The organism is Ruegeria sp. 6PALISEP08 (genome assembly GCF_001238295.1).
Taxonomy (GTDB): domain Bacteria; phylum Pseudomonadota; class Alphaproteobacteria; order Rhodobacterales; family Rhodobacteraceae; genus Ruegeria.
This window is the reverse complement of sequence record NZ_LGXZ01000015.1, coordinates 55077-107399: the sequence shown is the minus strand read 5'-3', so window position 1 is coordinate 107399 and position 52323 is coordinate 55077. Positions and strand designations below refer to the sequence as shown.

At 57.2% G+C, this 52323-nt stretch carries 46 protein-coding genes and 2 pseudogenes (1 of these 48 cut by a window edge); 28 read left to right on the top strand and 20 right to left on the bottom strand.

All coding sequences use genetic code 11. The features are described from left to right. From ALB80_RS22530 to ALB80_RS18770, 3 genes are all read left to right on the top strand, one after another. On the top strand, positions 1-240 hold a 240-nt coding region (locus tag ALB80_RS22530; protein WP_216597691.1), incomplete at its 5' end, for a hypothetical protein. Positions 241-260: 20 nt separating this feature from the next. Next, positions 261-3548 (top strand): adenylate/guanylate cyclase domain-containing protein, encoded by a 3288-nt coding sequence (locus ALB80_RS18775; RefSeq protein ID WP_050605626.1) that lies wholly within the window; start codon positions 261-263, stop codon positions 3546-3548. After that, on the top strand, positions 3549-4712 hold the full coding sequence (locus ALB80_RS18770) for a hypothetical protein (RefSeq protein WP_050605625.1): 1164 nt from the start codon (positions 3549-3551) through the stop codon (positions 4710-4712). Here ALB80_RS18770 and ALB80_RS18765 read toward each other — a convergent pair. Next, complete coding sequence (locus ALB80_RS18765) at positions 4709-8308, bottom strand: flavoprotein (protein ID WP_050605624.1); 3600 nt, start codon at positions 8306-8308, stop codon at positions 4709-4711. The genes ALB80_RS18770 and ALB80_RS18765 overlap by 4 nt on opposite strands. Positions 8309-8627: 319 nt before the next feature. Beyond that, on the bottom strand, positions 8628-10205 hold the full coding sequence (locus ALB80_RS18760; protein WP_050605623.1) for a DUF5928 domain-containing protein: 1578 nt from the start codon (positions 10203-10205) through the stop codon (positions 8628-8630). Positions 10206-10348: 143 nt separating this feature from the next. Between ALB80_RS18760 and ALB80_RS18755 the strand changes: the two genes are divergently transcribed. Continuing rightward, entirely contained in the window at positions 10349-11167 is an 819-nt protein-coding gene (locus tag ALB80_RS18755; protein ID WP_050605622.1) for a sulfotransferase family protein, read from the top strand. 205 nt (positions 11168-11372) lie between these two features. Here ALB80_RS18755 and ilvD read toward each other — a convergent pair whose 3' ends face one another. Then, the gene (gene ilvD, locus ALB80_RS18750) at positions 11373-13205 is read right to left on the bottom strand and encodes a dihydroxy-acid dehydratase (protein ID WP_050605621.1); all 1833 of its coding nucleotides are present in this window, start codon (positions 13203-13205) and stop codon (positions 11373-11375) included. Positions 13206-13312: 107 nt separating this feature from the next. On the opposite strand from ilvD, the gene ALB80_RS18745 reads away from it, so the two are divergent. From ALB80_RS18745 to ALB80_RS18730, 4 genes are all read left to right on the top strand, one after another. Next, complete coding sequence (locus tag ALB80_RS18745; RefSeq protein ID WP_050605638.1) at positions 13313-13876, top strand: helix-turn-helix domain-containing protein; 564 nt, start codon at positions 13313-13315, stop codon at positions 13874-13876. Next, positions 13873-14142, top strand: a complete 270-nt coding sequence (locus ALB80_RS18740; protein WP_050605620.1) for a hypothetical protein — start codon at positions 13873-13875, stop codon at positions 14140-14142. Before ALB80_RS18745 ends, ALB80_RS18740 begins: the two co-directional genes overlap by 4 nt. Positions 14143-14235: 93 nt before the next feature. Next, the gene (sseA, locus tag ALB80_RS18735) at positions 14236-15090 is read left to right on the top strand and encodes a 3-mercaptopyruvate sulfurtransferase (RefSeq protein ID WP_050605619.1); all 855 of its coding nucleotides are present in this window, start codon (positions 14236-14238) and stop codon (positions 15088-15090) included. Next, positions 15090-16274 carry an amino acid aminotransferase gene (locus tag ALB80_RS18730; RefSeq protein WP_050605618.1) on the top strand — a complete coding sequence of 395 codons (1185 nt, stop codon included), beginning with the start codon at positions 15090-15092 and terminating at the stop codon, positions 16272-16274. The genes sseA and ALB80_RS18730 overlap by 1 nt, the downstream gene beginning before the upstream one ends. Before the next feature lie 22 nt (positions 16275-16296). Here ALB80_RS18730 and ALB80_RS18725 read toward each other — a convergent pair whose 3' ends face one another. The 3 genes from ALB80_RS18725 to ALB80_RS18715 all read right to left on the bottom strand — a co-directional run bounded on the left by ALB80_RS18725 (position 16297) and on the right by ALB80_RS18715 (position 18471). Next, the gene (locus ALB80_RS18725) at positions 16297-16665 is read right to left on the bottom strand and encodes a hypothetical protein (RefSeq protein ID WP_050605617.1); all 369 of its coding nucleotides are present in this window, start codon (positions 16663-16665) and stop codon (positions 16297-16299) included. Positions 16666-16770: 105 nt separating this feature from the next. Beyond that, complete coding sequence (locus ALB80_RS18720) at positions 16771-18099, bottom strand: ammonium transporter (RefSeq protein ID WP_050605616.1); 1329 nt, start codon at positions 18097-18099, stop codon at positions 16771-16773. 33 nt (positions 18100-18132) lie between these two features. Next, a complete protein-coding gene (locus tag ALB80_RS18715) occupies positions 18133-18471 on the bottom strand; it encodes a P-II family nitrogen regulator (RefSeq protein ID WP_050605615.1) in 339 nt (112 codons plus the stop codon). A 259-nt stretch (positions 18472-18730) separates the two neighbouring features. Here ALB80_RS18715 and ALB80_RS18710 point away from each other — a divergent pair, with 259 nt between their 5' ends. Next, the gene (locus tag ALB80_RS18710; protein WP_050605614.1) at positions 18731-20914 is read left to right on the top strand and encodes a transglycosylase domain-containing protein; all 2184 of its coding nucleotides are present in this window, start codon (positions 18731-18733) and stop codon (positions 20912-20914) included. A gap of 53 nt (positions 20915-20967) precedes the next feature. On the opposite strand, the gene leuB is transcribed toward ALB80_RS18710, so the two are convergent. Then, positions 20968-22071 carry a 3-isopropylmalate dehydrogenase gene (gene leuB / locus ALB80_RS18705; protein WP_050605613.1) on the bottom strand — a complete coding sequence of 368 codons (1104 nt, stop codon included), beginning with the start codon at positions 22069-22071 and terminating at the stop codon, positions 20968-20970. 91 nt (positions 22072-22162) lie between these two features. Here leuB and ALB80_RS18700 point away from each other — a divergent pair, with 91 nt between their 5' ends. Continuing rightward, positions 22163-22690, top strand: coding sequence for a redoxin domain-containing protein (locus tag ALB80_RS18700; protein WP_050605612.1), 528 nt, complete (start codon positions 22163-22165; stop codon positions 22688-22690). Positions 22691-22693: 3 nt separating this feature from the next. Here ALB80_RS18700 and ALB80_RS18695 read toward each other — a convergent pair whose 3' ends face one another. Beyond that, positions 22694-23587 (bottom strand): LysR family transcriptional regulator, encoded by an 894-nt coding sequence (locus ALB80_RS18695; protein ID WP_050605611.1) that lies wholly within the window; start codon positions 23585-23587, stop codon positions 22694-22696. An 84-nt stretch (positions 23588-23671) separates the two neighbouring features. Between ALB80_RS18695 and ALB80_RS18690 the strand changes: the two genes are divergently transcribed. Continuing rightward, on the top strand, positions 23672-24580 hold the full coding sequence (locus tag ALB80_RS18690; protein ID WP_050605610.1) for an epimerase: 909 nt from the start codon (positions 23672-23674) through the stop codon (positions 24578-24580). Here ALB80_RS18690 and ALB80_RS18685 read toward each other — a convergent pair. The 6 genes from ALB80_RS18685 to ALB80_RS22260 all read right to left on the bottom strand — a co-directional run bounded on the left by ALB80_RS18685 (position 24572) and on the right by ALB80_RS22260 (position 29546). Further along, the gene (locus ALB80_RS18685; protein WP_050605609.1) at positions 24572-25600 is read right to left on the bottom strand and encodes an endonuclease/exonuclease/phosphatase family protein; all 1029 of its coding nucleotides are present in this window, start codon (positions 25598-25600) and stop codon (positions 24572-24574) included. The genes ALB80_RS18690 and ALB80_RS18685 overlap by 9 nt on opposite strands. After that, positions 25597-26427, bottom strand: a complete 831-nt coding sequence (locus tag ALB80_RS18680; protein WP_050605608.1) for a hypothetical protein — start codon at positions 26425-26427, stop codon at positions 25597-25599. Before ALB80_RS18680 ends, ALB80_RS18685 begins: the two co-directional genes overlap by 4 nt. 333 nt (positions 26428-26760) lie before the next feature. Continuing rightward, positions 26761-27366: a 3-isopropylmalate dehydratase small subunit gene (leuD, locus tag ALB80_RS18675; RefSeq protein ID WP_050605607.1), complete on the bottom strand. Its 606-nt coding sequence runs from the start codon at positions 27364-27366 to the stop codon at positions 26761-26763. A gap of 42 nt (positions 27367-27408) precedes the next feature. Next, a complete protein-coding gene (locus ALB80_RS18670; RefSeq protein WP_050605606.1) occupies positions 27409-27954 on the bottom strand; it encodes an HdeD family acid-resistance protein in 546 nt (181 codons plus the stop codon). Positions 27955-27991: 37 nt separating this feature from the next. Continuing rightward, positions 27992-29395 (bottom strand): 3-isopropylmalate dehydratase large subunit, encoded by a 1404-nt coding sequence (leuC, locus tag ALB80_RS18665; RefSeq protein ID WP_050605605.1) that lies wholly within the window; start codon positions 29393-29395, stop codon positions 27992-27994. Between the two features lie 43 nt (positions 29396-29438). Continuing rightward, positions 29439-29546 carry an isopropylmalate isomerase gene (locus ALB80_RS22260; RefSeq protein ID WP_157054256.1) on the bottom strand — a complete coding sequence of 36 codons (108 nt, stop codon included), beginning with the start codon at positions 29544-29546 and terminating at the stop codon, positions 29439-29441. Positions 29547-29775: 229 nt separating this feature from the next. Between ALB80_RS22260 and rsfS the strand changes: the two genes are divergently transcribed. Genes rsfS through ALB80_RS18650 form a run of 3 tightly spaced genes read left to right on the top strand, consistent with a single transcriptional unit; the run spans position 29776 to position 31140 of the window. Continuing rightward, entirely contained in the window at positions 29776-30138 is a 363-nt protein-coding gene (rsfS, locus tag ALB80_RS18660) for a ribosome silencing factor (protein WP_050605604.1), read from the top strand. Positions 30139-30182: 44 nt separating this feature from the next. Beyond that, positions 30183-30653: a 23S rRNA (pseudouridine(1915)-N(3))-methyltransferase RlmH gene (gene rlmH, locus ALB80_RS18655; RefSeq protein WP_050605603.1), complete on the top strand. Its 471-nt coding sequence runs from the start codon at positions 30183-30185 to the stop codon at positions 30651-30653. Between the two features lies 1 nt (position 30654). Beyond that, a complete protein-coding gene (locus ALB80_RS18650) occupies positions 30655-31140 on the top strand; it encodes a flavodoxin family protein (protein ID WP_050605602.1) in 486 nt (161 codons plus the stop codon). Between the two features lie 3 nt (positions 31141-31143). Here the strand turns inward: ALB80_RS18650 and ALB80_RS18645 are convergent, their stop codons facing one another. Both ALB80_RS18645 and ALB80_RS18640 read right to left on the bottom strand, forming a co-directional pair. After that, positions 31144-31521: a hypothetical protein gene (locus ALB80_RS18645; RefSeq protein ID WP_371256004.1), complete on the bottom strand. Its 378-nt coding sequence runs from the start codon at positions 31519-31521 to the stop codon at positions 31144-31146. 5 nt (positions 31522-31526) lie between these two features. Then, positions 31527-32237 carry a DUF599 domain-containing protein gene (locus tag ALB80_RS18640; RefSeq protein ID WP_050605601.1) on the bottom strand — a complete coding sequence of 237 codons (711 nt, stop codon included), beginning with the start codon at positions 32235-32237 and terminating at the stop codon, positions 31527-31529. 81 nt (positions 32238-32318) lie between these two features. On the opposite strand from ALB80_RS18640, the gene ALB80_RS18635 reads away from it, so the two are divergent. The 7 genes from ALB80_RS18635 (at position 32319) to ALB80_RS18605 (ending at position 39675) form a co-directional block, all read left to right on the top strand. Further along, positions 32319-33758, top strand: a complete 1440-nt coding sequence (locus ALB80_RS18635; protein ID WP_050605600.1) for an FAD-linked oxidase C-terminal domain-containing protein — start codon at positions 32319-32321, stop codon at positions 33756-33758. 63 nt (positions 33759-33821) lie between these two features. Next, positions 33822-34940 carry an FAD-binding protein gene (locus ALB80_RS18630; protein WP_050605599.1) on the top strand — a complete coding sequence of 373 codons (1119 nt, stop codon included), beginning with the start codon at positions 33822-33824 and terminating at the stop codon, positions 34938-34940. 4 nt (positions 34941-34944) lie between these two features. Continuing rightward, on the top strand, positions 34945-36258 hold the full coding sequence (gene glcF, locus ALB80_RS18625) for a glycolate oxidase subunit GlcF (RefSeq protein ID WP_050605598.1): 1314 nt from the start codon (positions 34945-34947) through the stop codon (positions 36256-36258). A 119-nt stretch (positions 36259-36377) separates the two neighbouring features. Continuing rightward, complete coding sequence (locus tag ALB80_RS18620; RefSeq protein ID WP_253276923.1) at positions 36378-37169, top strand: serine protease; 792 nt, start codon at positions 36378-36380, stop codon at positions 37167-37169. Next, positions 37166-37981, top strand: coding sequence for a serine protease (locus ALB80_RS18615; protein WP_253276922.1), 816 nt, complete (start codon positions 37166-37168; stop codon positions 37979-37981). Before ALB80_RS18620 ends, ALB80_RS18615 begins: the two co-directional genes overlap by 4 nt. Positions 37982-38104: 123 nt before the next feature. After that, complete coding sequence (locus ALB80_RS18610) at positions 38105-38572, top strand: Hsp20 family protein (RefSeq protein ID WP_050605597.1); 468 nt, start codon at positions 38105-38107, stop codon at positions 38570-38572. 176 nt (positions 38573-38748) lie between these two features. Beyond that, positions 38749-39675 (top strand): DMT family transporter, encoded by a 927-nt coding sequence (locus ALB80_RS18605; RefSeq protein ID WP_050605596.1) that lies wholly within the window; start codon positions 38749-38751, stop codon positions 39673-39675. 80 nt (positions 39676-39755) lie between these two features. Here ALB80_RS18605 and ALB80_RS18600 read toward each other — a convergent pair whose 3' ends face one another. Both ALB80_RS18600 and ALB80_RS18595 read right to left on the bottom strand, forming a co-directional pair. Further along, entirely contained in the window at positions 39756-41939 is a 2184-nt protein-coding gene (locus tag ALB80_RS18600) for an esterase-like activity of phytase family protein (RefSeq protein WP_050605595.1), read from the bottom strand. Between the two features lie 128 nt (positions 41940-42067). Further along, entirely contained in the window at positions 42068-43543 is a 1476-nt protein-coding gene (locus ALB80_RS18595) for an NAD-dependent succinate-semialdehyde dehydrogenase (protein ID WP_050605594.1), read from the bottom strand. A 237-nt stretch (positions 43544-43780) separates the two neighbouring features. Between ALB80_RS18595 and ALB80_RS18590 the strand changes: the two genes are divergently transcribed. From ALB80_RS18590 to ALB80_RS18555, 7 genes are all read left to right on the top strand, one after another. Further along, complete coding sequence (locus tag ALB80_RS18590) at positions 43781-44860, top strand: hypothetical protein (protein WP_050605593.1); 1080 nt, start codon at positions 43781-43783, stop codon at positions 44858-44860. A 278-nt stretch (positions 44861-45138) separates the two neighbouring features. Further along, on the top strand, positions 45139-46257 hold the full coding sequence (locus ALB80_RS18580) for a hypothetical protein (protein ID WP_050605634.1): 1119 nt from the start codon (positions 45139-45141) through the stop codon (positions 46255-46257). Between the two features lie 57 nt (positions 46258-46314). Then, positions 46315-48246 carry an ATP-binding protein gene (locus ALB80_RS18575; protein ID WP_050605591.1) on the top strand — a complete coding sequence of 644 codons (1932 nt, stop codon included), beginning with the start codon at positions 46315-46317 and terminating at the stop codon, positions 48244-48246. Next, entirely contained in the window at positions 48246-48674 is a 429-nt protein-coding gene (locus ALB80_RS18570) for a hypothetical protein (protein WP_050605590.1), read from the top strand. Before ALB80_RS18575 ends, ALB80_RS18570 begins: the two co-directional genes overlap by 1 nt. Further along, positions 48671-50008, top strand: coding sequence for a DUF6638 family protein (locus ALB80_RS18565; RefSeq protein WP_050605589.1), 1338 nt, complete (start codon positions 48671-48673; stop codon positions 50006-50008). Before ALB80_RS18570 ends, ALB80_RS18565 begins: the two co-directional genes overlap by 4 nt. A 1-nt stretch (position 50009) precedes the next feature. Next, entirely contained in the window at positions 50010-50276 is a 267-nt protein-coding gene (locus ALB80_RS18560; RefSeq protein WP_050605588.1) for a hypothetical protein, read from the top strand. 10 nt (positions 50277-50286) lie between these two features. Then, complete coding sequence (locus ALB80_RS18555; protein WP_050605587.1) at positions 50287-50931, top strand: DUF1523 family protein; 645 nt, start codon at positions 50287-50289, stop codon at positions 50929-50931. Positions 50932-50979: 48 nt separating this feature from the next. Here ALB80_RS18555 and ALB80_RS18550 read toward each other — a convergent pair. Together ALB80_RS18550 and ALB80_RS21970 are read right to left on the bottom strand one after the other, a co-directional pair. Next, a pseudogene (locus ALB80_RS18550) lies at positions 50980-51861 on the bottom strand (flagellar basal body P-ring protein FlgI); the annotation flags it as partial. Then, positions 51836-52323 (bottom strand): annotated as a pseudogene (locus ALB80_RS21970) (FHIPEP family type III secretion protein) (its annotated part continues 64 nt past the right edge of the window); the annotation flags it as partial. The pseudogenes ALB80_RS21970 and ALB80_RS18550, both read right to left, overlap by 26 nt.

Below are 52323 nucleotides of genomic sequence, written 5' to 3'. Positions count from 1 at the left end.
AAAAACACTATTATAAATCAATACGTTACACACCGCCTAAGAGCGGTGTTTTGCGTTGTCGCGATGGCGATGGAAGCATCAGGGCGGATGCGGAAAATCCCTGTGGTGAATGCGCAACCCGAGGCGGGAGCAGAAAAATCTTGCAAAAGACTTTTTGAGTTAAACTTGTGCATATTTTCAATTAATTTGGTTTTTGAAGACTCAAACTCAAAACCCGTGCTAGGTTCACCTTTGAAGTAGGGGGACTTCAGAGGGGCGACATGTCTCAGGACCTGAGCAAGTGGCTAAGCGCAATAGGATTGTCTGACTACGCGCAAGCCTTCTTAGACAACAAGATCGATTTTTCCATTCTGCCAGATTTGACGGCTGAAGATCTTATTGAAATCGGAGTAACTGCGGTCGGGGATCGTCGGCGGTTGCTGCGCGCTATTGAAAAACTGGATGTAACGGAAACATCCGAGGCGTCTGAAACCTCTGAACAAATTGAACCCGCGCGACGACAGGTCACTGTGATGTTTGTCGACCTCACGGGGTTTACAAAAATGTCCAGCGAGTTGGATGCCGAGGACTTGCACGCATTGCTCAATCAGTTCTTTGGCAAAGTGGACAACGTGGTTGAAAAATTTGGTGGGCGTATCGACAAACATATTGGCGACGCGGTCATGGCGGTCTTTGGCGCACCAATCTCGCATACCAACGATACAGAACGGGCGGCCAGGGCGGCGGCCGAGATACATGCGGTATTGCCAACACTGACACCTCCACTGTCCTGTCACATCGGTATTGCGTCTGGTCAGGTCATTGCCAGCTCAACCGGAAGCCAAACGCATACGGAATACACCGTCACCGGAGATGGGGTGAATTTGGCCTCGCGCTTGACCGATATCTCCAAGGGCAGTGAAACGCTGGTTTCTCACGATATTCAGCGCGCTTTGGGACCCCTATTTGTGGGGGAGTCAATCGGAGTACAGGCTATCAAGGGTTTGAACGAACCTGTCGAAGTTTGGCGCCTGGACCGTTTGGCCCGGAACATTCGGACAAGACGTCACAAGTTCATCGGGCGCGATCGTGAGATTTCGTTGTTTTCGGCAACGTTTGATCGGTGCAAACGACACGGAGAAGGCGAGGTTCATGTGGTTCTGGGCGAGCCCGGGATCGGCAAGACGCATTTGTCCGAACAGGTGGTTGAACTGGCCAAAAGCTTGTCCTATTCGATCCATAATGGCGTCGTCATGGATTTTGGAGCACGCGAGGGGCACTCGGCCATTCAGTCCGTGGCCCGCAGCATTCTGGGCCTTGACCCATCGGATGGAGCGGAAACAGGTGCAGCCGTGGCAAAAGATGCGATAGCCAAAGGTTGGATCAGCCCGTCGAACGCGGCGCATCTTAATGCATTGCTTGAGCTTGAGCAGGATCCTGGCTTGGCTGAGGTCTATGCCGTTATGGACAACAAGACCCGGCTGCGTGGTCGCAGGCAAGTCATTGATGAGTTGCTGTTGGCGCGCAGTCAGGACACGCCTCTGCTGATCCAGATCGAAGATATCCACTGGGCGTCCCCCGACATTCTCTCGGCCTGCGCACATATGGCAGCGGCAACGCGACAAATCCCCTGTGTCTTGATGATGACCAGTCGGGTCGAAGGGGACCCGATCGACCGAGACTGGCAAATGGCCACGGATGGCGCGCTTGTGTCCAAGTTGGAATTGGCCCCGATGGGGGAAGACCAGGCGAGGCAATTGGTCGAGGAATTTACGGCCATTGATCCCGAGCTGTTGGACACTTGCGTCAAACGTGCGGGCGGTAACCCGTTGTTTCTGGAACAGTTGTTGCGCAACATCGATGTACTCAAGCAGGAAACCGTGCCCGGAAGCATTCAAGGCATAGTTCAGTCGCGTTTGGATGCGCTGGATCGCACCAGTCGTACCGCCATTCAGGCGGCGTCAGTGCTGGGGCAGAGATTCTCGCCCGAGGTTCTGAACTTCCTTCTCGGCGAGGGCCATCTGGACACGACAAACTTGATTCGCTCGGCCCTGATCCGAGAGGCCGGGGCCGACCTGATGTTTGCCCACGCGCTGATCCGGGACGGGTCTTATGCCACTCTGGTCAAATCAGAACGCGCGCGCCTGCATCGCCAGGCGGCCAAATGGTTCGAAGATCGTGATGCAACCCTGCGCGCACAACATCTGGACCGGGCGGGGGCCAACAATGCAGCACAAGCCTATCTGGCTGCGGCCGATAAGTTGATCCACGCGTTTCGGTTTGACGATGCAAGCCCCTTGATCGAACGTGCTCTGGAACTGCCCTCGCCTGCTGGCGTCCGGTTTGACCTGCTTTGCGCACGGGGTGAGACACATCGGTTGCAGGGCTTGTCCAACGCAGCCTTACAGGAATTCCGGGACGCGGCACACCTTGCGGAAACGGATGAGCAAATCAGCCGGGCGCATATTGGCCTTGCGCAGGCTGCGCGGCAGGCCAGCCTGTATCAGGACGCGCTGGAAGCGCTGGATACGGCTGAAGCTGCGGCCGAGCGTGCTGGGTCCGAACGGGATGTGGCCCAGATCAACTATGTACGCGGCAATGTTTATTTCCCCTTGGGTCGTGACAAGGAAGCCTTGAGTGCGAATGAGCGCGCGCTCACTCTGGCCCGCAAACTGGATTCTGTACGCCTTGAAGTGGGTGCGCTCAGCGGGTTTGGTGATGCCAATTTCATGAAGGCCACCATGAGGACTGCGACCGGTTTTTACACGCAAGCTGTTGATCGGGCGCGTGAAAAAGGATTGGTTCGGGATCTGGCGGCCAATTTGCACAACCTGAGTGTTGCGCGCAGCTACACGGGGGATGTCGGGCAAGGGCGCGCAGACGCAACTGAAGCCATCGAAGTTTCGCAGAAGTATTTTGCTTTCGTGCCCGAATGTGTGGCTCAGACCTGCCTGGGTGTGGCCGAAACCTTTCTAGGCGATCTTGATCGGGCGCTTGAGGCGTTCCGGGTTTCGTCCGAGATTGCAGAGCGTGTGGGCGCAAAACGGCTTGAGGCGCAGGCGCTGGAACATCTGGCCCGCACGCAGGTTTATGCCGGGCAAATGGACCAAGCTTTGGAAACGGGCCGTCAGGCGGTTGAGATTGCGTTGGAACACGGACGGAACTTTGTAGGGCCCAAGGCGTTGTCGGCGCTGGCGATGGCAGAAACCGACCCGGATGAGCAAGTGCGCCTGTTGAATTTGGGGGCCGAGATCATCGCGGAAGGGTGTGTCGGCCATAGCCATTTGCATTTTTACCCCGATGCCAGTGCAGTCATGCTGGGGCGAGGTGATTGGCAAGCGGCGAATGATTATGCGGATGGGCTGGCGGCATTTACGGCAGGGGAACCTTTGCCAATGGTCGACCTGTCCATCCGACAGACGCGTTTTCTGGCTGAATGCGGACAAATGGGTATCGCGCCGACCCAAAGCGAGAGCTTTGCCAACCTTCAAGCCGAATTTGCCGAAATGGGCATCACCCAGTCCCTGCTGGGACGCGTTGATTTTCTGACCGAACAGGCGGGAGGTTGAATGAGCGTCGAGAAGAAGGTCTGGCTTATCTCTGGCCTGCTGACCTTTGGGCTGGCGGGTCTTTTGCTGAAACTCTGGATCGAATTGAACCATTTCGAGGGCGATCCGACACAATTGCCGGATCAAGCCGCGGTGGACTCATACCTGGGTAAGCTGGATGTGGCCCCGGACTATTATGTGCGGACCGGAATTTTCTTAAAGTCGTTCAGCTTTCTGGGCGCCAGTGATGTTCAGGTCACGGGCTATATCTGGCAGCACTATGAGACGGGCGTGCATGACAAGATTACCCCGGCCGAGGGTGAGGTTGGATTTCTTTTGCCCGAAGCGGTGGACACTGCAAATGGTCTGTTTGCCGAGGCGTATCGGCTGCCGCAATCTGACGGTGTTTTGATTGGGTGGTATTTCGAACAAACCCTGCGCCAGAGCTTTGATTACACAAGTTACCCTTTTGATCACAAAACGGTCTGGGTGCGGTTCTGGCCGTCCTCATTTGAAGACGCCGTCGCGTTGGTTCCCGATTTCGAGTCATATCCAGCGACCGGGCCAGACGATATTTTTGGGATCGACAATCAGATCGTGATGGGCACCTGGGAACGGGAAAACACCTATTTCGACTATAAGCTGTCAAATCTGGATACGACGCTGGGCATCGGCCAGAATGCGTATCAAACCAACGCGCCCGAGCTGCATTATAACTTCGTCATCAAACGCAATTTTAGCAATGCATTTATCGTGCATATGGTTCCTCTGATCGTTGTGATGATGTTGCTGTTTGGGGCAGTCATGACCGTCACCCGCCGTGAGGGCTTGATCGAGCGGCATGATTTCAGCACGTCCAGTGTGATCGGCACCTGTTCGGTTTTGTTCTTTGTGATCCTGCTGGCGCATGTGCAACTGCGCGAAGGCTTTGCGGGCTCACCCGTGATCTACATGGAGTCGTTCTTCTTCCTGATGTATTTCATGCTGCTGGTGGTATCGGTCAACACCTACCTCTTCGCATCCGAAGCGGTGCCGTCGCTTCGGTTCATCCATTACCGGGACAACCTGTTTCCCAAGGCCAGCTTCTGGCCGTTTGTGTTGCTGTGCATGGTGGCGATCACGGCGTATAATCTTAGCCTGAAGGTAAGCCACGAACCGCCACCGATCAGCACGGAAGACAGTTAGGCCACGGGTTCAAATCCGGGCTTGGGCTCGCCCTGCGCCATGTCCAACGTGTAGTTGTTGACCATCTCTGACGTGCCATCGCGCAAGTTCTTCAGATATTTTTCCGAATCCGCGATCACATAGGCGTATGCGGGCTTCATCACGCCGTTCACAACAACGTTGATCTTCTTGCGGATGTACACGTTTTCGGTCGAGTTGGGGCCGTGATACCCCTCTAGCTTGTCAAGTTCGCGCAGGCCGGATTGTGTCACCCGATAGACCTCTCCACTCACCTGTTTGCCCATTCCCTGCTGATCCACAAGCGTGGCCATGCGGTGCAAGTACCCACAGTTCGGATTGTCGCAGAACGGCTCTTTCGGGACAATCAGGGGCATCGGTTGCCGGGTGCGCGCCGTTCCTACGAAGTCGTTCAAAACTTTGCTGTGGGCGTCATGATTGGGGAACCCCTGCTTCAGTGATCCGTAGGTGAAGTACAGGTACGTGGGTTCGTTGACAGCCACATAGCTTTCGTCGCGCCCTTGTTCGGCGTCTGCCATCTTGAGGTTGTGATCGTGTGCCCAGGTATCCAGCATGGTTCGGATTTCGGGGTCGATCTTCATGCCCTGAACAAATTCGATGCACGAGGTCGCATCCATGCCTTCAGCCCCGAGCAGGATTTCCACCATCTTGGGTGCTTTGTTCATCACCGCCACATGCAACGCCGTGAACCCGTGATCGTTGACAATGTTGACGTCGATATCACGATTGATCAGGTCCTGAGCAGCTTCATAATCCGGCTTGCCCAGATCATGGCCGCTTTCGTTCAGCTCACCTTCACCACCGGCTGCATAGTGCAGCAGAGAATCGCCATGGGCTTCGTCCACGATGTTGACGCCGACGATCTCTTCGTCGATGGCGCGGAACACGCGTTTCCATTCGTTGATGTCATCGGCGGCGGCAGCTTCGCGCGCCCATTTGCAGACGCGGTATTTTTGATCGTCCAACTCCTCAAAGGCGTCCGCCAAAGCTTCCATGACCTGGTCCGGAGTTGCCATCATGCCGATACCCATCCGGCCGTTTGACAGGCGACCTTCGCGCGGCCCGATGAAGTCGACACCCAGCGTTTTCAGCTTGTCGACATTGTTCTGCGTGGTGATGTTGTTCCACATGTTCGTGTTGCAGGCGGGGCAAAGGATCACCGGTTTCTTCTGATACTGCCACGCCACAAAGACCGAGGTCAGAAGGTTGTCGGCAATACCGTTGGCCACTTTGCCCATCGTGTTGCAGGTGATGGGCGCCACGATGACGCAATCGGCCCAGTCGCACAGCGCCAAATGCGATGCGCGCACAGGCATGTCAAATTTCAAGTAGCGGAAATTCCACTCATCATCGTCGCGATAATAGTCATGATGGGTGATCTTGGCGTCGATCCGCTCGGCCCCGAAATCGCGAAAGAACTTCTCGGCCGAGACGGAGGGGATCAGTTTCACGTTATGCCCTGCATCGACGATGCGTTCGACGAGTTCCGGGATTTTGTCTGCCGCCGACGACCCGCAGGCGCACAACAATACGTTTCGCTTGCCGGCGTTGACCTGATTCATAACTCCTTTGGGATAGCCGAACGGGTTCTTTTCAAGGCTAGGGGTCTCATTCAGCTCTGATACAGGCAACCCTTCCGTGCGCATCTTAGCCTGCAATTCACCGGCTCTGATCATGTCCACAATGTCTTCCAGCTCATCGCTTTTGCTGATGCACCCGCCTTTGAAAAACAAATATGGCGGATCTGGTCTTTCGCCGAGTGTCACCAATTGCCGCCGCATCCTGATCATATTGGGATCGCGCCCACCCACATCGATCTGCTTGACGGTTGTTGCCCCGATATTCGAAAGAACGCTGCGCAGCATGTAGGACCAGGGGTCCTCATCTTCGTAGAACAAAACCATCTTATTGTGCTTGATGATACTGGCAACATCGCTTGGGTCTTCGGGCGGGTCGATCTCTTCGATCATCACCAATGCGGGGTCTTCCAGATCGCGCAGACCGCGGAAGATGTTGCCGCGCGGTGCCTGCCAGACCTGCGATGTCGCGGGGCTCATGTCGACTATGGTGACAACGTCTTTGTCCTCGTCGTAAGCAATGCAGAGACACCAGAACTCTTCCAGCAGGGCAGTTTCCCGATAAACGTTGTCCGGTGGACAGATCGCATCGATCCCGGTGACGCGATTGAAGTCGATATTAATCATCAGGTGACGATCTTTTTTGGCGTTCAGGCTTTTGAGCTGTGCCTTGAACCAATCCTGCGGGGTTTGGATCGATGTATCCTTGCGCGTCGCATAGCTTTGGAACGTACTGCCAAGATGCACGTTCTCGGACTGGCTGAGGTATTTTTCCGCCATCTCGTGCATGTCTTTTGCGGTGGCGACCCGGCTGACTGCCTCCGTGAACGACGCCTCGGTCGCTCTTAGCAGCTCGTCCTCGTCCACGCGGTTGTCGCCGTGAATGGCCAAGCTTTCCGCCAACACACCAAGTGAGTTCATGTTGGGCGTGGCCCGGCGGAACAGGTTGCGGCGCTTCTTTGGGTCCTTCGCCAGATAGAGCGTGCTGTCGACGTAGTTGCACCGCTGCTTGAACGTCTTCAGATGGGTTTTGACTGCAGCACGTGCCGAAAACCGCAATATGCCGCGCGACCGCATCGAGGTTCCGTCCCGATCCGACATCGCTTTCCAAAGCCGCTCGACAGTTGTCACCCAAAGCTTGCCGTATTTTTCGGGGTGCACATCCATCATGTGGACCAGACCGGTGCTTGGGTTGCATTTGGCGATGACGGCAAAATGCCCGCCCGGCATGTCTTCTTTGCCATGGGCAACACCAACCTGAAAATTCGCCACCAGAATGTCGTTGTCTCCGCCCAACCGATTGGATTCGTCGATCGCCTCAAGCAAAAGCGGCACACTGGTCGTGTCTCCATCCATGAAATAGGCCTGAACCTGAACCCGATCTCGAAGCCCTTGCGAGTGAATGTAGGTGCAGGCGACATCAAACAATTCACCCAGCGAGATTCCGTCATTCACCACAAAGGACGAAGGCAGCGCGCATTCGCGGAAGATGTCATTCACCTCGCAACTGAACCCCAGAGCCGACATGCTGAGTGCCGCTGCCGTCACGCTGCAGCAGTTGATTGGCTGTTGGAAGTTCTGCAACTGGACACTGACCAGATCCCCGAACATCGTGGCGAAACAGGGTTTGCGCACCTCTTCCGGTATCTTCCGCCAATTCTTGCTGGATAGATAGGCCAGACAGGTACCGTCCAGTGCAAGCGCTTCCAGGCTGACGGGGATATCCGAAATCTGAAGATGTTCTTCGTAGAAGTAATCGCCTACATCTGCGCTGGCCAGAGGGTCCCCATCCTGACGCAATTGAACCACGCCGCGCAGCACAACATACATGCCTTTCGCGGGCAACACAGTGTTACCAGTCGCTTCGAAAAACTCGAAATGAGGATTGATGACAGCAGGGTCTGCTACTGCGGCGTCGCCAGGCAAAACCTTGTAAATCAGGCTCCAGTCTGCGTCATTTGGGATGTATGATCTGGCATTGGCAATTTGATCTATGGTCACAACTGTGTCCCCCCGGAGTTGCGTTTCAAATTTCGACCAGAAAAATGACCGTGTTTCCCCAAGCGGGTATTGATCTTCACGATACGAAAATCGCCCGGCTCGGCGCCTTTTCACTGGTCGAGACTGATCTGTTGATCGAAAAAGTATAAACAAATCGGCCTAATTGGCGGCACAATATCCGATTTTTGGGCAAAAATCACGAATACAGTGAGGTCGATCGGTGAGGTGCCAATGATTGGGACAGAAACGGGTCCAGCCAGAGCGCGTTGCGCATCGCAAAGAGGGTCCATGCGCTGCCGGCATGGCGCCAGTTTCCGGTTTAATCGAGGAACAGGTAATCCAGGCGCATCACGGCGCTTGCCTTTTCCTGACTCACGCCAAGAAATCTGGCGATGACGGCCTCGTTTTCGCTGAGCTGGGCCGTTTCCCTCAGGCGTACGTAGTTCTTAAGCTCCGCAGCCCGGATTTGTTGCGATTCAAAGCTCAGATCATTGCGCAGCGTCGGCACCAGCTGTGCCACGGTTTCCGCCGGGCTGTTTTCCCCGGCCAGCCTTACGCGACGGGCATGGCCAATCAGATATTCGTCCGAGTATTCGCATTCGATTTCCAGCACATGTGTCTTGGCCTGATCGCCGCAAAACTCCTCGAGGACATCAAGATTGGCGGGGTCGAGACACAGAACCAGCTGATCCGATCCGAAACTGTCAAACAGCAATCGCACGACGGCCCGTCTGTGACGCGAACGTTTGGCCAAACTCGTTTCTATCCCGCCCAGATCGGGCATCCGCGTATCTTCTTCGTTAAACAGGTATTCAACACAAGGGATATCGGTTTCGGCCGCGATCTGATCGACCAGCCGTTTGGCAACGTGCCATTTCTTGCAGACAATGACGAAAAGCTCCTGCTGGGGGCCTAGTGTGCATCCGGCCTCCCAGAACCGTTGCCCGAAGCGGCGGCCAATGCGTCCGCGCCCGGCAAGAAACGCATATAGGTTAGGCCCTTCATTCGAGACCGGAAATTCGATGCCCTCACTGGCATAAAGCGATCCCAGGCGTTCCTTCAACTCATGCGCTTCGGGGCTGATCTTGCGGGCAAACAGGTAATCCTGCCCCAAAAGCATGTCATAGTGATCGTTGTAGAATGTGACCGGCATTCCATAATCTGAAAACATCAGGAAAGTCGGTGTACGGTTTTCGATCTCACCTTTCGGAATCAGGTGGCGCACCAGTGTCTGAAAAAAGGTTTCATCTGGAATCCATGTGGTTGAGAAAAACCGGACTACATCCCGTCGCTGGCGCAGAAACTCCAGGATCATCTCAACGGTGCGGCGGCGCAGACACCACCATTGGCTGCCGATCATGATCTGCAGATCTTCGGGAATATCCCGCGTCAGGCCAAACCGCTTCTGCATCTCATAGGCGGTGTAAAATAATTTGGGCTGCGTGCGTTCGTTGAAATGGTGGCGATAGATCAGCCGGTCTTCTTTCATACCGGTCTTGATCCAGTTGCTTTCAAAGAAATCGTGACTTTCGACAAAATCCTTGTCGCGATCATCCAGAAAACGGTGAGTATATTCTGCCGTTTTGATGGCCATGCAGTCGCCAGACAGCATGTAGAAATGCGTGGCGTGCGGGAACGCCTCGACCGCGGCATTCAGGGCGTTCAGCGTAGCCTGCACCAGCGACCACTCTCCCCACCCGCATTTGATGCGCTTGTCGGCAAAAACCACGTTGGGATTGTCGCGCAACGCGCTGCGGATCTGGTCATAGGCGTCAGAGTTTGCGCGCGCGTCGAAATGGATCGCCATGCAATCGCCCGCTGCGGTCAGCTGTTCAGCCTGTGCGACGATGGCCTTGGGGTCCTTATGGCACAGCAATATGTAGGCAATCTTTGCCATTGAGTTTACGTAATTTCCGTTTCTGCCCGGTTTCTACCGTGATACTGAGGATGCGCGATTGAATAAACAGAATAATTTTGGTTCTTTGTTACCAAACGCTGGCGTATCGGATCGATACCTGACCAGCGAAGGAGGCGCAGCAGATGGGTTTTCCCGGTACTTGGATGACCGAGAGTGAAAGCATGGTGTACCGTGTGGTGCCCAAATGCGCGTGCTCGACCATTGGTCAGATCATGTATTACTCGGATCACGGTCAGTTTTTTGAAGGTGACATCCACGATGCCAAGGATGGAATGCACAAATGGGCTTTTGACCAGAGTCAGGGTCTGATTACCAAAAACGTGCGCAGTCATGCCTCGTACTCTTTCACCTGTGTGCGCAATCCCTACACACGCATCCTAAGCTCGTTTTTTGACAAAATCTGCGGCATCCAGCGCAACGGTAAGCGGTATCGGGGCAATCTGGTGCCGACGCTGATCTACAACTATGGAATCGAAGTGGGCGGTGATGACGGCAAAGGAGAGTTTGACCAGATCGCCAGCTTCCGCCGGTTCCTGCTGTTTGCGCGTGACACGATCCGGTGGCGGCGCCCGATGGATCCGGACATTCACTGGTCTGCAATGTCAGGCCATGTGTCTACTTTCATCGTGAACGGCGGTCACTATGATCGGATTTTCTGGACCGAAGCGTTCAATGACGGGATGCAGGATGTTCTGGGCAATATCGAACTGAAGCACTCAGTTTCCTTGTCAGAAATCCCACGTTTCAATGAGTCCGAAGGCCATGGACCAAAGCGTGCGCACCCGGTTGAGGATTACTTCGACGATCTGTCAATGCATCTGGTCTATGAGATCTACAAACAGGATTTCGAGCTGTTCAAATACGATTTCGAAAACCCAGCCAACAAGATGCCGATCGGCGAAATCGATCTGGACGAAATTCACGCCAAACTCGGTGACTGACTGCGGCGCAGGATACTTCCGCCCATCGTCAATATTTCTTGCGAAACATTTTCTCTGGTTGGGTCCGGCGCCGCGCTTTTGCGCAGCGCCGGGCCCAAGGCCAAACGTGACATCGGCGAAGCTGATGGTGCGATTTGGATGCGGAGGCGTCTGTGCGCGGTCGACTTACCGGTCTGCTGCCTCAGCAGACCGGTCACGTATCGGTTCAGACTTGGCGTACAGCCCCTTTTGCTGCGCTGGTGGTCAGCTTGGCATAGGCTTTGAGCGCAGTGGACACCTTGCGTTTGCGCGGCGCGGCAGGCACCCAGCCTTTTGCGTCCTGTACTTCGCGCCGGGCGGCAAGCTCTTCATCTGAGACGGCTAGATGTATGGTGCGGCTCGGGATATCGATCTCGATTTTATCGCCGTTCTGTACCAGACCGATCTCACCACCTTCGGCTGCTTCGGGTGAAACGTGGCCAATCGAAAGCCCGGATGTGCCGCCCGAGAAACGACCATCGGTCAGCAGGGCGCAGGCTTTGCCAAGCCCTTTGGACTTCAAATAAGAGGTTGGATACAGCATTTCCTGCATCCCCGGACCGCCACGCGGGCCTTCATAGCGGATCACCACCACGTCACCCTCTTTCACCTTGCCGGTGAGAATGTCGTTGACCGCCTGATCCTGGCTTTCGCACACATAAGCTGAGCCGGTAAATTGCAGGATATTGGCATCCACGCCAGCGGTTTTCACGATACAACCATCACGAGCGATATTGCCAAACAGAACTGCCAGACCGCCATCTTGGCTGAAAGCGTGCTCTTTTGACCGGATTACACCGCCTTCGCGGTCGGTATCCAATTCTTTGAACCGGTTTGACTGGCTGAACGCCTGCGTGGTGCGGACGCCGCCGGGGGCAGCTTTGAACAACTCTTGCGCCTTCGGGTTATTGGCGACCTTGATGTCCCAGTTGGCAATCGCTTCACCCATTGTGGCGGAATGCACTGTGCTGCAGTCTTCATGCAGCAAACCCGCACGGCTGAGTTCACCCAGGATCGAGAAGATGCCGCCCGCGCGGTGGACATCTTCCATATGCACATTCTCGGTGTTTGGCGCAACTTTACACAGGCAAGGCACGCGACGGCTCAGGTGGTCCATGTCGGACATGGTGAAATCCACTTCGCCCTCATGCGCGATGGCCAGCAGATGAAGCACAGTGTTGGTCGACCCGCCCATGGCGATGTCCAGGCTCATGGCGTTCTGGAACGCGTCGAATGTTGCGATCTCACGCGGCAGGAAGCCTTTTTCGTCCAGATCGTAATGCCGTTTGGTGATCTCTACGATGCGGCGACCCGCTTCCAGGAACAGCTCTTTACGGTCGGCATGTGTTGCCAGTGTCGAGCCATTGCCCGGCAGTGCCAGACCCAGCGCTTCGGCCAGACAGTTCATCGAGTTGGCAGTGAACATGCCCGAGCATGACCCGCAGGTCGGGCAGGCATTTTCTTCGATGTGTTGAACCTGCTCGTCGGTGAATTTGTCGTCTGCAGCGGCAACCATAGCGTCCACAAGGTCGATCTTCTTGGCATCCAGATCGGCAATATCGATCTTGCCGGCCTCCATCGGTCCACCGGACACAAAGATCGCCGGGATGTTCAGGCGCATGGCGGCCATCAACATCCCTGGGGTGATCTTGTCACAGTTCGAGATACAGACCATCGCATCCGCACAGTGCGCGTTGACCATATATTCAACCGAATCCGCGATCACCTCACGCGAAGGCAGCGAATACAGCATCCCGTCATGGCCCATGGCGATACCGTCATCCACCGCGATGGTGTTGAACTCTTTTGCAACACCACCAGCGGCCTCAACCTCACGCGCCACCATCTGGCCCAGATCCTTTAGGTGGACATGGCCCGGCACGAATTGCGTGAACGAGTTGACGATGGCAATGATCGGCTTGCCGAAATCGTCATCTCCCATGCCTGTGGCACGCCACAATCCGCGTGCACCGGCCATGTTGCGGCCATGAGTAGAGGTTCTTGATCGGTACAATGGCATGATGCTGTTTCCCTATTGCCTCGGGTTGCATGTCTTGGGGTTCGTACGTTATAGCGCACGTACCACATGTGCGCTATAACGTACAAGAGGATTCGAAAGATGATGATATGGCACCGGATGAAATTACACTGAAACTTCGGGACGTGCGGGCCGCATCGGGGTTGAGTCTGTCCAAGGTGGCCGAGCTGACAGGCGTCAGCAAAGCCATGCTGGGTCAGATTGAGCGGGGCGAATCCAGCCCGACGATTGCAACGCTCTGGAAAATCGCCAAAGGGTTTCAGGTGCCGCTGAGCGCGCTGATCGACACTATGCAAGGCGATCCGTCGGTCTTTCAAACCGTGACCTTCCCCGGAAGTATCGAGGTCAAGATCGTCTTCCCTTTTGACCCTGCACTGGGGGCTGAAACTTTCCACGTCAGCCTTACCCCAAACCAGAGCCATGAGTCGCCGGCACATGCGGCAGGCGTGACAGAAGAGGTTTTTGTTCTCAGTGGTACATTGGAAATCCTTCGCGATGAGGAATGGGTATCTTTGAAGGCCGGGCAAGGTTTGCGGTTTGCTGCGGATATCCCACATGGCTATCGCGCGGGCTCGCAAGGGGCGGCTTTTCTGAACATGCACCACTACGCGCAGCACACTGAGTTTTTTGAGAACGGCAGGGACATTTCATGACCGCGTTTTTCAACAGTTTGACCATCGTGGACGCCATTGGCTCGTTTGGGGCCCTGATCGTGGTTGCCGCGTATTTTGCAACGCAGATGCGGATGATGAATTCTGACGACCTCGCTTTTCCAGTGGTCAACCTGCTGGGTTCGGTCCTTATCGTCTTTTCCCTGCTGCAAAACTTCAATCTGGCCTCGATGCTGATCGAAGGGTTCTGGATCCTGATCAGTATTGTAGGGATCATTCAGCACTTCCGCCTGCGCCGGGCGGGATAAATCAAGCGGTTAACCGACGCTAGCGCTATCCAGTCTTGAACCCCTATGCTGCCGGGTATAGGGAAAAATCAAGCTCGCTTAGGGGAGGCTTTGATGCAGGACGATCCGAAAACCCTCGTATCTACCGAATGGCTGGCCGCGCATATGAAGGACCCGGATCTGCGGATTCTGGACGGGTCCTGGTATTTGCCCGCGCAAAACCGTGATGCCAAGGCCGAATATGACGCCGGGCACATCCCCGGAGCGCGTTTCTTCGACATTGATGAAATATCAGACCATCGCTCGGACCTGCCGCATATGGCACCACCGGTCGAGAAATTCATGTCGCGCTTGCGGGCCATGGGTGTGGGTGATGGCCATCAAGTGGTCGTCTATGACGGCGCTGGGTTGATGTCGGCAGCACGCGTCTGGTGGCTGTTCCGTCTGATGGGGCAGGAGAATGTCGCTGTTTTGGATGGTGGTTTGCCAAAATGGCAAGCCGAGGAACGAGAAATCGAAGATCTGCCTCCGGTCATCCGCGATCGCCACATGACCGTGCGGGTGCAAAATCAGCTTGTGCGCGACGTCACGCAAGTTTCTGCCGCAGCCAAGCTGGCCGATCATGAAATTATCGACGCCCGTTCGGCCGCGCGTTTCGCCGGGACACAGGCCGAGCCGCGCGAGGGTCTGCGTTCAGGCCATATCCCGGGGTCACGCAATGTGCCGTTCGGGCAGTTGTTAAACGCCAATGGCACCATGAAATCGCCCGAGGACTGTCGCGCGATTTTTGAAGCCGCTGGCGTTGATCTGTCGAAACCGGCGATCACCTCATGCGGGTCTGGTGTGACCGCCGCGATCCTCAGCCTTGCGCTTGAACGCATGGGCAAGAACGACCACTCGCTTTATGACGGCTCCTGGGCTGAATGGGGTGCCTTCCCGACCCTGCCCGTCGCAACCGGAGAGAACTGATGTTCGAGAACCTCAAACCGCAGCCTGCCGACAAAATCCTGGCGCTGATGCAAATGTACCGCGAAGACCCGCGTGATCAGAAGATCGATCTGGGTGTGGGTGTCTACAAGAATGCCGAAGGCGTGACGCCAGTCATGCGCGCCGTCAAAGCCGCCGAACAGCGCATCTGGGAAGAGCAGGAATCCAAGGCTTATACCGGTCTGGCGGGCGATCCTGCGTTTGCGGATGTAATGATCGGTCTGATTCTCGGTACTTCGGTTTCTCGCGGAAACATCGCTGCCGTGGCGACACCGGGCGGCACCGGTGCCTGCCGACAAGCGTTCGAGATGATCCGGATGGCCAACCCTTCGGCGCGCGTGTTCGTGTCAAACCCGACCTGGCCGAACCACCTATCGATCCTGAACTATCTGGGGATGGAAACGGTTCAGTACCGCTATTTCGACGGTGAGACTCGTGGCGTTGACTTTGACGGCATGATAGCGGACCTGAAGACCGCCAAAGCTGGCGACGTGGTTCTGCTGCATGGCTGTTGCCACAACCCTACCGGCGCCAACCTGAACATGGTGCAATGGCAAGAGGTCGTGAAGGTGATCAATGATCTGGGCCTCGTTGCCATGATCGACATCGCCTATCAGGGGTTTGGCGACGGTCTGGAAGAAGACGCGCAGGCGGCGCGTTTGGTCGCGTCCTCGGTCAAGGAATGCTTGATTGCGGCGTCTTGCTCGAAGAATTTCGGTGTCTACCGTGAGCGCACTGGTTTGTTGATGGCGATCAGCGCCGATGCAGGTCAAACCGCTCTGAATCAGGGAACACTGGCGTTCCTGAACCGCCAGAACTACTCCTTCCCGCCGGATCATGGCGCGCGCGTCGTGACGACCATCCTTATGGATGAGGCCCTGCGCGCGGATTGGGCAGCAGAGCTGGAGGAGGTCCGCCTGTCCATGCTGGGTCTGCGCCAGAAATTGGCCGACGAATTGCAGCGTCTGAGCGGCTCGGACCGTTTTGGTTTCATCGCTCAGCACCGCGGTATGTTCTCACGTCTGGGTGCGGCGCCTGAACTGGTTGAGAAACTGCGCGTCGAACACGGCATCTACATGGTCGGCGACAGCCGCCTGAACATCGCCGGACTGAACGCGACGACAGTGCCGATTCTAGCCAAGGCGATCGTCGACGTCGGCGTCTGATCGGACAGCCGTCGCGCCTGGCTCAGCCCGGGCGCGGCGGAGTTTTGACGAACTGCATGTCTCCGTCCGCCACGGCGAAAGGGTTTCCGCCCGCCGTTATCACGGCCCGATCTTTCATCGCCCGAAAGTCGAACATGGCGTTTAGCACGACATCAGTTCTGCCCTGATACTCACGAGGGTGGTAGATACATATGCCGACCTGTTCATCAAGGCGGCGATATGTGTAATCCGCCTCGCCTACCAGCATGCCGTTCGCGGTGACATAGCAGGTGTTTTCGGTTTCGTAACTGACCGTGTGTGTCGATAAGTCTTCGAAATCGCCATGCCCGGAGTGGTGGACCCCAGTCCATTCTAGGCTTGTGCCAACAAGCGTGTGCGGTGCGTCCGGCATTGCACTCCCCCCTATTTTGACAGGCCGATTCTAACCCAAAAATGACTGCCGCACAAAAAAACGGCCCCAGCACAGGGCTGGGGCCGTTTTTGTTATTCAAGTATCTCAACCTTTCGAGAACTCGGGGTAGGCTTCCATGCCCAACTCACCCATATCCAGGCCATTGATCTCTTCTTCCTCGCCAACCCGCAGGCCAACCGTTGCCTTGAGGATCGAGAAGAGGATGAAGCTGACCGCGAAGACGAAGATACCGATGGCCGCGAAGCCAATGATCTGCGTCACAAAGTTAGCGTCACTGTTGGTCCATGCAACGATGAAGGTACCCCAGAAGCCTGCGATCAGGTGAACTGGGATCGCACCGACGACGTCGTCAATCTTCATGCGGTCCAACATCGGGACGGTCAGGACCACGATAACACCACCAATTGCACCGATGATCAGGGCCTGGAACAGCGACGGGGCCAGTGGTTCAGCGGTGATCGACACCAGACCAGCCAGTGCGCCGTTCAGTACCATGGTCAGGTCTACCTTGCCATACATCACCTGCGTCAGGATCAGCGCTGCAACAGCACCAGCAGCAGCGGCCATGTTGGTGTTGGCGAAGATGCGGCTGATATCGGCCATGTCACCGATGGTACCCATTGCCAGCTGCGAACCGCCGTTGAAACCGAACCAGCCCAGCCACAGGATGAACGTACCCAGGGTTGCCAGTGCCAGGTTCGAACCGGGGATCGGCACAACCTTGCCTTCCTTGTTGTACTTGCCGATCCGCGGGCCCAGTACGATGGCACCGGCCAGCGCTGCGAAACCACCTGCGGCGTGTACCAGTGTCGAGCCTGCGAAGTCGCTGAAGCCCATCTCGGACAACCAGCCGCCGCCCCACTGCCAGGACGCTTCAATCGGGTAGATGACGCCGGTCAGGACGATCACGAAAAAGAAGAAGGGCCACAGTTTGACGCGCTCGGCCATGGTGCCCGATACGATGGACGCGGTGGTGGCGCAGAACATTAGCTGGAAAAAGAAGTCCGAGCCGACGGATGCATAGGACAGGTCGGTTTCGACACCGTCCAGGCCGACCGGCTCGAGCGACGTTGGCGAGAACGCACCCAGAATGCCTGTGATGGTCCAGCCATCACCCGGATACATCAGGTTAAAGCCCACCAGCCAGTACATGATGGCCGCAAACGAAAACAGGCCCATATTCTTGACCAGCTGCATGGCCACGTTTTTTGACCGCACCAGGCCGGCCTCGAGCATGGCAAAGCCCGCGGCCATCCAGAACACCAGAAAACCGCCGACCAGAAACAGCAGCGACGTCAGTATATATTGCGTGTGCTGCGCAGTCTCGCCGGTTGCAGCGGCCTCTTGCGCAAGACCCATCTGCGGCAGCGCGACAATCGCGGCGGCAGGGATGAGAGATTTCATCAGGTTCATTTTCAGTCCTCGAATGAGTGTGAGTGGCCGCGCTTACAGCGCTTCCTCGTTGGTTTCCCCGGTTCGCACGCGCAGGGCCTGCTCGACATCGAGGACAAAAATCTTGCCGTCGCCGATCTTGCCGGTCTTGGCTGTTTTGGTGATGGTCTCGACGATCTGGTCGGCCATTGCCGCAGGCACCACGATCTCGAGCTTGATCTTGGGGACGAAGTTCACAGCGTATTCGGCCCCGCGATAGATTTCAGTGTGACCGGATTGCGAGCCGAAGCCCTTGATTTCGGTCACCATCATGCCGCGCACGCCAGCTTCGGTCAGTGCCACGCGCACCTCCTCCAGCTTGAACGGCTTGATTGTCGCAATGATCAGTTTCACATCTTTCCCCTCTGATTGTCCGGTGGGACCGGTTTGTTTGCACCTGCAGAAAAAGAGCGTGACAGAGCGTGGTAAGAAACGGTTACGGGTCGTTATTGCGCACCAAAATGGCGCAATGTTGCACATTTTTTGCACAAATGGTGCGAGGTGACTAAAAAATAGGCAGACTAATGAGGGGAATTTACGGAAAATCGGACCTCTACATACTCAGGTCGCCGGGGTATGGTGGCGCAAAAGCATAACCGGGCAGAGTTTGAGCATGACTGAGTCCAATCGCCGTAAGCCGAAACTGGTCGCGGACAAAAGATACCCATCGAAAGCGCGCAAACCTGCAGCGTCGAAGCGGGCTGCGAAACCCTCCGGCAAGAAATCGACGGCACGCAAAACCGCCACGCGCAAAACCACACGCAAGACTAAGCGCAAACGTTCGGGCGGGAACGGAGGCGGGATTTTTCGCCGTCTGTTCCGGTGGATCTGGGGGCTGATCTGGGGTTTGACCTGGCGTGTGGGGGCTATTGTCGCCGCACTCATCGCGTTGGCGATCGGCGTTGTTTACACCACATTGCCTGACGTTGATGCGTTGCTGGATGGGCGGGCGCGCGGCTCGGTCACGTTGCTGGATCGCGATGGCAAGGTTTTTGCGTGGCGTGGCGATCAGTTCGGAGGGGTGATCACGGCGGATACGGTGTCGCCGCATCTTAGAAACGCGGTCATCGCGACCGAGGACAAACGATTCTATCGACATTTCGGCGTCAGCCCGCGCGGCGTCGCCAGCGCTGTGCGTATCAACCTGAGCGAAGGGCGTGGACCTTTGTCCGGGCATGGTGGGTCAACCATCACGCAGCAGACCGCGAAACTTTTGTGTCTGGGCGAACCTTATGATCCGACCGAGTGGGAATCAGAGGCGGCGTACGAGGCGGATTGCCGTCAGGGCTCACTTTGGCGCAAGGGCAAGGAAGCCGTCTATGCTATGGCGATGGAGGTCAAATACTCCAAGAATGAGGTTCTGACGATCTACCTGAACCGTGCCTTCCTTGGTGCTGGCGCGCGCGGGTTCGAGGCGGCCAGCCAGCGCTATTTTGGAAAGTCCGCAGCCGAAGTCTCTCCGGCCGAGGCCGCGATGCTGGCCGGTCTGCTGGTCGCGCCCACACGCTATGCACCGACAAACAACCTGCAACGCTCTCAGGACCGGGCGCGGCTTGTGATTGGGCTGATGGAGGATCAGGGTTATCTGACCGCTGCACAAGCCAGCGAGGCGCGTGCAAGACCTGCTGAACTTTCAGACGCTGCCGCTGCGCGAGCGGGCGGCTATTTCGCAGATTGGGTCATGGCCAGTGGGCCCGAGTTCTTTACCCGCAATACGACCGAGGATGTGGTGATCCGCACTACTCTGGATCAGCGAATTCAGACTTCTGCCGAAGAAGCGCTAAAGTACATCTTTCAGGAAAAGGTGCGCGAAGGGTCCAAAGCTCAGGCTGCAATCGTTGTGATGTCTGCGGACGGTGCAGTGCGCGGCATGGTTGGCGGGCGCAAGACGCGTGTGTCGGGTGCGTTCAATCGGGCGACGCAGGCCCTGCGCCAGACCGGATCGTCGTTCAAGCCGTTTGTCTACGCCACTGCGCTGGAACTTGGGTATTCTCCGCTGGATACGGTGATGGATGAGCCCTATTGCGTGGACATCCCCGGATCAGGCCAATGGTGCCCAAAGAACTACACCAATAAGTTCTATGGACAGGTGACGCTGGCGGATGCGCTGAAAAACTCTCTGAACATTCCGGCAGTCAAAGTGGCCGAGATCTCGGGTTTGGATAACGTCCGCACCATAGCCAGCGGCTTTGGGATCGCCAGTGATCTGGCGCAGGGACCGGCATTGGCACTGGGTGCATCCGAAAGCACGCTGATTGAGATGACAGGGGCTTACGCGGGTATCCTGAACGGTGGATCGGCGGTTGAGCCCTATGGTCTGACCGAGCTGAAACTGTTGGGCGACGAAACGCCCGTCATGGTCACGACGACCGGTATTGGTGAGCGGGTGATCAATGACTCCGCCGCCAAGCAATTGACCTGGATGATGGAGCGTGTGGTGTCCGAAGGCACCGGCGGGCGCGCCAAGCTGCCGGGTTGGCAGGTGGCGGGCAAAACCGGGACAACTCAGGCTGCGCGGGATGCGTGGTTTATCGGGTTTACGGCAGATTATGTGACCGGCGTCTGGATGGGTTATGACGACAACACGCCATTGTCTGGCGTAACCGGGGGCGGGCTGCCTGCCGAAATCTGGCAAGAGACCATGCTGCGTGTCACCGAAGGGATGACACCCACACCCTTGCCAATGATGGCTCCTACACCTCCAGTACAGGTCGCGCAGCCGCAACCGCGCCGCAAGCAAGGCGGTTTCGCCAAGGATATCAATAATCTGCTGAAGAACATCTTTGGCGGTAATTGACTAAAAATGCGGTGCACTGGGCACCGCATTTTGTCATTCGTTTCTTGCGTAACTTAGACGCTGGAATCCAAAGCCGCCAGGATTGCATCACCCATTTCGGTGGTCGAAACCGGTGTAACGCCTTCATCCGCCAGCAGGTCGGCGGTGCGGACACCATCAGCCAGAACTTTCTCGATCGCGGCTTCCAGGCGGTTTGCCTCTTCGCCTTGATCAAAACTGTAGCGCAGCGCCATAGCAAAGCTGAGGATACAGGCGATCGGATTGGCTTTGCCCTGACCCGTGATATCAGGCGCGGAACCGTGGACCGGTTCGTACATCGCCTTGGGTCGGCCATTGGCCATCGGTGCACCCAGCGAGGCCGACGGCAGCATCCCCAGCGAGCCGGTCAGCATCGCGGCGCAGTCGGACAGGATGTCGCCGAACAGGTTGTCGGTCAGAATGACGTCGAATTGCTTAGGTGCGCGCACCAGCTGCATGGCACCGTTATCGGCGTACATATGGCTCAGCTCGACTTCGGGGTAATCGGCAGCAACGCGGTTAACCACCTCGCGCCACAGGATGCCCGATTCCATAACGTTGGCTTTTTCCATCGAGCACAGTTTTTTGTTCCGGCGCATCGCCAGTTCAAAGGCCGAGCGCGCGGCGCGTTCGATTTCGGATTCGGTGTAACGCTGGGTGTTGATGCCGACGCGTTCGTTGCCTTCTTCAAAGATGCCGCGCGGCTCGCCGAAATAGACGCCCGAGGTCAGCTCGCGCACGATCATGATATCCAGACCGGCGACAATGTCTTTTTTCAGCGACGAGAAATCGGCCAGCGCGTCAAAGCATTGGGCCGGGCGCAGATTCGAATACAGGTCCATTTCCTTGCGCAGGCGCAGCAGGCCGCGCTCGGGCTTCAGGCTGAAATCCAGATCGTCGTATTTCGGACCGCCAACGGCACCCAGCAGCACGGCGTCAACCTCTTGCGCTTTGGCCATCGTCTCATCAGACAGGGGCTTGCCGTGGGCGTCATAGGCCGCACCGCCGACCAGATCCTCGCTCACGTCAAATTGAATACCGCGATTGGTGCCGAACCAATCGATGATTCTGCGCACTTCGGCCATAACTTCCGGGCCAATTCCGTCTCCGGGCAGGATGAGGAGCGAGGGGTTGGACATGAAGGGTCTCCTTGCGTTTTGTTGCACAGGGCCTAGCGTCTGCGTTGCATCGGGTCAATGAGACGAACCCGTCAAAACACGAGGAAAATACATGCTGACACCTGGAAATCCGGTTCCTGCGCTGAAAATCGAAACCGTGGCGCATGGCAGCTTCGATCTTGAGGCGGACAAGGGCGAAAACGGGACGCTGGTGATTCAATATCGCGGGCTGCATTGTCCGATCTGTATCAAACAGATGACCGAGGTCGAAGCGGCGCTGGACGATTTTGCGGCGCTGGGTGTCGAGGTCATCATGATCACGACAGATACCGCCGAACGTGCCGCCGAAACCGCTGAGAAAGCCGGGGCGACCCGACTTCGTGTGGGTCACAGCTTGCCGTTGGCAGAAGCGCGTGAGGATTGGGGGCTGAACGTCTCGACCAAGCGTGAAGGCAGTGCAGAACCCGATCTTTTCGCAGAGCCCGGTCATTTCTATATCGCGCCCGACCAAACGCTTTATTACGCGTGGCAGCAGACCACGCCGTTTGGACGCCCGTCCATGTCGGATATTGCCGGTGGCCTGAAGTTCACGCTGGGCAACAACTACCCTGCGCGCGGGACCTATACAGGGCCGCTTTGAGTTTCAAAGACTGGCTTTGAGACCCTCAACCAGAAGATCCCAGACCCTGCGAATGCGCGGGGTCTGGCGCATGGCCTGTGGAGCGGCCAACCAGACCGGTAGAACCGGAATGTCCACATCAAGTGGCAGAATCTCAACCACCGGATCAGCCGCGGCCACCTGTATCTGGCTGAACCCGATGCCGCAACCAGCTCGGATCAGTTCCCAATAGGCGCTTTGCAGATCGCAGCGGGTGGTGAAACTGTCACGGCTGGCGGGCCATCCCTTTTCGCGCATGGCTTTGATGATGTCTTGGTTGGCATCAAAGCCAACCAGGTCATGCGCGAAGAGTTCCTCTGGGGTTTTGGGGCGTCCTTTTCGGTCCAGATAGGATTTGGCCGCACAAAAACACAGGGGCACCTCTCCCAGATGGCGGGAAATGATGTCCATCTGGGCCGGGCGATACATGCGCACCGCAATGTCCGCCTCGCGGTACAGAAGGTTCTCGGTTGTGTCGGTGGCGACCAGCTCAAGCTGAATGGACGGTTCTTTCCTGCGGATGTCCGCAAGGATTGGGGGCAGCAGGTGATGCGACACAAAGACGGATGCGGTGATCCGGACAGAGCCTTCCAATTGCTGGGATTGCCCGGCGGCGGCAAGGCTGAACGCGGTCATGGCGCTGTGCATTTGTTGCGCCATGGGCAAAAGCTGCGCGCCCGCCGCGCTGAGTTTCAGCCCGCGCGCGTGTCGATCGAACAGGGATACGCCCAACGCGTCTTCAAGGCTTTGGACCTGTCGTCCCAATGTGGGCTGGCTGCGATCCAGGTGTCGGGCCGCTGCAGACAGAGAACCTGTTTCGGCTACGGCCAGAAAGCTTTGGATCAGGGACCAGTCCGCGTGTGTCAGAGCTTTATCCATTCAGAAATGAATACATATTCTGCGCTCAGCGGCAATTCATTATGTAAAATGAATGGGTAGATTGCCTCTGGACAGGAGGTCGCCATGACACAAACAGCATTGATACTGGGTGCATCGGGCCGTTTCGGGCGCAATGCCAGGCTGGCTTTTCAGGCCGCAGGATGGGAGGTGCGGGTGTTCAGCCGTGGCTCTGACACACTTGCGCAGGCGGCACGTGGGGTGGACGTCATCGTGAACGGGTGGAATCCGGCCTATCCAAACTGGGCCAAAGATGTACCAAACTTGACGCGACTCGTGATTGATGCCGCGACACGCGCGCGTGCAACCGTGTTGCTTCCGGGCAATGTCTATGTGTTCGGAAACGACACTCCAAGCCCTTGGTCAGGTGAAACGCCGCATCTGGCCACCAATTCGCTTGGGCGTATCCGAATTGAGATGGAAGAGGCGTATCGTGCCTCAAGTGTTCGCACCATCATCCTGCGTGCAGGGGATTTCATTGACACAAAGGCGTCAGGCAACTGGTTCGATCAGGTCATGATCAAACGCCTGGCGCGCAACCAGTTGATCTATCCCGGCAACCCCGAGGCACTGCATGCCTGGGCCTACTTGCCCGATCTGTCCCGCGCCGCCGTCGCGCTGGCCGAGATGCGCAGAGAGTTGCCCCGGTTTTGTGATGTTCCGTTTGAAGGATACACTCTGACCGGAACGCAGATCGCACAATCGCTGTCGCGCGTTATCGGGCGGCCTATTGCCGTGAAGCCGATGCAATGGTGGCCGTTGCAATTGGCCCGCCCGTTCTGGTCCATGGCCCCGCATCTGATCGAGATGCGATACCTGTGGCAGATGCCGCATCAATTGGATGGTGCCCATTTGGCAGACCTGCTTGATCCGGTGGTTCAGACCGATTTGGATGATGCCATGCGCACTGCGATCCCAACTGAAACTGTTGCATCTCTGTCTGCGATCGCAAATGCGGGCGATGCTTTAGGGTAACGTGATATCAACCCAGACCAGACGGTGTCTGCTGGCGCGCTGGGCGCTGTCAAACAGCGCACTGCTTTCATCGGGCCACACAACCCCGGAGCCAACAACGCGCAGATCCCTGGACGGCAAGACATAATCAACGCGCATCTCTCCTGTAGTTTTCCATTCGACGGTTGCGGAGGAACCTGACGGGTCTGTCGGGCGCGGATCCTGCACATTGGGATGAGAGAGCAGAGCGTGGATGGCCTGCTTGTGCCCCTCACCGCGCAAAGGGTCGAGATTGGCGTCCCCGGCGATAGCGAAAGGCCCTGCGGGCGCTGGCCCCAGATCACCGTTCAGAAGGACGGACCAGAACCGGATCTCATCCCGGTTGCGCAGACCATTGCGGTCCTCGGGCCCGTCGAAAACTGGCGGGGCGGCGTGAAAAGTCATCAGGTTGATCCGCCCCCATGGGGTTTTGACCGGCACCACCCAATGCGCGGTCGAGGACAAACGCTGAACTGATTGCGCATCCTTGGACAGAAAGGGTTGCCCATCTACCCGGGGCAGATCAGCCCCCGGAAGATCCTGCCAAAGCAGATCGGAAAAATCCTGAACTTCTTTGCTGACGATTTCATAGCGGGACAGAACCGCCAGCCCACCTTGGCCCGTGAACTGGCCCCAACCCTGCGCGTCGCCGGGGCCTTGAGTTCGGCCATCTCCGTCCAAATCCAGCGATGTTTCGAGACCCGCATTGGGTTGCGCAGAGAAATGATAGCCATAATCCAAACCTGCGGCGCGCAGTTTGTTGGCCAGATCGTTGAGAGCCGCGCCCTCCATGTCCCAATCGATACCCTGTAGGGCGATAACGTCAGGATGGGCTGCCGCGATAACGTCGATGACGGCCAGAACCTGACTGTCATCGCGCTCAATGTCGCGCAACAACAATGCAGGGCCTTTTCGGCTGAGCTCGGTATTGTAGGTGGCGATACGTAAGATGTCTGCCTGTGCTGCCAAGGGCAGCAGAAGCAGAACCAATGCGCGGATCATGCAGTCTGCGTCGTCTCGCTTGTTGAATAGGCGCGGCGTTTTTCCACTATCAGCCCCGCAATACGCAGAGTCGCCACGCCACGCATGATCATGCTGGCTGGCAGAAAGGCCCATGCGCACATGGTCCAGATAAGCGTCTGCGGGTTGCTGAGTGAGATCGGAGCAACCATGCTGCTGACGAGTTTGATAACGGCCGGAATAAGGAAGGGCAGCAGAATACCGATGCAGATGTTCAGACGGCCATCCCGTTGCAGGCGTGTCACAACGTCTCCGCCTTTGGTGGGATCAAAGAGTGGCAGATTCGTCCAGACATTGAAGGCCCCGTTCCCGGTGGGCCATCCGCGGACCTTAACCGCATAGGCAAAGCTGGCAACTGTTACCAGAGCAGCTACATAGGCTACGCTGGCCGTAATCCGCACCAGTTCGATCAGTGTGTGACCGGCATCCGCAGGCAACATCAACACAACCAAACGAACCGGAGAATAGGGGAAATCTGCTACATTTGCGACGGCCAGACCGACACCATATGCAAATGAGGTCAGATCGGTCGGCGTGTAGCCATTTTTACAGATCAAAGTCAGGAACGTGACCATCGACATCAGTCCAACAAACCGAAGGCGATTCACCGGTGGTGCGTCGCGAAATTCGATAAAGCTGGGAAAGGCGGAATTGTATTCCGCAAACGTCAGAAGGAACGCGAGGATCGCGAGAAAGACCAGAATCTCGGTCCCGTTCGTCGATGATACAGGCAGGTACAACGCGGGTGTCAGCACCATCAGTGCTACAAGTACTCCGCGTATCGCCGCCCCTGTTGTGCGTGCAATCACAATCCGAACCCTTTTTCAAACCGAACCAGTCGATCTTTGCCGACCTGAATCCAACTTGTGCCCGTCTCCTCGCGTCTTTGTGACGGATGCCTCTTTAGCGCCAACATGGACGACAAGCGGCATTTCGCTCAAGACAGGGGGCAGAAAACACGTGATTTCGGGCAAAATGATGGCGCAACTGGTGCGAGATTGCATCAATTCGGACGCAAATCCGACGTGTATCTCAATGTGATACCTACATGTTGTGGTTTTGCAAAAATCAACCCCAAGAACGAGAGCGAGGTCGCCGCAGCGACCCCGTTAGGTTGAGTGTCCACAGATTCGCCCCCAGAATCACACCCAGGGACGGGCCTGACTGGCGTGATCTTCGAAATTGTCGATGTGATGATCTTTTTCCATCGTCAGGCCGATATCGTCCAAACCGTTCAGCAAGCAGTGCTTGCGGTGCGGATCGACGTCGAACTCGATGACAACGCCATCCGAGGTGGTGATCTGCTGATCTTCCAGATGCACGGTTATTCGGGCGTTTTCGCCTTTATGTGCGTCTTCCATCAGAACTGCATGATGTTCTTCCTCGACCACGATGGGCAGGATTCCGTTCTTGAAGCAGTTGTTGAAGAAGATGTCGGCAAAGCTGGTCGAGATCACCACCTTGATGCCGAAATCCTTGATTGCCCAAGGCGCGTGCTCGCGCGATGAGCCACAGCCGAAATTGTCACCAGCAACCAGAATCTCGGCCTCACGATAAGCAGGCTTGTTCAGGATGAACTCTTCGTTCTCCTGCCCGTCATCGTGATAGCGCATCTCATCAAACAGCACGACGCCAAGACCGGTTCGCTTGATGGTTTTCAGGTGCACTTTTGGGATGATCATATCGGTGTCGATATTGATCAGCGGCATTGGGGCGGCCACCCCGTGGACTTTGTCAAACTTTTCCATGTTTACACTCCTGCGAGAGAGGGCCGCGCCCGTATCCCGCGTTTAAGCTTCTTTCGTTTCGCCTTTGGGTGCGTTCTTGACGAAGAGCGCCATGAAGACCAATCCGAACCCGTTGAACAACATCTCGATTCCCAGCAGGATTCCCAGCAAACTCAGCAGAGCTGTAGGTTCGCTGCTTGCATAAGACCAGATGATGCCTGCGAGGATGATCGACAAGATGCCCGAGATCATCGTAGGCCAGAAAAACTGCGTTCCTTTCATCTGGAACGACAGGATGACCCGTGCGATGCCGCCTGCCATAAACAGGATCAGCATCACGGTCGCCAAGGTCAGTGTGCCCTGCAGAGGGTGATCCAGAAAGGACCAGCCCAGAAACAGCATGACCGCACCCATGATGAGTGACAGAATCTTGTTGCCCGTGCCTTCGACGGTAAATCCGCCGACCACTTGCATCGCCCCTGCAACCAGCAACAACGCGCCGGTCACCACTGTCACGGCAATCGAAGCCGCAATGGCATTGCCCAGGGCAAAGATGCCGAACGCTATGGACAGAAGTCCCAGCAAAAGCCATTTAATCCAGTCACTCATTTCTTCAATCCCTCAAATATCTAGATATGAGGGCACCTTACATCAATTCACGGACGTCTGTCAGCCGTCCTGTGATTGCCGCTGCGGCAGCCATCGCCGGGCTCAGCAAATGGGTCCGTCCACCGCGGCCTTGACGGCCTTCGAAGTTGCGGTTCGAGGTCGCGGCACAGCGCTCGCCCGGTTGCAACTGGTCAGGGTTCATCGCCAGACACATTGAACAACCGGCCAGACGCCATTCAAAGCCTGCCTCTTTGAAGATTTCCGCCAGACCTTCTTCCTCAGCCTGTGCTCGGACCAGACCGGAACCCGGCACGACCATGGCGCGCATCCCATCCTTGATCTTCTTGCCTTTCAGAATCTCTGCGGCGGCGCGCAGGTCTTCGATGCGGCCATTAGTGCAGGAACCAATGAATACAGTGTCGATTTCCACGTCGCTCAGCTTCTGGCCGGCTTCCAGACCCATGTATTCGATGGAACGTCGGGCCGCGTCGACCTTGCCGCCTTCGAAATCTTCCGGGTGGGGGATGGTCGCTGTGATCGGCAGAACATCCTCGGGGCTGGTGCCCCAGGTCACGACTGGCGCGATGTCTTCACCGCGCAGGGTGATGACTTTGTCGAAATGCGCTCCTTCATCGGTGAACAGGGTCTTCCACCAATCCATCGCAGCTTCCCACTGGGCACCTTTAGGGGCGTGCGGGCGGCCTTTGACATATTCAAAGGTGGTTTCATCCGGTGCGATCAGGCCAGCGCGGGCGCCGCCTTCGATGGCCATGTTGCAGACGGTCATCCGACCTTCCATCGACAGATCACGGATCGCTTCGCCGCAATATTCGATGACATAGCCGGTGCCGCCGGCGGTGCCGGTCTCGCCGATCACGGCCAGAGTGATATCCTTGGCAGTCACACCCGGCTGCAGCTTACCGGTGATTTCCACCTTCATATTCTTGGATTTCTTCTGGATCAGGGTCTGGGTGGCCAGAACATGTTCCACTTCAGACGTCCCGATGCCGTGGGCCAACGCTCCAAACGCGCCGTGAGTCGCCGTGTGGCTGTCGCCGCAGACCACGGTCATGCCGGGCAGGGTCCAGCCTTGCTCGGGGCCGACAATGTGCACGATGCCCTGCCGCACGTCATTCACCGGATAATAGTGAATGCCGAAATCCTTGGCGTTCTTGTCCAACGCTTCTACCTGAATGCGCGATTCCGGGTTCTCGATCCCATTCACGCGGTCTGGTGTGGTTGGAACGTTGTGGTCCGGCACGGCGATGGTCTTTTCCGGTGCGCGCACCTTGCGGCCCGCCATGCGCAGGCCTTCGAACGCCTGCGGGCTGGTGACTTCGTGTACCAGATGGCGGTCGATATACAGCAGGCAGGTGCCATCATCGGCTTCGTGCGCGACATGGGCATCCCAGATCTTGTCATAGAGTGTTTTGGGGGACATTGGTCCACTCCCGTATGTAATGAGAATTGGCTGGCGAGTTGGCTTAGGCCGCGGCTAGGCGGGCCAGAACCGTGCGGGCGGCCCCAAAGAACCGTTCGCGCAGGCGCGTGCGGTCTTGCAGGTCGATATTCGGGGCCGTATGAGGTCTCATAAGCGGTCAGATATAGATACTGACCGAGTCTATCAAGGTCTTGCGTACCCCTGCAGATGCCGCCAAGGCACATTCCTGCGAGGGGCCGGGGGGCCTTCATTGAAATGTCGTGGGGTGCTTGTTACCTTATTAGTACCCCGGCGCCGGGGTTTCACGGCGCGCAACAAAGGAGGACTATGTCCTGTCTCTACATACACAGGCGGGTTTACCCGCCGATGACGGGGCCAAAATGATGGCCCACTCTCAGTCAATCAGCGACAAGCTGCTTGAGCGTATCCTTTCCTCACTTTCCGATGACAAGGCCGAAGACGTCGTGCAGATCAATCTGCAGGGTAAGTCTTCTGTTGCGGATCACATGGTGATTGCCTCGGGTCGGTCGACCCGTCAGGTCTCGGCCATGGCGGAAAAGCTGACGGATCGCATCAAGCAGGAATTCGGTTTCACCTCGAAGGTCGAAGGCAAAGATGCCGGCGACTGGGTGCTGATCGATACGGGCGACGTGATCGTCCATATCTTCCGCCCCGAAGTGCGTGAATTCTATCAGCTGGAAAAGATGTGGCTGCCTCAGGGCGGTAGCGCCTCGGCGAACTGAGGCGCCATCCCGGCCTGTATTAAGGGGCCGGAGGCGAGAGAGATATGCGTATCAGCATAGTTGCGGTCGGGCGATTGCGTGCCGGACCGGAGAAGTCCCTGCTTGACGACTACATGACCCGATTTGACCGGACCGGCCGTGCGTTGGGTCTTGGTCCCGCGCGTGTAGTCGAAGTCGAAGACAAGAAAAACGCTGGCATGGGGGCAGAGGCTGCCCTGCTGCGCAAGGCGGTGCCCAAAGGTGCTGTGATCTGCACCTTGGATGAGCGGGGGCGGGTCATGTCCTCACCCGAATTTGCCAAAAAGCTGGGTGGATGGCGCGATGCTGGGCGGCAAGATCTGGCGATGATCATCGGCGGAGCGGACGGAATAGACCCTAATCTGAGGGCTGAGGCCGATTTTTCCATTTCATTCGGGTCGATGGTCTGGCCCCATATGCTTGTCCGTGTGATGTTGGCCGAGCAACTTTATCGGGCCGCGACCATCCTGTCGGGTGGCCCTTATCACCGGGTCTGACATGGCGCAGCTTCTGATCGTTTACCATTCGCGCACCGGCGGAGCCCGGCAAATGGCCGAAGCAGCGGCGGAGGCCGGACGAGGCGAGGCAGACGTTGTTCTAAAAACCGCTGATCAGGCCGGGCCTGATGATCTGCTAGAAGCCGACGGCTATCTTTTCTGCGCGCCCGAGAATCTGGCCGCGATTTCGGGTCTGATGAAGGAGTTTTTCGACCGCAGTTACTATCCGGTTCTGGGGAAAATCGAAGGTCGTCCATATGCGCAACTGGTCTGCGCGGGATCAGATGGCGCAAACGCCGCGCGCCAAACCGCCCGCATTGCAACCGGCTGGCGGTTGAAAGAGGTGCAACCACCGCTGATCCTCTGCACCCATGCACAAACGCCCGAGGCGATTCTGGCCGAAAAATCTATTCCCGAAGATCAGCTTGAGAAATGCCGCGAGATTGGAGCCGCGATGGCGGCGGGCTTGAGCCTTGGGGTGTTCTGACGCTCAGTTCAGGTCGACCACTGTTGTGTCTTCGCCCCAGCCACCGACATTGTCACGCGCCTGAATCTGCACCTGAGCCATACCTTCGGGTATCTCCACACCGCTCAGCGAGCGGGTGAACGGCTGCTCATCCACATGTGGGTGATGCAGGACACGCATCCCCAACTCGTTTCCATTCATGTCCAAAACACGCCAGCCATCGGCGTAATCATCCCATCCGATGTCCGGGTGCCGAATCGTGACATCGAAGCGCCATGTATCGCCACTTCGACTGGCCGCGACTTTCTCGATAGTCGGCGGGTCGGCAAGGGCGGGGCTGGCCAGGAAGGCGCTGAGAATCACATATCGCATGGCGCGAATGTACGGGGTATGGCGGTGCATCGGGATCACGTCTCTGTGTTGGGATTTTGAGACATCAGGATTGTTCGGGACTGCGAGGCAAATTCGCGCCGATACAAGACCCCGAACGTGGTCACGGTGCCCAACATCAGAGCGATTGGCCCAAGGAACCATGCCAACGAGGCCAGCGCAAAATAGGTGGCGCGGAGACCGCGGTTAAAGCTGCGCGCTGCTGTAACACAAATCTCGGCCGATTGAGCGGCGCGTGGGTACGCTTGCGGGTCTTCCGCATCGTTTGGGACCGATGCCATCAACACGGCACAATACCCAAACAGGCGATGCGCCCAGACATATTTCAAGAATGCGTTGGCCAACAAGAGAACGACGACTAGTATCTTGATCTCCCACACCATGGCAGGCGCGCTTCCGATGGCGAGGTCACTGGCCACCCCTGCCAGTCGCTCGGTATTGCCCAACAGGGCCAGCCCACCGCCGATCGCAATCATTGTGGTGGACGCGAAGAACGTACTGCCCTGGCGCATTGCGGCCACAACCTGCGCGTCGAACATGCGCGGTTGGCGCGTCACCATCTCGCGCATCCAATCGCGGCGGTAGTTGTCCATCATCTGAGAGACAGAACGCTTCTGCGGCGACGGATGTTCGATCTTCCACCCGATCCACAGCCACGCGCCCAGCAGTACGGCGAGGGAGGTGTAGTCCAGAGGGGAAAACAATGCGGCACGTTCGATCCAGGTCATAAGCGTGACACTAAGACCGAACGGAAGAACTTGCCAGATTTTGAAATTGGTAATATTATTTTACCAAAAGGAGGCGCCGCCATGGAAATGCCAAAGCCAAGCCCGCAGGTTCTGAGCCGAAAATCGGAGATTATTGCGCGCCTGTCGCGTGTCCTGCACGAGAGTGCCATCATTGAGGACCCGGTTGAGACCCGAGCCTATGAGTGTGATGCGCTGACAGCCTATAAGTGCCCGCCGATGCTGGCCGTGTTGCCGTCCAATACAAAAGAAGTCTCGGATGTTCTGCGCATCTGCCATGAAGAAGGGGTGCCGGTTGTCCCACGTGGCGCGGGCACCTCGCTGGCGGGCGGGGCCTTGCCCACTGCGGATTGCGTCATTCTGGGCGTGGCGCGGATGAATGAGGTGCTGGAGGTCGATTATGACAACCGCTTCATCAAGGTGCAGACCGGACGGACCAATCTGAGCGTTACGGGCGCCGTCGAGGAAGAGGACTTCTTTTATGCGCCCGATCCGTCCTCGCAATTGGCTTGCGCCATTGCCGGGAATATCGCGATGAATTCGGGTGGTGCGCATTGTCTGAAATACGGAGTGACCACGAACAACCTGCTGGGTGTGACCATGGTGATGATGGACGGCAGTGTTGTCGAAATCGGCGGTGCGCATCTGGATGCCCCCGGTCTGGACCTGCTGGGCGTTATTTGCGGGTCAGAAGGGCAGTTGGGTGTCGTGACAGAGGCCACGCTGCGTATTCTGCGCAAACCCGAAGGGGCACGGCCGGTTCTGATGGGCTTCGATGACAATGAAGTGGCGGGCCAATGTGTCTCTGACATTATCAAATCTGGCATTTTACCGGTTGCGATCGAGTTCATGGATACCTTGTGCATCAAAGCCTGTGAGAATTTTGCGAAGGCCGGATATCCCGATTGCCATGCTCTGCTGATCGTCGAAGTTGAAGGATCAGAGGCCGAGATTGATCATCAGCTTTCGAAGATTGTCGAGATCGCCATGCGTCACAATCCCGTTGAGCTGCGCGAAAGCCAGTCTGCCGAAGAAAGCGCTAAAATCTGGCTGGGTCGGAAATCGGCTTTTGGCGCAATGGGGCAGATGAACGACTATATGTGTCTGGATGGGACGATTCCGGTGTCCTCTTTGCCCGAAGTCTTGCGTCGCATCGGTGAGATGAGTGAAGAATTTGGACTGCCGGTGGGGAATGTGTTTCACGCTGGCGACGGCAACATGCATCCCTTGATATTGTTTGATGCCAACAAACCCGGCGATTTGGAGAAATGCGAGGCGTTTGGGGCCGAGATCCTGAAGCTGTGCGTGGATGTGGGCGGATGTCTGACGGGCGAACATGGCGTCGGTATCGAAAAGCGGGATCTGATGTCACATCAATATGCGCCAGCCGATCTTGAGGCGCAGATGGCGGTTAAGGATGTATTTGATCCCCAGTGGCTGTTGAACCCCGCAAAGGTGTTCCCTCTGGACGTATCCGAGGCGCGGCGCATTGCGGCGGAATAAAGGGGCTGTGCCTCAATCGCGCAGGCGCGATTTCTCCGGAGTTTTTTTGAAAAGATGAAGCAAATGAGACCTGAGACGGAAGCCGAGTTGGCGGAACTGGTGGCCGGGTTGAAAGAGCCGGTGCGGATAGCTGGGGGTGGAACACGCGGTGTGACCGGGCCGGACACTGAACTGAACGTGTCGGGGTTGAGCGGTATCACCCTTTATGAGCCCGGAGCCCTGACACTTGTGGCCAAGGCAGGTACGCCGCTTGCTGAGATCGAGGCCGCGCTGGATGCGGAAGGGCAACAACTGGCGTTTGAGCCTATGGATCATCGCGCGTTGCTGGGAACTTCGGGTGATCCGACCATCGGCGGTGTAGTCGCTGCAAATGTTTCAGGGCCGCGCAGGATTCAGGCCGGAGCGTGCCGGGACTTTCTGTTGGGCGTGCGCTTTGTCGATGGGCGCGGTCAGGTGGTCAAGAACGGTGGGCGGGTGATGAAGAACGTCACCGGTTATGATCTGGTGAAATTGATGGCTGGGTCCTGGGGCACGTTGGGAGTATTGACCGAGGTTTCATTGAAAGTGCTGCCCAAGCCAGAGGCCGTTGCGACGCTTGTTTGGGAAGATCGCGGGTGGACCGCGACGTCCAAGCTGTTTTGTGACGCATTATGCTCGCCGTTCGAAGTCAATGGCGCGGCGCGGTTGCCCGAGTGTGGCGGCAAGCCTTCTCGGACGGTGCTGCGGATCGAAGGGTTTGAGCAATCTGTCAAGTATCGCGTCGGCAAGTTGCTGGAGCTTTTCGCGGAAATGAAGCCGGACCAGGTTGTCACCGATCCGGTCGAAAATGCTGGAATTTGGCGCGAAGTGCGCGACATCGAGCCTTTTGCCGACAAGCCGGGCAATGTCTGGAAGACCTCGGTCAAGCCGACGGACATGGTCCGTGTGGCCAGCGACAATAATCCGAACAGGGTGGTCGGTTGGGGTGGCGGTCTGATCTGGACTTTGGCGCCCGAAGGCGAGGATTTGCGAGCCGCTCTCTGTGATGTTCAGGGGCATTCAACGCTGGTACGGGCGGCCCCGGAAGAAATGCAAACACTGGGGCGGTTCCAGCCGGAAAACGCCGCTCTTTTGGCTCTAACACAGGGGATAAGGGCGAGGTTTGACCCTCGCTCCGTATTCAATCCGGGACTGATGGGGTAGGGCGATGCAAACAACATTCACAGAAAAACAGCTGCAGGACCCGGCAATCCAGCGCTCGAATGAGATTCTGCGCAGTTGTGTGCATTGCGGGTTCTGTACTGCGACATGCCCGACCTATCAGGTGTTGGGGGATGAGTTGGATAGCCCGCGCGGCCGTATCTACCTGATCAAGGACATGCTGGAAAACGAACGCGTACCGGATCAAAAGACGGTCAAGCATATCGATCGCTGCCTGTCCTGTCTGGCCTGCATGACCACCTGTCCATCGGGTGTGCATTACATGCACCTGGTCGATCACGCGCGAGAGTACGTCGAGTCGAATTACAAACGCCCCTTGGCGGACCGTGTACTGCGTTGGGCTCTGGCGCAGATCCTGCCCTATCCGATGCGGTTTCGCTGGGCCCTGATCGGTGCCAAGCTGGGCCGTCCGTTTCGGTTTCTGATGCCTGATGCCCGGTTGCGGGCGATGTTGGATATGGCCCCAAAGTACATCCCGCCGGTCAGCCGCAACGATGACCCGCAGAGTTTTTCGGCCAAGGGAGATCGGAAAAAGCGCGTGGCGCTGATGACGGGCTGTGCGCAAAAGGCTTTGAATACCGATATCAATGATGCCACGATCCGATTGCTGACCCGTCTTGGATGCGAGGTTGTGGTGGCCGAAGGCGCTGGGTGTTGCGGAGCTTTGACGCACCATATGGGTAAAAGTCGTGAAAGCCACGCGGCCGCCGCAGCCAATATCAAGGCGTGGACGCGCGAAATGGACGGCGATGGTCTGGATGCCATCGTCATCAATACGTCGGGCTGTGGTACGACAGTCAAAGACTATGGACATATGTTCCGGAACGATCCTCTGGCCAAAGGTGCTGAGCGTGTCTCGGGTATTGCCATGGATATCAGTGAGTTGGTCATGCAGCTGGACTTGCCTGATGGTCGCGACCAAAACCTTACGGTTGCCTATCATGCGGCCTGTTCCCTGCAACACGGGCAGAAGATCAAGACCTATCCCAAGGACTTGCTGAAACGGGCCGGGTTCAAAGTTGTCGAGCCTGCCGACAGCCATCTGTGCTGCGGCAGCGCAGGCACGTACAACCTGATGCAGCCCGAGATTTCTGGCCAGCTGAAGCAGCGCAAGGTCAAAACGCTGGAGGTGAAGAAGCCGGACCTCATTGCTGCAGGAAACATTGGATGCATGATGCAGATCGGGTCGGGCACGCAGATCCCGGTTTTGCATACAGTTGAATTGCTGGACTGGGCGACTGGTGGGCCAAAGCCGCCGTCGATGCAACAATCAAGGGACGCTGTACCGATCTTGAAGTAATTCGCGTTGGTGCCCACGCGCATCACTTGCCTTGGAATTTCTCGCAGCCGCTGATTGCCCTATTTTCGCCCAACGCAACCCGTAGGACAAATAGGCCAGAGTGAATCCCGGAGAACCGTGTGCGTAACTGGATCAAGGCGATTGTGCTCTGTGTCTTGCCGATGGCGGCCACAGCGCAGGATACCGGGCTGAAAAGTCTGGACACTTCGGATTCTGGTCGCGAATGGATGGCCGTGGGTCGGCTGGATATAGCGGGCAAAGGGTTTTGCACCGGAACGCTTGTGTCGCCAACATTGGTGCTCACAGCGGCACATTGCCTGTTCGACAAAGTTTCAGGGCAACGGATCAATCCGGAAGATATCGAGTTTCTGGCAGGTTGGCGTTTGGGGCGTGCCCTGGCCTATCGGACAGCGCGGCAAGCCGTGATCCATCCCGACTATCAATTCAGCTCTGCCTCAACAACCGACAGGGTGAGCGCGGATGTGGCCCTGATCGAGCTGTGGCAACCCATCAGAAACACCGCCGTCATTCCATTCGAGTCAGGGGATCAACCCCGCAGGGGCGCAGAAGTTGGCGTGGTGTCTTATGCGCATGACCGGTCCGAGGCACCATCGCTGCAACAGGTCTGTTCCGTGATGAACCGACAAAGAGGTGTCATGGTCATGTCGTGTGACGTTGATTTCGGCTCGTCCGGGGCGCCGGTTTTTTCCTTTGAGGGCCCGCGCCCTCAGATCGTGTCTGTTGTGGCGGCCAAGGCCAGTCTGGACGGCGAGAATGTAGCAATTGGCACTGCCGTTGAGCACTCTTTGCAAGTGCTGCGTGATGAACTGTCTGCGGGGCGTGGATTCGGATTGTCATCGCCCAGCTCAGGGTCTGGGAAAAACGTCGGCGCGAGGTTCATTCGGCCGTGATCAGAGCCTTCCTCAGTCTCATTTTGGGTTTAAGCGTTCTGGCCACCATGTCCCATGCGCAAGCCAACAAGCGCAAGCTGACGGACCGGGATGACCTTTATGGCTGGGAAGCGATTGGGCGGCTGGATATGGGAGACGGGTCGTTTTGTACCGGTACGTTGATTTCGCAAGACATGGTTCTGACAGCAGCGCATTGCGCCGTGGATCAGCGAACCGGAACCGCATTTTCCCCCGAAGACGTTACTTTTCGCGCCGGACTCAGCAACGGTAATGCCCTGGCCGAGCGTCAAGTTACACAGATTGCAATTCACCCCAACTACGGCTCTAATACGCCGCTTTCGCACGATAGTGTTCGGATAGACGTTGCCCTGTTGCGCCTTGGTGAGCCTATTCCCTATTCCATCGCAGACCCCTTTGCGCTGCACAGCGGGCGTGTACTGGGAAGTGAGGTCAGCATCGCCTCTTATGGTCGTGGGCGGTCCGAGGCGATCACGCGGGAACGCTCGTGCCGGATTGTCGATCGTCAACTGGGGCTGATCCTGTTTGATTGCGATGTCACTTTCGGATCGTCCGGGTCCGCCGTTCTGGCGAAGAACGGATCGCGCTGGCAGATCCTGTCCGTTGTTTCGGCGGTTGGTACAGATGGCAGCCATAAAGTCGGCTTTGGCATGGAGCTTGACGGGATCGTCACCGAGCTCAAGGGCATCATGCGGCGTGACGCACCACAACCCAAGGCGTCGATCCGGCGGTTGCAAGTCGGTTCCGGCAAGTCTGGGTCAGGGGCGAAATTCATCAGCTCTGGCGGGGGTTGAACTCGATCAAATCGCTACCCATGTGATATGTATCGGATCGCCACAACGGGGTCCGGTACCTGTAATCGCCCGTCCAGTCGGAGGGCACTTATCGTAAATCGCTCAAGGATGAGGATACGACACATGCGTACATTTGACTTTGCACCGCTGCACCGCGCAACTATCGGTTTTGACCAGATCGCTGACATGATGGACCGCGTTCTGACCAACGATGTGGCTCAGCCCAGCTATCCCCCGTACAACATCGAAAAAACCGACGCCGACACCTACCGTATTTCGGTCGCTGTCGCCGGTTTTTCGGAAGATGACCTGTCCGTCGAAGTGAAGGAAAACTCGCTTGTCGTGGCTGGCAAGAAAGCCACCGACGGCAAGGACCGCAGCTTTCTGCATCGTGGCATTGCCACCCGCGCGTTCGAGCGTCGTTTTGCGCTGGCAGACCACGTCCGCGTCACTGGCGCAAGCCATGAGAACGGTATGCTGAATATCGACTTGAAGCGCGAAGTTCCCGAGGCCCTGAAACCGCGCCGGATCGAGATTTCCTCGTCCAAAGCCATCGAGAAGGATGTGGTGGACGCCAAGGCTGTAAACTAACACGGCTGAGAATCCTGCGACAGTCTCCTCCTCCCAGACTGTCGCAACACACGTCCCGCGTTCCTCCAGACGCGGGGCGTTGTTTTTTGGATTGTGCCTGTCGGCAATAGAAACCCATATTCTCCGCTTGCTGAATCTCTGCTTCATTTCTTCGGGACCCGTGCTAGCACTTGTGCATGGCAGCGACGTCGACACAGACCAAACCGGCTATTCCTTATGCACTTGCGGTCTTTGGTGTTCTATTTGCATCAATTTGCTTTGGGCTGGTTCCCTATTTTAGCAGGGGACTGACCGAGCAAGGCGTCGCACCCTATGCCGTCGCATTCTATCGCTACGTCGTATCGGCGATCTTGCTGCTGCCTGTTCTTGTCATTCACCGCAAAGCGTGGCGCGAGATTTGTTGGGGTCTTGCGGTGGGCGTGGTGATGGGGCTTGGGTGGATAGGCTACGTGACCGCGTTGGAAACGTTGCCCGCCTCGACGGTCGGCGTCCTTTACATGACATATCCGGTTTTCACGTTGGTCACGGCCTGGGTTTTGTTCTCGGATACACCCACCCGGCGTGCACTGTTCGCCTCGGGCCTTATCGTGGTGGCCGCAATCATAGCTGGCTCGCCCGCATCTGTTCCGCTCGAGCACATTCCGACGCTTCTGATTTCGCTGGCAGCCCCACTTGGTTTCGGTTTCGGCATATCTGTTTTGGTGCACAGGCTGTCCCGCATCGCGCCACTTGCACGCATTGCCTCGGTTTCTTTGGGATCGGTACTTGGGCTTTTGCCTTTGATGTTGAGTGCGGACGTTTCCAGTCTACTCCCCAAAGGGCAGTCCGATTGGATGTTGATCATCGGAATTGGGTTGATCACTGCGCTGGTGCCGCAGCTGATTTACACGATCTGTTCGCCGCTGATCGGTGCATCTCAAACCGCAGTCGTAGGAAGCATTGAATTGCCCACGATGTTTGCCGTCGGGTTCTTTGCGTTTGGAGAGGTTATTACAACATCCCAGGCCGTGGCCTGCGCTTTGGTTTTGGGGGCTATCGCGACCACCAGAAGTCGGACGACGCGCACCGTGACCACTGTAATCTCAGAAGAACCAAAGAAGTAATCGTGCGCCTATTCGAAGCTGTAAAAGAAAAGACCCCGCGAAGTTTTCTCGCGGGGCCAATAATGCGCTGGGATTGAAAATCAGTTCCCAGCCGTGACCGACCCGATCGACCAGAACATCGTCTCGCCCGAGGCATCATCGACGCCGTCATTGTCGGTCATCACAAACGCCTCGCCCGAGGGCAGGATGGCCAGACCTTCGATCTTGTCCAGAACGTAGCCACCGGTTGAGGTCAGGTCGGGCAGCAGGTCGCGCACCTCTTGTTTGCTGACCACAGGCAACTCGCCTCCAAGTGGGGCCGGGGTCATTTCGGACAGCGGAATGCGGTAGATCTTTTTGGTCACGGCGCGGTGGTCGTGCTGATTGTCGCGTTCGATGACGTAGACATGGTCACCAAAAGCCACGATTTCCGACAGACCAACCCAGCCTTTTTCCGGATCAGCTTTTGGATAGTGCACGGCACCCCATTCCCTGGTGTCCAGATTGTAGGCAACGAGTTTCACGTGGTTGTCCGGATCGTCCTTCCATTCGCGCTGAACTGCCATCCACAGGGTGTCGCCAACCCTGGTGATGCCCTCAAAGCCAAAGCGCTTCTCGACGGCCATCAGTTCCGGCGGCAGGCCGATCTCGCCCTTACGGTCCTTGATCTTGCCTTCGGCTGAGACGTGGTAGATCGCGTGCGGGATCACCCGGTCGGTACGACCTTCGGAAGCAACATAGAAACCACCCTCACCGTCCAGTGTGATGCCTTCCAGATCCAACTTCTGCGCCGGGTTGCCGTCCTGACGGTGAATGCGGATCACGTCCACGATGCGGGCCGGGGTCTGACCGGGGTCGATCTTGAAGATCGAGGGCTGGAAACCGTAGAAGCTGTCATTGACCGCATAGATCATGCCGTCTTCATCCGCGACCAAGCCGGACAGAGCCCCCCATCCGATCAGCTCATCCGCGCCTGCGGACGTCAGATGCGGATAGTTGGCTGGGGCCTCCTGGTATTCAAAAATCGAAACATGCGCACGCGGACCGCCATCTTCGATCAGGTCTTTTTCGTTGGCCGACACCAGCAGGTTACGCTCTGGGATCGCAACATAGCCTTCCGGGCCAACGCCCGAAGGCAACAGTTGCTTTAGTGCTGGGTTGGCCGGGTCGGTGGCATCGTAGACACCAATGACCGAGGCGCGTTCGGCCCCGACAAAGATCATGGGCGTGCCGCCAAAGGTTGCTGCGGTCACGCTTTCGGGCTCGATCCCTTTGCTGTCCGAGCGTTTGTCGGGGTAGTGGCCGATCTGGATTATGGCTTTCTCGGACTCGGTGCCATTTTCATACACAACGGTGCCGTCCTTGTGGAAGATCGTCCAACCGCGCGAACCACCCTCATAGTCGCCTTCGTTGGCGGTGGCGAAATGATTGTCGTCGATCCACTTCACGGCATCAGGCTCGCGCAGGCGGCCCGGCTGGCTTTCGGTAAAGATCAGCGCGCCGCGCTCGTCGGTGGCGTCGATACCTTCAAGATCAACTGCACCTGCCGAGAAATGGCTGACCACGTTGCCGTCTTTGTCGACCACCGCGATGTGGTTATTTTCCTGCAAGGTGATGACGGTCTCGCCAAGGGCGTTGATGTCAACAAACTCGGGCTCGGGGTCCGTCGGCGCAACCTCGGCCAAACCGGTCAGCGGGGCCATCTTCATGCCCGCGCACTCCAGCGCGCCGTCTTTTAGCGGTACCAACGCCAGGGACCCGGCCGGTAGCTGCGGGATGATGCCGTCGTTCAGGTCTTCGTCGCGCTCGTTTTCGATCGCCACGGCGACAAAGCTGCCGTCGGGGGCGATGGCGACGCTGTCGGGCTGACCGCCCAGATCACAGGCACCGGTTTCCGCTTTGCCCGCGATATCGACCGAGATCAGCTTGCCGGACGGAGTGGTATAGCTTTCCGACGTGTTGACGCCCACAAAAGCTGTCGCACCGACGATTCCAACCGAGGTTGGCTCGCCGCCCACTTCCATCGCACCCAGCGGGGCCGGGTTTGCGGGGTCGGTGATGTCGACCATGCCGATCACGCCCAGTGGGCTGTCGGTGTAGACCAGCGTCATCCCATCCGCAGTTGCCGCGATGATCTCGGGCGAGGTTTCACGTTCGGTGTCGGCCCCCTCGGCCATGTTCTTGACGACTGGAAAAGACGCAATTCGGTTGAAGTTCATCTCTGCCACGGCCTGACCGGTGGTCAGGGCAAGGGCAGATGTCAGGCAGGCAAAACGCAAAGACATCGTCGGGTATCCCCTCTCAGTTGGATGAGAGGGGGATGAACGCCGGTCATTGCAGGGATGTGACGGTTTGTTTGCAGTTTTGTGACAAACCAAACGGCCCCGACGCGATGCACCGGGGTCTTGTCAGATTAAATCGACAGGCAGACGTATTTCATTTCCAGATAGTCTTCCATGCCGTGGTGGCTGCCTTCGCGGCCCAAGCCGGATTGCTTGACACCGCCGAACGGGCCAAGCTCGGTCGAGATGATGCCTGTGTTCACGCCCACGATGCCATATTCCAGCGCCTCGGCCACTTTGTAGACGCGGCTCAGGTCGTTGGCATAGAAATAGGCGGCCAGGCCAAAGATCGTATCGTTGGCCATGGCGATCACATCATCCACATCCTCGAATTTGAACAGCGGGGCCAGCGGGCCAAAGGTTTCCTCCTGCGCGACTTTCATATCCTGCGTGACGCCTGTGACGATGGTCGGCTGGAAGAAAGTGCCGCCCAGATCGTGGGGCAAGCCACCGGTCAAAACTTGACCACCCTTTGCGGTCGCATCCGCAATGTGGTCCTGAACCTTGACAACCGCCTTGTCGTTGATCAACGGGCCGGTCGTGGTGCCGTCTGAAAGGCCATCGCCAACCGACAGCGCCTCGGTCGCGGCTTTCAGCTTTGCTGCGAAGGCGTCATACACACCAGCCTGAACGTAGATACGGTTTGCGCAGACGCAGGTCTGCCCGTTGTTGCGGAACTTGCACATCATCGCGCCTTCGACAGCGGCATCCAGATCGGCGTCGTCGAACACGATGAACGGAGCATTGCCGCCCAGCTCCATCGAGCATTTCATCACCTGATCCGCCGCCTGCCGCAGAAGGATGCGGCCCACCTGAGTCGAGCCGGTGAAGGTCAGCTTGCGCACTCCGGGATTTTCGCAGAATTCTTTACCGATCTCACTGGCGTTCAGTGAGGGCAGAACGTTGAATACCCCCGCAGGAATGCCCGCACGGTCGGCGAGTACAGCCAGCGCAAGTGCGGACAACGGCGTTTCTTCGGACGGGCGGGCCACAAACGCGCACCCGGCAGCCAGTGCAGGGGCCGCTTTGCGAGTGATCATCGCAGTTGGGAAGTTCCACGGAGTGATCGAGGCCGCCACGCCGATCGGCTGTTTCAGCACCATGATCCGTTTGTCGCGTTGATGGCCGGGAATGGTTTCACCGTATACGCGTTTTGCTTCTTCGCCGAAGAACTCGATAAACGATGCGCCATAGCCGATTTCGCCAATCGCTTCGGCCAGCGGCTTGCCCTGCTCGGCCGTCAGAATCTTGCCCAGATCCTCGGCGTTTTCCATCATCAGATCGAACCAGCGCCGCAGGATCACGGCACGTTCCTTGCCGGTTAGCTTCGCCCATTCCTTTTGCGCGGCCTCAGCTTGCGCGATGGCTCCGGCGACCTGGGCCCGGCTGAGGTCTGCCACTTCGGTCAGAACATCGCCGCGCGCTGGGTTTGTGACTGGGAAACCGCCATTTTCGCCATCGACCCATTGGCCACCGATATAGGCTTTGGTCGCCAACAACGCAGGGTCTTTCAGCAGCGATTTCAGGTCGGTTGGGGTGTCCAGCATGGGTCAATCTCCGGCAGGAATGGGGTTGGGCGTACTCAATCAGGTGGGATTGTCCTTGTCTATGTCCACTATAGGCACGGGATCAATCCAGATTTGATCAAAAACAGGTGCTGATCCGATCTATCTTTTTTGCATCGAGTTTGCGAAAGTTCGGGTGATTTTCGAGCCCGAAGGGATGTAAATTGTCGTAACATTCCCTATCTTATTGGGTAATAGAAGAAAAAAGGGATAGAGCCGATGTCGAACCAGCAATTTGAGGCGCTGATCAAAGAAACGCAAACCAAGGTGCGCGAAAGCCAGTCGCAAATCGAAGGGCTGACTTCGCGAATTGAGGCCGCCCGCGCCAAGATCGGCACCGCCGAGGCAGACATCGACATCGAAAATGCCACGCTTGAGGATGTGCACGCCCATACCGAGGTGATGAACGCCAACATTGCCGAGCTGATCATGGGTCTGGATGATGTCACCAACGCGTTTTCCAAGGATTTCGACGAGATGCGCTCGAAAACCGGCTGGGAATCGTTCGTCGGCATCTTCTCACGCGGGAAATCGGAATCCATGCGGCAAGAGCGGATGCGCACTGCCAATATCGACGACAAGCTACAGGACCTGATCGCCAAATCCGACGTGATCGTGCAATTGCTGCAAGGGCAACTGTCGGTGCTGGAAGAACAGCGGGTGAAGGTTGAAGATAACTTAACCGTCACGCTGGATGATCGCGAAGCGACCGTGGCCGAATTGGAGGCATTGCGCGCCGAGATTCAGGGCATGGACCCGGCGATCATAACGCTGGAAAACAAGATCTCCGTCGAACAGGACGCCGCCGCACGCACCCAGCTGGAGACCGAACTGGCCGAGCTGAACAAGCAATACAACGCCAAGGTTCAGGAAGAGCAGGTCAAGCTGGCCAAATCGCAGACGCTGGAGCGCTATATCGAAAAGGGCAAGACCTGGGTCGATTCACTGCAGAACCAGGCGGCGACGCAGATGGTGCTGATCAACAAGCTGCAGACAGACACGCAACAGCGCGTGGTGCTGTATGACGCCCTGACCAAATCGCTGAAAACCGCGCAGCAGCAGGACGTGGCCCACCGCATCAACGAGATCGGCGTTCAGACGGACCAGGAGGCACAAACCGCGATGGCTGCCATCGGCACCGCGACCAACCAGAAGATGGCCGACATGCTCGAGGCGCATGAGGACCACATGGTCTTTGCCCGCGACGTGCTGGAGAAGAAGGCCAAGGCAGATGAGCGCTTTGCCCGTCGGTTCGCCTCGATTGTCGAGAAGCATGATAAGAATTTGTATGGGGGTTAAACCCTGATGGTTCGACCGAGTAGGGTTAGCTCGATAGTTAAACTCTTGGCTTCGTTCTTGGGGCTTGGTGCCATCGGAGTGGTGCTCTGTGTGGGATCATGCGTGATCGCAATAAGAGCTTTTGGTTCGGACGCGTTGATTACCGAAATCGTCATAATCTCGGCCAGCTTGGCGTTCATCGCCTATGGTTTTTGGCTGTTCATTTGGTTCCACAGAAAGGGAAACGAGCTAGATCGTGAATACCGCCCTTGGGCCTACAACAAGTTTGGTCACCCGAAATGACTAACCCCACCCAGGACCATGTCGGCCTGACCGACACCTTCGCCTCGCGCCGGTATTTCCGCAAGTTCGAGGTGATCACTGTCCACCTTCTGCGCGTGGCCGCGACGATGGAGGCTGAGGGCGCGATCTCGAAGCAAGAGGTGCGGATCGTGTCGCGTTACCTCTCGGGGCTGCTCTACACTTTCCGCGCGCTGTCTATGAAATATCTGCTGGTCGGGCGCGATACGGGGCGGTTTTTTGGCAGCCTCGCCATGGACAAGCGCGATAGTGGCTTTCCGGTGGCGACTGAGCTGCTGACCATGGCCAATGACGCGCAACAGGCGCAGGTGCATCTGACGAATATGCCGTCCGAGGACGATCTGAAAACCGATATGGTGCGCACCATCATTGGCGACCGGGAAATCCCCACCAAGCTGCAATTCGCGCTGTCCCAAAGGCTCTATTACGAGGAATTGTTGAAAGGTCAGCTGTTCTGGGCCCGCAACGATCCTGAATGCCACTGGATCGGGAACGAAGGCGAACGGCGCAAGTTCATGCTCCACTGGGCGGTCTATGACAGCCAGATCAATCTGCCGGTCATCTACCTGATGCAGTTGGAAGACAGCGGCAAAACAGCCCTGCCCAAGGACCAGCGTCGCTGGCCCGAAGTGCAGGCGCATCTGATGGCGCAGTCCTTGGGCGGATTAAAGCTGGTGACCATCGCCAAAGGCTTCGATCAGGATTTCGACGACCTGCACCCCAAACATATGCGCCGCATTCATGTGGGGCCGATGTATTCTTCGGCCTTTACCGAGCAATCTGGCCCTTTGCGGCAGGTGTTGGAGGACGCCCAATCTCCGCAAGGTCAGGATTGGGCGCTGGCCTGGACGACCGAAGAACTGCAAAGCGAAGAGGTGATTGAAGAACGCGCAGGGTGGTTTTCCACCGTCGAGCGCGAGGTTTTCGCACTGGACCCGTTCGGCGGGCAGGGGGCCGAGACCGGGGCCACTCGCACCCAGCGGTCGATCATCCTGCCGCAACGTCCGTTCCAGGTGCTGGCCGAACGCAACCCGCCGGGGTTTGCTGATGTGCGCAAGTTCGTCGTCAGCAAGGCCGGGCAAGTGTTGAGATATTGAGTTTCACGCCTCCGGCGGGAGTATTTTTAAAAAGATGAAGCAAGAGCGGTTTATGAAATGAGTTTGACGCCAGATCAGATGGAATTGCGCGAAGACGATATTCGCAAGCATTATCCGGCAGCGACTGCCCTGCTGAACGGGTTCGAGCATGCGCCACGGATTGCCAAGGCTGTTGAAGCCACCGATGAACGCTCTCCGGGCGTATCAACCGGGCGACGGTTTCGGTCAACAACGCCGGGTCTGGTGACACGTCGAACCGTACGTGCCGATGGGGTGCATCTGGTCGAACGGATCGAGGCTTCGGATGATGGCGATGCGCTGGTTTCGCCGCCGCAGGCCACCACGCAGCAGGCCATTCGCCGGGCTATCGCTATCGCCTTGGCGGTTGCTGAGACCTACGCGGAGCAGACCTCGTTGGCTGATCTCAAGCGCGCGAATTTGGCCGGGAACCTGCCTGCGGCGCGCAAGACCGAATTCTCGGAACTTCTGACGGCGGAGGCTTTGATCACCTCGCACACATTCGGCAATGCGCTGGCCTATCTGATGTCTTCGCATCTGGGCGAAACCACTGTTGATGTTGGCGAAATCGAAGAGGTTCTGACCGACAATGGCCAACTCGCCCTGCACGGTGCGTTGTGGGAGCTGGACCAGACGCTGGCCAAACACGCGCCAGACGACGCGCATCTGATCGCGGCCACCAGCGCCTATGCTGAACAGCTGATGGACAAGGCCACCCTGCGCGCCCAATCTGCAGGGCATCTGGCCCCGTTCCAGAACGCCGCCTGGCATATCGAGGCGGATGATCTGACGATCCGGGGGTTCGAACCGGCCTCCAAAGCCAAATCCACCACCCTGACCATGACGTTCAAGAAACCGAACGAGGTGGTCGGCAACCATATTGCCAAATATCAGGCGATGAAGCTGGCCAAGATGGTGATGGCCTATGACTTCGACCGCCGCCTGAACCCGTTTGCCGAGCTTGGCGGGTTCATCTTTACCTTCATGGGCGACGGCAAACCGGGCACCGGCAAGACCACCCTGATCCAGATGATGGCCGGGCTGATCAACGACTATTGCCAGAACGCGGGCTATCCGTTCCGCTATCAGAACCTGAGCACCGACAATATCGATAGCTATCAGGGCAAATCCGGCCAGAACGCCAAGGCCTTTATCAACACGATCATCGACCCCTCGGTCATCGGCTTTGGCACAATCGACGACATCGACCAACTGGCAGGCAAACGCGGCGACCGGCAGTCCTCGGCCGGGCAGCTGGAAATTACCGCCGTGCTGATGGAGAGCTTTGCGGGCGCCAACACCGTCGTGCGCGGCAACTGCACCTTTGGCATGTTCTCGAACTACCCCGAGAATGTGGACGACGCCCTGCGCCAGCGGGCGGGCGCACGGTTCCTGGTCGACGGGCCGCAGACGCGCGAGGATTACATCGACATCCTGCACCTGCTGATGGGTCGCAACCACGACATCCCGCTGGGCGAGCACGAAGCCTATGCCGCGCAGGAGATCAAAAAGGCCGTCGCCGCCAGTTTCGAAAGCCATTCCCGCCCGCATGAAGAGGCTCTATTGCAGGTCTATGACCGGGTCTCCGGCGATATCGGCCAGATGGATACGATTGCCAAGATGGGCACCTACCTCAAGGCGATCCAGCAGGCGGATGAGCGGTTCACCGGTCGCGCGATCAAAAACATCACCGACGCGGTCAAGGTCCGCGCGATGGATTTCGAACTGCCCGACGAGTGGATGGAAAACCCCGACCTGTTCCTGTTCCGCGACTACGACACCAAGAAAGCCATGATCGAAGACCTGCGCCAGCCGATCACGGTGGACATGGTGATGCAAGAGATCAACCGCTACGCCGACAGCGAGTTCCGCTATGCCGACAAGAGCGACGAGGTCGCCATCGAAAACGCCGTCCGCGAGATGGGCCGGATGGAAGAAGCCAAGCGGCGGTATTTGGAGGGGAAGGGGTAGTGGACGATGTGCTCTTAGAAGTAGGTTATTTTCCCGTTGCCGCGATAGCCAGCTTTTTCACAGGTTGGTTCGCAGTTGAAGGAAGAGTGCCTTTTATTGTAGCGCTTCTTTGTGCACCGCTTGTAGGTATGGCGCTCGTGCCTAGCGTGGCTATAGAGGTCTATGGGCTGCTGTCAGTTGGTAGATTTGGTGCTGGGGCCATATTCCTTCTTACAGGAACTGTGATTGTAGTCTTGGCCTTTCCATGGATTCTTGTGATTGGCCCGATGATATCGGCGTCAATCTGTTGTCTAGGCTATTATACCCGTCACGATCTTTTTCCGATGGATACAGAAGCAAAGGAAACCGCAAAGCGCATACGCCGTCAACGCAGGCAAATGGCTAATTTGAATAAAACAGGCTCTATTCGAAGGAACAGAAAAAGTTGATCCGCCTCATCGAAAAAGGCCTGATGTTCGGCAATCTCGTCCACATCTCCAGCCCGGCTCTGGTCGAGCGGTATAACCGCGCGCTGCAGCATCTGGCGGGCAAGACCACGGCGCTCACGGATTTCCATGTCGATATCTCGGGTTATTCGCCCGAGGTGGGGATTGAGCTGGAGGATGAGCTTTACCTCAATCCCAACGGCGTGAACCGGCAGTTCATCCTGCTGACGACCGAGCAGAAACGCGCACCGTTGCTGAACGTCAAATTCTCAACCTCGCGCGACATTCTGCGCGAATTCATCGAGATAAACGAGGCGCAGCTTTTTGCCCTGACCGCCACCGATGCGGTGGCCGGAGAGCTGGTGAACTCGGTCATCAAACTCAGCACCCCGCGCGATCTGCTGAACCTGCGCAAGATCGAGATTGAGGCCGACACAGCAGGCGGCACCCTGCGCAAGGCACAGCAACTGGCTGGCATGGTTGAACGGTTCAAAACCGAGGAAGACGCGTGGTTCGACGACGTACTGATCGCCAGGATGATCGAAACGGCCAAGGAAACCGGCGACGTCACCCGAAACCCCGTCCGCCTGCGCCATACTGCGTTCGAGCAGCGCAATTTCTGGACGGCGCATTTCGGCGGGCTCTACTTGTTCCCGGACATGGACCACCCGGCGGCGATCTGCATGGGTGACAAGCCTGACGACTTGCCGATCAAATACACCTTTGACCCGTTACAGCGGAACCAGATTGCCAAGTTTCTGGGCTATAACGATCTGGTCGAACCCATCGTCAAAGCGCGCGGTGTGGATGCTGCAGCGATCCTGCAGCAGAAGATGGATTTCCTGACTGTTGACGCGGCTGCGGATGCAGATGTCGATCTGACAGGGTTGGATCGCAGTGACATGCGGCGCTTGGCGCGCAATCACTCGGATCGCCTGCCCGAAGCCTATCATGGGCTCGCGCAACTGTTGCGCTGGGCGAGCGATGGGGGGCCGTGGCCGCGTATCACCTCGGACCATCCGGCCTATTTCTATACATTACGCGCCGCCGATACGCCGAACCGCGATCTGGTGAACATGCTGTTGTCTGAATTGGCCCCGCTGGACCCGCGCCAGATGTTTATCTGCCATAAAGAGCTATTCTACCGCACCTACTCGGGCTGGCCCGAGAGCAAGAAGGCTTATGTTGCCGACTTCCTTGCACGCGAGTATCAGGTGGACAAGCAAGGAGCCCGCGCCGCGCTGTTCGGGCATGAGCCGGATATGAGCGGCGATGACCGGGTCAGCGATGACCTAATCGCTCGGGTCGGTCCATGGGGTTCGATGAGGAAAGGCTGATATGTTCGGATTGTTGCGCCTGTTGCTAATCATGCTGGTGATCCAGACGATTGCCTATGCGGCGCTTTCCTTCTACTCGCGCGGCATTCGGCGGCGCAAACTGGAGGACTGGTGGGACGAAAAGGGCAAAACGGGCAACAAGGAAGCCTTTGTCGAACGCGGATTGCATGTGTATGACAATTCGTTCCGGCGCAAACTGATCCTGGGTGTCTATATTGTGCCGTGGGTGGCGATTGGCGCGCTGATCTACATTGTGAATTACATGTGAGGATTAAGGCATGGCCTATGTGAAATGGGCGTTCATTATCATTTTCTGGGGCACGATTGCAGCGGTCCTGCAATACTCATTGCCGCAGCATGACATTGTCCGCATCGTCAACACGTATGAAGAACGGCAGGACCTGAACGACTGGACTCGGATTTTCTGGTCCGAGTCTCAGGACCAATCCGCAAGCCTGGCCAACCGGGACGTGCAGTTCATTCAGGCCGTTCGTGACAACGGTAAGCCTATCGTTTATCGAAACGAGGATACCGGCTGGGGCTGGCCGCCCTATTTCAAATTCGATACAGCGAACCTGTATACCGAAGCCAATGATGCCAAGTCGACCAAGGAGAATCCGAAATGGGTGGTCGTCACCCATTACGGCTGGCGCAACGAGTTTCTGTCGATTTTTCCAAACGCCATCTTCATCAAACATGTGGATGGGCCGGATGCGCGAGTTATCCCTTGGTTCAACATCATCTTCCTGACGATATTCGCAGCGGTGGTCTGGGCGATATGGGTGCGTTGGCGCAGGTTCCGACAAGCTCGGATCGATCCGATGATCGAAAACGTGGAAGACGGATTGTATGCGGCGGGCGACGCAATTGAAGAACGCCGCAACAGGTTTCGGCGCTGGCTGGACAGCTGGAAGTCGAAATAAAGTGCAGGGGGCGTGCAATCAGCACGCCCTTATAGCTTGAACTGCTTGTCACCTGACTATGAACTCTGCGTGCAACGCGCCCGCTGCCTTTATGGTTTTCAAAATGTCGATCATGTCCTGAGGCGACACGCCCAGCGCATTCAAACCTGCAACCACTTCGGACAGCGTCGTGGCCTCGGGGATTTCGGCAAGACCGGTGCCTTCTTCCTCTTCGATTCCAGCGATGGTGCGGGGCACAACTACTGTTTCACCCCTGGCAAACGGGTTGGGTTGCACGGCAATCGGTGCCTCTTGCACTGTCAAAGTCAGATTGCCCTGAGAGACTGCCACACGCGAAATTCGAACCTCTTGCCCCATGACAATCGTGCCGGACCGCTGATCGACGACCACACGCGCTTTTGATTCAGGTTCGACCAGTATGTTTTCAATGCGCCCGATGGCATGGGCCGTTGAAACCGCCTGTGTTGCGGCGACGTTAAGCTCAACCGTTCCCGAATCCCGCATGATGGCCACTGCCCTGTTGAACTCGGTGTTGATTGCGGTTTCGATCCGTGCAGCTGTGGTGAAATCGGGTTCTCTCAGTGCGAGACGCATCTGGGTCAGGGTCGACAGGTCAAAGTCAATTTCACGCTCGACTCGTGCACCAGAGGGGATGACGCCCGACGTCGGCACGCCTCTCACCACCGAAGCGGCTGCGCCCTCGGCAGAAACGCCACCTGCCAGGATTGTGCCTTGCGCAACTGCATAGATTTGACCGTCGGCTGCGTTCAGAGGGGTCATGATCAGCGTTCCCCCCAACAGGCTGCTGGAATCGCCGATGGCCGAAACCGTCACATCGATCTGACCGCCCACTCTTGCAAAAGGCGGGAGGCTGGCAGTGACCAAAACCGCGGCCACGTTTTTCGGTCGAAAGTCTTCGCCGTTCACGTCGTTCCTTGGCTTGCTGGTGGTCGATGGCCCCGGCGGACATGTCGCTGTCGATGGCAAGCTGTTTGCCCGGCATCCCGTCCAGCGCGAAACGCGCGCCGACCTCAGCCATCCGGGCCGCGCCTTTGGTGATGACCATGAAGTTCACAATCAACAGAACACCAAACACCACAAGGCCCAGAAAAATACTGCCGCCCATGACGAAATTGGCGAACCCTTCAATGACATCGCCTGCTGCGTTTGGGCCGGTATGCCCTTGTCCGATGATCAGTTTTGTCGAAGACACGTTCAGCGACAGCCGCAACATAAGAGATGCCAGCAGGATCGTCGGGAAGGACGAGAAATCCAGTGGGCGTTCGATGAACAGGGTTAGTGTGAAAATCAAGATGGCCAGAGCAAAGGAGGTGGCCAGACCCACGTCCAACACCCAGGCGGGCATGGGCAGGATCATCATGACGATGACTG

Bases quoted from the DNA above. Each gene is read 5' to 3' on its own strand.
- ALB80_RS18775 (WP_050605626.1), top strand. From the start codon at position 261: ATGTCTCAGGACCTGAGCAAGTGGCTAAGCGCAATAGGATTGTCTGAC.
- ALB80_RS18770 (WP_050605625.1), top strand. From the start codon at position 3,549: ATGAGCGTCGAGAAGAAGGTCTGGCTTATCTCTGGCCTGCTGACCTTT.
- ALB80_RS18710 (WP_050605614.1), top strand. From the start codon at position 18,731: ATGACTGAGTCCAATCGCCGTAAGCCGAAACTGGTCGCGGACAAAAGA.
- leuB (WP_050605613.1), bottom strand. From the start codon at position 22,071: ATGTCCAACCCCTCGCTCCTCATCCTGCCCGGAGACGGAATTGGCCCG.
- ALB80_RS18690 (WP_050605610.1), top strand. From the start codon at position 23,672: ATGACACAAACAGCATTGATACTGGGTGCATCGGGCCGTTTCGGGCGC.
- ALB80_RS18605 (WP_050605596.1), top strand. From the start codon at position 38,749: ATGGCAGCGACGTCGACACAGACCAAACCGGCTATTCCTTATGCACTT.
- ALB80_RS18600 (WP_050605595.1), bottom strand. From the start codon at position 41,939: ATGTCTTTGCGTTTTGCCTGCCTGACATCTGCCCTTGCCCTGACCACC.
- ALB80_RS18610 (WP_050605597.1), top strand. From the start codon at position 38,105: ATGCGTACATTTGACTTTGCACCGCTGCACCGCGCAACTATCGGTTTT.
- ALB80_RS18730 (WP_050605618.1), top strand. From the start codon at position 15,090: ATGTTCGAGAACCTCAAACCGCAGCCTGCCGACAAAATCCTGGCGCTG.
- ALB80_RS18685 (WP_050605609.1), bottom strand. From the start codon at position 25,600: ATGATCCGCGCATTGGTTCTGCTTCTGCTGCCCTTGGCAGCACAGGCA.
- leuC (WP_050605605.1), bottom strand. From the start codon at position 29,395: ATGTCCCCCAAAACACTCTATGACAAGATCTGGGATGCCCATGTCGCG.
- ALB80_RS18720 (WP_050605616.1), bottom strand. From the start codon at position 18,099: ATGAACCTGATGAAATCTCTCATCCCTGCCGCCGCGATTGTCGCGCTG.
- ALB80_RS18755 (WP_050605622.1), top strand. From the start codon at position 10,349: ATGGGTTTTCCCGGTACTTGGATGACCGAGAGTGAAAGCATGGTGTAC.
- sseA (WP_050605619.1), top strand. From the start codon at position 14,236: ATGCAGGACGATCCGAAAACCCTCGTATCTACCGAATGGCTGGCCGCG.
- ilvD (WP_050605621.1), bottom strand. From the start codon at position 13,205: ATGCCATTGTACCGATCAAGAACCTCTACTCATGGCCGCAACATGGCC.
- ALB80_RS18560 (WP_050605588.1), top strand. From the start codon at position 50,010: ATGTTCGGATTGTTGCGCCTGTTGCTAATCATGCTGGTGATCCAGACG.
- ALB80_RS18595 (WP_050605594.1), bottom strand. From the start codon at position 43,543: ATGCTGGACACCCCAACCGACCTGAAATCGCTGCTGAAAGACCCTGCG.
- leuD (WP_050605607.1), bottom strand. From the start codon at position 27,366: ATGGAAAAGTTTGACAAAGTCCACGGGGTGGCCGCCCCAATGCCGCTG.
- ALB80_RS18670 (WP_050605606.1), bottom strand. From the start codon at position 27,954: ATGAGTGACTGGATTAAATGGCTTTTGCTGGGACTTCTGTCCATAGCG.
- ALB80_RS18700 (WP_050605612.1), top strand. From the start codon at position 22,163: ATGCTGACACCTGGAAATCCGGTTCCTGCGCTGAAAATCGAAACCGTG.
- ALB80_RS18635 (WP_050605600.1), top strand. From the start codon at position 32,319: ATGGAAATGCCAAAGCCAAGCCCGCAGGTTCTGAGCCGAAAATCGGAG.
- ALB80_RS18760 (WP_050605623.1), bottom strand. From the start codon at position 10,205: ATGGCAAAGATTGCCTACATATTGCTGTGCCATAAGGACCCCAAGGCC.
- ALB80_RS18725 (WP_050605617.1), bottom strand. From the start codon at position 16,665: ATGCCGGACGCACCGCACACGCTTGTTGGCACAAGCCTAGAATGGACT.
- ALB80_RS18640 (WP_050605601.1), bottom strand. From the start codon at position 32,237: ATGACCTGGATCGAACGTGCCGCATTGTTTTCCCCTCTGGACTACACC.
- rsfS (WP_050605604.1), top strand. From the start codon at position 29,776: ATGATGGCCCACTCTCAGTCAATCAGCGACAAGCTGCTTGAGCGTATC.
- glcF (WP_050605598.1), top strand. From the start codon at position 34,945: ATGCAAACAACATTCACAGAAAAACAGCTGCAGGACCCGGCAATCCAG.
- ALB80_RS18740 (WP_050605620.1), top strand. From the start codon at position 13,873: ATGACCGCGTTTTTCAACAGTTTGACCATCGTGGACGCCATTGGCTCG.
- ALB80_RS18575 (WP_050605591.1), top strand. From the start codon at position 46,315: ATGAGTTTGACGCCAGATCAGATGGAATTGCGCGAAGACGATATTCGC.
- ALB80_RS18650 (WP_050605602.1), top strand. From the start codon at position 30,655: ATGGCGCAGCTTCTGATCGTTTACCATTCGCGCACCGGCGGAGCCCGG.
- ALB80_RS18555 (WP_050605587.1), top strand. From the start codon at position 50,287: ATGGCCTATGTGAAATGGGCGTTCATTATCATTTTCTGGGGCACGATT.
- ALB80_RS18645 (WP_371256004.1), bottom strand. From the start codon at position 31,521: ATGCACCGCCATACCCCGTACATTCGCGCCATGCGATATGTGATTCTC.
- ALB80_RS22260 (WP_157054256.1), bottom strand. From the start codon at position 29,546: ATGAGACCTCATACGGCCCCGAATATCGACCTGCAAGACCGCACGCGC.
- rlmH (WP_050605603.1), top strand. From the start codon at position 30,183: ATGCGTATCAGCATAGTTGCGGTCGGGCGATTGCGTGCCGGACCGGAG.
- ALB80_RS18630 (WP_050605599.1), top strand. From the start codon at position 33,822: ATGAGACCTGAGACGGAAGCCGAGTTGGCGGAACTGGTGGCCGGGTTG.
- ALB80_RS18695 (WP_050605611.1), bottom strand. From the start codon at position 23,587: ATGGATAAAGCTCTGACACACGCGGACTGGTCCCTGATCCAAAGCTTT.
- ALB80_RS18580 (WP_050605634.1), top strand. From the start codon at position 45,139: ATGACTAACCCCACCCAGGACCATGTCGGCCTGACCGACACCTTCGCC.
- ALB80_RS18745 (WP_050605638.1), top strand. From the start codon at position 13,313: ATGGCACCGGATGAAATTACACTGAAACTTCGGGACGTGCGGGCCGCA.
- ALB80_RS18590 (WP_050605593.1), top strand. From the start codon at position 43,781: ATGTCGAACCAGCAATTTGAGGCGCTGATCAAAGAAACGCAAACCAAG.